The organism is Thermodesulfitimonas autotrophica (assembly GCF_003815015.1).
Taxonomy (GTDB): domain Bacteria; phylum Bacillota; class Desulfotomaculia; order Desulfotomaculales; family Ammonificaceae; genus Thermodesulfitimonas; species Thermodesulfitimonas autotrophica.
In genome coordinates, this window is record NZ_RKRE01000002.1 from 402,720 (window position 1) to 460,390 (window position 57,671).

A 57,671-nucleotide genomic window follows, 5' to 3' on the forward strand; every position below is an offset into this window, starting at 1 on the left:
GCAACCAGCGAGCCAGCCTGATTCACGTGCGCGCCCAGGACCGCCTTTAGTGACTGGTGAAGGAGGTGGGTGGCCGTGTGGTTGCGCGCCGTCTGCTTGCGACGCGGGGCATCAACAGATGCGGTCACAATATTCCCCTCCGTCAGCGTGCCCGCAACTACCTTGACCCGGTGAACGATTATATTTTCCACAGGGCGGTCGACATGTTCGATCTCCGCCAGCAGGCCGGGCCCGGTAAAAACACCCGTATCGCACACCTGGCCGCCGGCCTCCGCGTAAAAGGGCGTCGCATCAAGCACCACCTCCACCGTTTCCCCTTTTTCGGCAGCGGCGACGCGCCGCCCGTTCTTCACCATCAGGAGCACCCGTGCCGGCTCCTCCAGCGCGTAGTAACCGGTAAAGCGCGACCCGATTCCGGCATCACGTGCTTCCCGGTAAAAACGCTCGCGCTCGCCGAGATACTCCGTCGTCTCCCGGGCCTGCCTCGCCCGTTCCCGCTGCTGGGCCATTGCCGTCGCAAACCCCTGGCGGTCAACCGTTAGCCCCTCTTCCGCGCAGATCTCTTCCGTGAGCTCGAGCGGAAAGCCGTAGGTGTCGTAAAGCTTGAACGCCGCCTCGCCGGAAAGCGTGCGCTGCCCCTGCGCGCGGGCGTCAGCAATCATCCGGTTGAGAATCTCCGTCCCCAGGCTCAGCGTCTCCAGGAAGCGCCCCTCTTCGATCCTGATCGTGCGCAGGATATGCCGTTTCTGTTGTCCCAGTTCCGGGTAAACCGCACCCATTTTATCGATCACCCGCACCGCCACCCGGTCCAAAAAGGGCTCCTCACAGCCAAAAAGTTTCCCGAACCGGATGGCCCGGCGCAGGAGCCGCCTGATGACGTAGCCCCGGCCCTCATTCGAAGGCAGGGCTCCATCCGCAATCGCAAAAGTTACGGCCCGGGTGTGGTCGGCAATGACCTTCACGGCCCGCCCCACGTCTCCACCGGCGCCGTAGTCCACTTTCAAGACTTCGGCAATCTCCTCGATCACGTCCCGGAAAAGGTCGGTATCGAAAGCGGTCTTGCCCCCCTGGAGTACGGTAGCGATGCGTTCGAGCCCCATGCCGGTATCAATTCCCTTCTGCGCGAGGGGTGAATAGTTACCGGCTTCGTCCCGGTAAAACTGGATGAAGACCAGGTTCCAGATCTCCAGGAAGCGGTCGCAGTCGCAGCCCACCCCGCAGTCGGGACCACAAGAATGCTCCGGGCCAAAGTCAAAATGGATCTCGGAGCAGGGACCGCAGGGCCCCACCCCGATCTCCCAGAAGTTCGTCTCCTTCCCTAACCGGACAATTCGTGCCTCTGGGACGCCGACCTTCCGCCACAAGTGGTAGGCCTCATCATCATCAAGATAAACAGAAACCCAAAGCTGCTCCGGACTGAGTCCGAACCTCTTGGTCACCAACTCCCACGCCCAAGGAATCGCTTCTTCTTTGAAGTAGTCCCCGAAGGAGAAATTGCCGAGCATCTCAAAGAAGGTGAGGTGGCGGGCGGTTTTGCCGACCGACTCGATATCCGGCGTCCGCAGGCACTTCTGGCAGGTGGCCACCCGCCGGTGCTCTGGCTCCGCCGTTCCCGTGAAGTACGGCTTGAAAGGCACCATCCCCGCCGCCGTCCACAGCAGGCTGGGATCATTCGCCGGGATGAGGGAAGCGCTTGGCAAAACGCGGTGTTCCCTTGCAGCAAAGAAATCAAGAAAGAGCTGGCGGATTTCCTCGCTTTCCATCAACAGGCAACCCCCACTTAAAAAGTCAAACGCTGCCACAGCCTTTATCGCTTCATTATATAGCGGAACCAAAGATAGGGTCAAGCACCACCGGCTCCGGCGCCCTCTCCCACCACCAGAAATTTCTCACAGCCCAAGCAGGAAGCTCCGGGCCGGAGGGCGAATCGCCACTCAAGGAGCGAAAGAGGCAAGAAGAAGTACCGGTTATGGTAATGATAATGAGTGGCGTTGAGGAGGTAGAGCGGCATGTTTATCGTCAGTGTAAAGCATGTGGCCCCAGACACGGTCTTTAACTTCGAGGAGCTGGCGCAAGGGATCACTGTGCGTCACGCGGATTGCGGCAGCAGTGAAGTCGACTGGGCGCCGCCCGCCGAATGCGGCTGCCCCTGGAAGTTCACCTGCAGGAGATGTGGCAGCGAGGCGGTCGTCCCTTCGATTCTCGACGGGAAGCTGAAGATTACCGAAACGGCACTCGACGGGGTAGAAAGAGAGATTACCCCAAGCATAAAAGTGGTGCCCGGCACCCGTTAGACTCAAGTTTGAAACCCGAAGTCACAAAACCTACAAGACATGCCCATTTTTCAAGGCTTCCCGGTCCCGTGGCAGCCCCCAATACGGGTTAGCTGCCATACTTGAGTTAGATGGGGAGCGTGCCTCAAAAGAAAGGGTAGAGGCACGCCCCAACGGTTTATAGAGGAAGGGTGAGTGTTGGCATAATCCCAGCAAACAACAGAAACAATGCAGACGCCAGACTAACACCCTGATTCAACTGATTCAACTTGGTATCCAAAACTATCTGAGGATCGACGTGGGCGTCTCTATACATAAGAAGAACAATCCTTAGATAGTAAAAGGCTGAAGGGATGCTTAAAAGAACAGCGAGAAGTGCTAAGAAAGGATAACCTGCCATGAACACATTCTTAAAGATGTTGAACTTCACGATAAATCCAGCAGTGGGGGGGATTCCAGTCAAAGAAAACAAGATCACGGTCATGCTAAAACCAAGTAGCGGACGTATCTTTGCAACTCCTGAATAGCTCGATAGTTTTTCTCCCTCTTTTATGCTCAATACTACAGCAAAAGCACCAATGTTCATAAATGCATAAGTGAGTAGGTATGGCATGATTGATGATAGGAAGGCGTCTTTTGTTAAGAGAAATGCCATAACAATATATCCTGCATGAGCTATTGATGAGTATGCAAACATCCTTTTAAGGTTAGTCTGTCTTAAGGCAAGGAGATTACCTATGAACATAGAAAGCACAGAAAGTATAATGATCACGACTGTAAGGTCTATCTTCCCAAGAGCGTACATGAAGATCCTGCCAAGTGCAGCGAATGCAGCCGTCTTTGGTCCAACTGAGAAAAAGGCTGTTACAACAGTTGGCGAACCTTCGTATACATCAGGTGCCCATGCATGAAAAGGAGCGAGAGACAACTTGAAGGCAAAAGCGCAGATAAGAAACACTGATGCCAGGGAGGAAGTAGTGAGATCTTTATCTTTCAGGAGTCTTCCGATCTCTTCAATGGATGTCGTACCTGTCAATCCGTAAAAGACGGCAATCGATACAAGCAAGAGTATCGAGGCAACAGTCCCGAGTATAAAGTATTTACTCCCAGCCTCGATTGATCTTCGATCTTTCCTGAGAAAGCCAGCAAGAACATAACTGCTTAAAGAGAATGTCTCAAGGGCAAGATAAACAACAATGAGGTCTCCAGCACCGGCCATTAAACACATTCCGAAGACTGATATGATAACAAGGAATGCAAACTCCGCTGTCTTGTCACCGATCGTAGCTCTTTCGGCATGGGATAAAGCAAGTATAAGCACTCCTGTCATGCATATGATGACCCTAAAAAACATGCTGTAGCTGTCTGATATGAAGCTCCCAGCTTCCAAAACGCCTGTCCACTTTGTCACCACAATCAAAAATGCAGCAGAGCTTATAGACAATATAGCAAGAAATATTGTTAAGGTGTGTCTCCTTGTCAGAACACCGACTATAAACGTGATTAGACCCAAAAGAAGCATTGTCAGCTCTGGTAATACAGGGAGAAATGCACTCATGACCTACCCCCTCCAATGGATGCAAAGAAGTTCTGCAGTTCACCTATGATGAACCCTGGATTTAAGCCAAGGTAAATGGTAACAACTAGTAAGACCCAAAATACTGCAAGCTCTACCTTTCGAAGGTCACTCACGAAACGGCTAAGTTCCGCCCCTGGTTTTCTTAGAAAGACCCGATAGAAAAACCATGCCTTATAAGTAACACCGATGCCTATGCCCAAAATTGCTAATGCTCCAAGGATCTTGCTTACGGAGAATATACCACCAAGAAGGAGAAGCTCGCCGTTAAAGTAGTTCAAACCGGGAAAGCCACCTATAGCCATGATGAAAGCACATGTGAAGAAGACAAGCCATGGTGCTCTCTTTGCCAATGCACCATAACCATCTATTGCAAAAGAGCCCGTTCGCGTGTAAAGTATCAGGGCGACTGAGAACAAGGCAGCAGAAAGTATTCCATGATTAAAGCTTTGTAAAGCAGCACCCTCAAACCCGTACAGGGTATTTGTAAATGCACCAGCAGCTATGATACCCACGTGACTCAAACTCATGTAAGAAAGCATCGTCTTTATATCCCGTTCGGAAAGGGCAAGGCAAGCGGCATAAACAAAGGAAAAAAGACAAAGCAGTACAACCCAGTGCCCCAAATTTGCTAAAGCCACAGGAAAGGCGGGCAGAACCCTAAGCAGACCATATATCCCCATCTTTCCAAGGACAGCAGAAAGATAAATGGTAACAGGTATTGGTGCCTCATAGTAAGTATCTCTAAGCCAACCATGCAGAGGGAAGATTGGTATCTTCACTGCAAAAGCCAAAAGAAAACTTAAAAAGAGAAGAATCTGCAAGTCGGGTGGCATCCTCACAGAGTAAAGCACGGAAAAATCAAAACTTTTACTGACAAAGTAAACAGCTATGACACCCACGAACAAAAAGCTACTGAAGCCAAAGGTATAAAGAAGAAACTTCATTGAGGCATATCCAGCCCTTTCACCACCCCACCGATGAATAAGCAAAAAGGCTGGTATAAGCATCGCCTCGTAGAAGAGGAAAAACTCTAACAGATTGGTCGACAGGAAGTAACCCATTACGATGCCTTCAAGTAACAGGATCATAGAAAGGTAGGAGGATATCTTTTCCTTTACGGTCTTTATCGATAGCAAGATCACAACCACACTTATAAGCGCTGTTAGAAGCAAAAATACACCATTCAAGTGGTCGATCCCGAAACCAAGATTAACCCCCCATGAGCTGATCCACGGATATAGATCGACTAATTGAAAACTTTTTACCGAAGGATCAAGAGACAAAAAGGACAGCAGAGTGATAATCAAGGTTGCCAGAGAGGAGAGCAAACCCGCGAAAATACCTACGCCCCGATGCCTTATGACCACAGTAAGTCCTGCCCCCAAGAGAGGCAGTAATACCAAGATCGTAGATATACCAACCACGTTTTCAGCTAGAATCCTCATTCCCCTTACCCTCCAATGATCAAATACGCAACTAACACGAGAAACAATGACAAAATCATGTAAGTGGCGTAATCCTGTATCTTTCCATTCTGTATAATGCCGATTACGTCGCTAAGTATCCTTAACCTCCTCGCTAAAAGATCTGCTAAAGGATAGACAACTCTGTGTTCAAAGCTCGAAACCCGTTCCCCGAAAGGTATGGTTACCCTATCCATGAGCCATCTGTAAGCCACTCCAACGTAGTTATACTCTGCCGGGACTACCGTCTTGTTAAGGCCTCTCACGAATACAAATCCAACCTTTCGGTAAAACCAGTCCGTATCCAAGTTTAAAACTGGTTTTGGTTTCAGTTTCTTAAGGAAGGTGCTGAAAACCAATCCGGTAAAGGCAAAAAGCCCTAATGTATCAAGTATATGTTGCAGGGTGTAAGGTTTGTACTCTATGGGATATGGCAGGAGTTTATAAAAGACCCCCGGGAAACATCCGATCACTATGCAAAGGGCTGACGCAAAAGCCATTGCAATGCTCATGTTTGCTGGAATAGGCGAGCTTCTGTAATCCGTCCTCGGTTCGGAAAAGAATGTATAGTAACCCATCTTCAAGACGATACTCAAGAACGTTCCTGTTGTAGCAAGATTCAAAAGAAGATAGGCAAATGAATTATGAATCTCCGCCGATGCGGAAATGGTTACTGCCTTGCTAACAAAACCACTTGTTAATGGCAGTCCAGATATCGAAAGACCACCGACAAAGAAGAAAAGCGCAACTATCGGGCTATATCTGTAAAAACCACCAAGCTCTGAGATCTTTTCCTTGCCTGTTGCATATATGACGGCACCCGCAGACATAAAGAGTAGACCCTTATAAATGATGTGAGCGAATGCATGAGCAGAAGAACCATCAAGTGCCATTGCTGTACCCAGCCCAACCCCACAGACCATGTAGCCAACCTGACTTATAATGTGGTAGGACAGCAGCCTTCTTAGATTGTTCTCCATTGTTGCGTATATAACCCCATATATTGCCATGATTGCCCCAAAATATATCAATAGCTCAGTCCCAGGAAATGCCCTGATCAAGGCATAGACTGCTGATTTCGTGGTGAATGCGCTAAGAAACACACTCCCATAAATGGTGGCACTCGGATACGCATCTGGTAGCCACGCATTCAAGGGGGGCACAGCTGCGCACAACATAACGCCGAGAAGAATCAGCCAAAAGAACGGCTCATTACTGTAACGAGTAAGGTTTGTGAACTCGACTGATCCAATACTGGTTATATAAAGCATCATACCCGCAAATACCATTAAGCCACTGAATACGTGAACCATTATGTATCTGTATCCAGCCTTTACAGCCTGCTTAGACCTTTGTGCCCAGATGAGCAGGACTGCACTGAACGCTAACATTTCCCAAAACAAATAGAAACTCAAGATATCTGCAGCAAACACAACACCTAAAGCGCTTCCACAATACATTAGCCCTGCAAGATGCTGCAGCCAGTCATCTATGTGATAGCAATAGATCATCCCGATGAGTCCGACTATGCAAAACACATAAGCAAACAAAAGACTCAGGCTATCTACCCTGACCAGAGGCGTGATCTCGTACCCAAATAAGCTGATAGATCCGTAATGCCCAGGCGAAGATGTCAGGCAGATAAAAAGGGCCGAAGCAGTCAACAAAACAGCGTACGGAGATCTGACCCTCTTGGACAATAATGGTGTAAGAAAAGCCCCAAATATAAGAACCAATCCTGGATGCAAAAAGCTATTCAGCATAATAGTCCTCCTTCTTGCTAAGGATCTTGCTAAGGAGTTTTGCAATGAGAACTATCAAGCCAGCTCCGACAAACCCAAGAATGCAGCCAAATCCAGGCACCTTCTCAAAAGGAAAATGAGGATGTCCGTATCCTAGTGCCGTTAAGAAGACAGCCTCGAGTATGAAGATTAAGACACACGATACGTAAAGCCAGCCTTTAACGGTCATCTTCATATCACCGTCTTTATGAGCTTTATCAAAAAGTCTGGATATATCCCGAGCAAAATGGTAAACAAAGCAGTTATCAACAACGGGATGGCACAGAAGTAGTTTTCCTTAACGCTCTCGAGGGATGTAGGGTCATCTGGATTCATAAAGAATGCCCTGTAAACGATAGGCAAGAAGTACGCAGCATTAAGAAGTGAGCTCGTTACGAACACACCTACGAGTATGGGTTTACCTATGGCAAGTGCTCCCTCTACGAGATAAAACTTTGAGACAAAACCTGCGAACACTGGGATACCGATCATACTCAGGGTTGCCAGGAGGAAGGAAAACATCGAGACAGGCATCTTTCTACCTATACCGTTTAGTTGACTTATCTCAGTCTTATGGGAAGAGACATATACAGAGCCAGCAACGAAAAACATGGTTATCTTAGAAAACGCGTGCATGCTTATATGTATGAGTCCGCCTACGATAGCCGCTGGTGACAGCATTGTCACCCCGAGGATGATATATGAAAGGTTACTCACAGTTGAAAAGGCAAGTCTTGCCTTAAAGTTATCACGTGTAAGTGCAATACAGGATGCAGTTATAATGGTAAATGCTGTTAAGATGAAAAGGATGTCCTGTATACCGAGTGACTTTATTGTTTGAGGACCGTAAACATGAAGGATAACTCTCGCTATCGAGAACACACCCGCCTTTACTACGGCAACTGCGTGAAGAAGAGCACTTACTGGTGTAGGTGCAACCATTGCTGCGGGTAACCAACTATGCAGTGGCATCACGGCTGCCTTCGTAAAACCGTATACGTAAAGGAGCAAGGCCAATTGAAGCAGTCCCTTGTGCAAGTCGGTCAGTTCTTGAGAGATTATGCCTCCATGCCTGAATTCAAGCGTTCCCGTAAGTATGTATGTGATAACTATCGCTGCAAGTGCAAATAGCTTTGCTCCGCCGAGCAGATATATTACATATTGCCTTCCACCTTCCAGCGATTCCTTATCCTCTTTATGGGCAACCAAAGGTATGGTTGCAATAGTTAGTGCCTCATAGAAGATAAACATTGTAAAGAGGTTTGATGCAAAGGCGATACCCATGGTAGATGCAAGGGAGATAGCAAAACATGCAAAGTATCTCGTCTGAGCATGCTCTTGAAGTGATCTCATGTAACCGATTGAATAAAATGTAGTCAATACCCATAAGAAGGATGCCCCTATAGCAAACAGTAGGCCCAAACCATCCACCTTAAAGGCAAGATCTATACCAGGAAGGATCGTTGCTATCTTTATAGCAATCTCTTTGCCTTCAAGGAAAGGAGGTATCATCATTACTACAAAAGAAAACTTCAACACCCCTGCTATAATTGATACAGCCTCACGCAAATTAGGGTTTCTATCCCCTATTAGAACTATCAGACCAGCTGCAAGCAGGGAAACACAAATCGCACACAGTGGCAGTAGCTCCATCATCTTTTAACCCCTCGCGATGCAAGGAAATCTGATCTTTCTGGCAAGTCCTCCTTAAGTTCGCTTAAATCTGATAAGTCTATGTTTCCACGCAGGCTAAAGTTCCCGACAAGCAAAGAAAGCCCCACTGCAACAGATCCTGCTGCCACAGCGATTGTAAAAAGCACAAGAACCTGTCCCCTTAGATCCTGCAGATAATGTGACAACGCAACAAGGGCAAGGTTTACACCGCTTAACATCACCTCAAGCGATATAAGGAGGAGTATTAAATTTCTGTTAATAAGCACACTTATCAAACCCATACCAAAAACTGTAGCCGCAAGGATCAGGTAAAGCTCCAGTGATATCATGACCTACCCCTCCATGCAATCGCCACAACTGCAATCATCGGGATTAGCAGTATCACACCAATTAGAAAGAAAGGAAAGGCAAACTCGTTAAAAAGAACTGACCCAACCGCTTTTGTATGTCCAACCCTTTCGATGTATTCAATGCTGTATTGTCCCTTCCATGTAGGCATAATCTTTGAAAGCGTCAATGCCAGAACGGCCATCATAGCGAGTCCTACTGCCACCCTTCCCTGCCAAAGATTCGTAAATCTTTCTTCTCTTGGCATTTCCCTTACGCCAAGCAAAAATACTGTAAAAAGAAACATCACAAGTATCGCTCCTGCATAAACTATAATCTGAACAGCTGCAAGAAACTCCGCATTAAGGAATAAATAAAGCACTGCTATATGCATGAAAAGTAGCAGCAGCCACAATACTGCATGGATAGGATTACGCCTTGAAAGTGCCATTAAAGTTATCCCTATTATCGATAAGGCAAAATATCCGAAGATCAAATATAGCATCACGTAAGCCTCCTTATAAGTGCTGTAATCACTAAGTTAAATATTCCAGCAGGTATTAAGACTTTCCAGCCCATGTTCAAAAGCTGATCAAACCTGTATCGCGGCAGTGTTGCCCTAACCCAGATGTACAGAAAGATAAAGATATAAACCTTCAAGGCAAACCAAACAGTACCGGGGACATAAGACAACCAGGGGATAAGATCACTAACAAAACGAGGAATCGTCCAGCCACCAAGAAAACACAAGACAGCAAGGCATGCCATTACATACATGGCAACATACTCTGCAAGAAAGAACAAAGCATAGCGGAACGCACTGTATTCTGTAAGATAGCCTGCAACAAGCTCTGTCTCTGCCTCCGGTAGATCAAATGGTGCCCTGTTTGTCTCTGCAAAGGCAGCGATAGTAAACACGACAAAACCTACAATTTGTGGGATCACATACATGCCAAAACGGCTCTCATACTGAGCCATGACTATATCTGAAAGCCTGAGCGAACCAGCCATAAGTACCACCGAAGCAAGGCTCAACCCTAAGGCTATCTCATAACTTAGCACCTGGGCGGCAGACCTTATCCCACCAAGGAACGAGTATCTGCTGTTTGATGACCATCCTGCAAGTATAACGCCATACACTGCCACAGAGGCTGATGCAAGTATAAAAAGCAACCCCAAGTTTATATCAGCAAGGATAAATCCTTTGTCAAATGGAAGGACGGTAAGATTCGCCATGGTAAAGGCGAGTACGATAACGGGTGAGATCTTAAAGATCAGCCTGTACGCATCCTGGGGAACGATATCCTCCTTGAAGAATAGTTTTATAAAATCGGCAATTGGTTGCAGTAGTCCGTGCGGACCAACCTCCTTTGGACCGTACCTGGCCTGCACCCTACCTATGATCTTACGCTCAGCATAGGTAGTATAAGCTACATGAAAAAGGACAACCCCAAACACTATGGCCGTCTTTACCACTATCCAGAAGATCTCGGTCATCCTTCTCTGTCCTCCAATATTTTCTGAAACCCGGACCAGATAGATCTCCCTTGCAGTGGGTAATCCTTTCTCAAAGGATGACCATCCCAGTCTTCAGGCATAAGGATCCTGCGAAGGTCAGGATGCCCTCTGAACCTGATTCCGAACATATCGTAGCACTCTCTCTCATGCCAGTTACTCCCCGGCCAGAGTTCGGTTACACTATCTATCTCTGGATCGTCTTCATCAACCTGCACCCTTATCCTTATCTGGTGTCTCTTACTGATGCTGTAAAGCTGATACACCACTTCAAACCTTGGTTTCCTAGGAAAGTAGTCAACACCACAAAGATCCTGCAAATGATCAAACGAATGCTCATCCCTCAAGTATCTAAGTACCTCTTTTATCCCCTCATTTTTAACAATCACTGCTATCTGACCCCTAAAACTCGCTATCTCGATTACCCTTTCTGGAAACTTTGCCCTGAGATCCTCCGCAACACTGATCGAATATGTCATCTTCTGTGCCATGTGACCCTCCGCAACACTGATCGAATATATCATTTCTTATGCCATGTAAGCGCTCCAATCAATATCTCGTAAATGTAACCAATAAGAATCAGCCAGATAAACCCAATCATCGCCCAAAAACCTGCAGAACCAATCTCATTGAAGGCGACAGCCCATGGATAGAGAAATATCACCTCAACATCAAACACAACAAAGAGAATGGCGAGCAAGAAAAACCCTATGGAGAACCTATCCCTTGGGGCACCACTTGGCGGATTACCTGACTCGAAAGCAACAAGCTTTGCTCTACTATACCTTCGCGGTGCAACTATACTGTTTACTATCAGTCCTCCCACTGCAATTACAGTAGCAAGAATTAAAGCAACCAAGACAGGCAGATACTTAACAGGTATGTAGCTACCTGGCTCCACTGTATACCTCCTTGTTCAATTTGATAGGGGTTATCGTTCTCTTCTTTGCTGGCAACCTCTTTAGATCAATTCCTTCAGGTTTCCAGAACTTGTTCACGTATTCCCTATCCCCATAACCTGCCACGAACTCATCCCAGTTTCTTAAAAGGGATTCTATGTCAAAATAGTTTGTTTTCCTATCAAACGCGGCATACTCATAAAACTCTGTTAACACGATGGCACAAACAGGGCAAACCTCCTCGCAGTAACCACAAAAGATACATCTGAAGGCATCTATCTCGTACTTCGTAAGTATCCTCCTGCCTGTCTCTGCATCGACCGAATACTCTATGTGTATACATTGTGGGGGACAGACTGCTGCGCATTTTGTGCATGCAACACATCTATATGTTCCTGTCTCTGGATCTCTAACAAAGGCGTGTCTACCGCGAAAGCCATCAAACGGATCCCTCTTTTCCTTTGGATATCTCCTTGTGACAGGATGAGTAAACATCGTCTTTAACGTAATAAGCATTCCTCTAAGAAGGTCAAACAATAGCATCTTCTTAAGGAGGTCAAAAAACAGTACCTTCTTCACGATGCCCGTCATCTGTCCGCCTCTCCCATAACTATGTCAAGCGTCCCTATGATGGCTATTACATCTGCAAGTAGATGTCCCTCACACAGCCTTGGTATGGCTTGTATATGAACAAACGATGGTGCCCTCAGTCTCAGCCTGAAAGGTCTTCCTGATCCATCACTTACTATGTAAAAACCAAGCTCGCCTTTGGGAACTTCAACCGCTGAGTAGAGCTCACCTACAGGCATAACGGGCTGTCTTTCTTCTAAAAGTGTTATAAATCCATGTTTTAAGGAACCTTCCGCCAAAATTATCCTATGTCCCTGGCACGGCATATCAAGCTCTGGTGCGGAATCCGCAAGAATCTCCCCTTTGGGCATCTTCTCTATGCACTGTCTTACAATAAGAGCTGACTGGCTTATCTCCCTTATCCTGCATAGATACCTATCGTACGTGTCTCCATTCTCTCCTAATGGGACATTAAACTCAACCTGATCGTAGGCATCGTAAGGCATATGCTTTCTTATGTCATAGTAAACACCGGAACCACGTAGCGCCGGACCTGTTAAGCCCCATGCGACTGCCTCTTCAGGGCTGATTACCCCAATACCCCGCGTCCTTTCTATCCATATCCTGTTCTCCGTAAGCAATCCTTCGTATTCATCGACCCGTCTCAGTATCAAGCCTGTGAAATCATATATTTCTTGAAGAACCTCTTCCTTGAGATCGTTTCTTACCCCGCCGATCCTCGCATAACTCACGGTAAGCCTTGCACCACAGATTTTCTCAAAAATATCAAGAATCATCTCCCTTTCCCGAAAGGCGTATAGAAACACTGTCATCGCACCTATATCGAGGGCATGAGTGGCAAGCCAGAGAAGATGACTGCTAATTCTTCCAAGCTCTGCGACAAGCGTCCGGATGAACTTTGCTCTTGGCGGCGGCTCAACACCCATCAACCTCTCCACTGCAACGCAGTAGCCGATGTTGTTGAGCATACTCGATATGTAGTCAAGCCTATCAGTTAGTGGCAATGCAGAGGTATAAGACTTATATTCGGCTAGCCTTTCAATCCCTCTGTGAAGATAACCCACATCAGGTACGCACTTTAACACCCTCTCACCCTCAAACTCCATGTACAGCCTCAACACGCCGTGGGTTGCAGGGTGATGTGGCCCCATCTGCAAGACGAATCTTGTCTCCGAGAGCCTTTCTATCTCCATCTGCCCCAACGCTGCCTTTCTCCCTTTATCTTTTCCTGTAGTTTAAGTAACCCGTACATCAATGCCTCAGGTCTTGGTGGACAGCCAGGGACATAGACATCCACGGGAAGGAAGCTATCTACCCCTTGGACCGTGCTGTATGTGTTAAACACCCCTCCTGAGCATGCGCAACTGCCCATCGCTACAACATATTTAGGCTCTGGCATCTGGTCATAGACCCTCTTCACAACCGGTGCCATCTTATATGTAACCGTACCAGCTACAATCATGACATCTGCTTGTCTTGGCGATGCCCTGAAGAGGATACCAAACCTGTCAAGATCATGATGTGAAGCGCCCGTAGCCATCATCTCAATGGCACAACATGCGAGTCCGAATGTGAGCGGCCACAGGGAGTTGCTTCTACCCCAATTAACAAGCTTGTCCAGTGTTGTCAGAATCACGCTCGTTCCAGAGACAAGCCTGACACCTTCTTCAACCTCCACAGTATCAGTAAAGAGACTCATAGCTCTCCCTCACAAAGCGTTCTCTCTTCCGAAGGGATGCCTCCTCAGCTCTTATCCATTTAAGGGCATGGGTAGTGCACTTTGTTACGCAGGCTGGTTCTAATCCTTGATCTATCCTGTCTTTGCAGTAGTCACACTTTACTACCTTACCTGTCTCCGGATTCCACTGTGGTACGCCCCATGGACATGCAGTAATACAAGCCTTACAACCTACACATAGATCATCTTGAACAAAGACTATCCCGTCTTTTGCCCTTCTCTGCATCGCACCTGTAGGACATGCCGCCACACACCAGGGTTTCTCGCAGTGAAAGCATGGCATGAATACAAAGCGTTGCCTTGGCAGTCCGCCAATCATCTTTATCTCTGTCGGTATAATCCTACAAAGCCTTGGACCAACAGGAAGACCCTTATTAGCCTTGCAATGAACCTCGCATGCGTGACAACCAATGCATCTGTCATGATCCTGGTGTATATAGTAGATGCTCATCGTATGACCTCCTAAAATGCCTTCTTAACCTTGACAAAAGCCTCAAAAAGAGCACCAGTATGGCTCCCATAACCAAACTTATCGAAGAGGCCCCTCAAGAACTTGGCTTCGTTGAGCCCTTTGCCGAATGACCTCGTTTTAACTGGAACCTCATTTTCAAACCCGCGATACATAAAGACAACCTCAGGATGTATAAAGGGCGTGACCTTGGCACGGATTCTGCCTGTGTAATCGACAGAGGAAACCTCAACAAAGTCACCATCCCTTATCCCAAGCCTTTTTGCAGCCTCATCGTTGATCCACAGCTCGTTTTCTGGAATTATCTCGTTTAGATACTTGTTGTTGTGCGTCTGCACATGAGTATGAACAGCCACCCTTCCAAACACCAACCTGAACTCACCCTCTTTTGGCGTGGGTGGTTCTTTGAATGGATAGAAGTACGGAACATCCCTCTCCTTCATCTTGCTTGAGAGGATCTCAATCTTGCCCGAAGGTGTCTTGAACTTAAGCTCATCCTTGTTCCATATGACAGGGTCCTTGCATAACGAAACCTGGCCCGTCTTGTCAAAGTCCTCAATCTTTATTCCAGTACCTGCAAGTTGGTAGTTCCAGATATCCTCTATGGTTTCGTACGGTAGGTACTCTCCAGCCCCCATCTTTTTGGCAAGTTTTACAAATATCTCCCACTTTGGCTTTGTATCATAAAGTGGTGGAATAGCCTGTCTCCGCATGATTAAAGTTGGTTTTACTCCCCTCTGAAGCCCAATGATGTCATCTCTTTCAAGATATGTTGACTCAGGCAATATCACGTCAGCATACCAACCTGTAAGTGAGTAGTTCACATCTACGTCCACAATTAAATCAAGGTTTGCGATAAGCTCCTTGATGTCTGCATCAGGTAGCCCTGCAAATGGATCGTATCTAACTACGAATAGAGCCTTAATAGGATATGGCTCTTGAGTCTTTATTGTCTTAAAGAGATGAAGTGCATGTCCTGCACCGTCATATAGGAAACCTGGGGGAAGTTCTGCCTCAAGCCTTTTGTGTTCTGGGGCTGGTATTCTGTCAAGGAGGCTGTTCAGCGGCTTAGCACCAACTTCCTTGGGTGACTTCGCAAGAAGAAGTCCACCTTTTTGTTCGATACTTCCAAGAAGCGCATTAAGAATAACTATAGCCCGGGCATTATAAAAGTAATCCATATAACGTCCTGCAAACCATCCTGGGTAGAGGATCACCCGGGGTTTGTCAGCCGCAAGTTGTCTTGCAAGATCTATAATTTCATATGAAGGGATGCCTGTTTGCTGTTCTGCCCACTCAGGTGTGTAAGGCTTTATGAAGTCTTCAAGATCACTTAAACCAGAGACATACCTGTCGACGAAACTCCGATCGAAAAGGTTTTCCTTTAATATCACATGAATTAGTGCAAGGTTTAATGCATAATCGGTTGCAGGTCTGATCATCAAAAACTTAGTTGCCTTAGCAGCAGTCTTCGTAACCCTTACGTCGATATAAGTTAACTTTGCCCCATTTTCAAGGGCCTTGATAATGTTATTTACCTCTCTTACAGCCAATGCCTCAAAAGCATTCCGCCCGTAGAAGACAATGTGCTTCGTATTAGCAAAGTCATATCCTATCTCCGGTCTTGCATACCCAAGCAAACTTTGATATGCAAGATCAACATTCTTTCTGCAAAAATCATCATGACTAAAGTAATTAGGAGAACCTATCGAACGCAAAAAGGCACGCTGGATCTCTCCGAACGGCCCCGTTCCACGATCAACAAGGGCTATAGCCTTTGCACCATACTGATCCCTTATTTTTGTCAGGGACTCTGCGATGTAATCGAATGCTTCATCCCAGGTTGCCCTTCTCCACTGTCCTGAACCCCTCGGTCCCGTCCTAATCATCGGATACTGAGGTCTCTGAGAATCATAAACAAGTGCCACCCCGGACGAGCCTTTGGCACAGAGGGCCCTCTCTATGCCAGGCACATACGGATTTCCTTCTACCCAAGTGATCCTTCCGTCAGTAACCTCAACCCTTACAGGACATCTTACAGAGCACATCCCACATACACTGAAGACCGACTTTTTCATAATCTACCTCCTCAGAAATACAGTTCCCCACTATCTTGTGACCGTACTCAAGACGGCTCCCAATGATGGAGGCCATTATGATCAGGGTCTCGACGTTGCGGTTAGCCTCTCGCCCTGGCCTTGGCCGCCTGAATGAGGTTGTTGATACCCTCCAGGATGCCGTTGCTGACGCAGGACTCGAACCAGTTGAGAATGCCGTCCCAGTGGTCTTTGACGGTGTAGGCCGCCTGGATCATGGGCACCAGCTTCGAGTGCGTGGCCCAGTAGTACCAGCGCTTCAGGAATTCCTCGCCCGAAGAAAGAAATAACTTTCACGCTCTTTCCCACTCTGTTTCCTTTCCAGGTCGATTTTAATACGCCATAAAACTGGAAAATGTCCCGGAGCAGACGGAAAACTGTCCCGTTCCCGACGCTGTTATGTCGCCCGGCCGACAGCCGGCCCAAACTTACCTCACCGGCGGAGGAAGGATTTTACCCCCCAGCGTAGTAGTATAGTTTTATGGTAGGGTAGTTTTGTGAATATTTTGTAAATAAAGTCACAGAAAAGAGAGCAGGATCACCAGAAAATCTTACCGCCCAACCGCAGAGGGAACTTCCCTGCTTCTTTAAGCGGGCGAAAGGAGGTGAAATCCCGTGGCCGAAACCGCGAAGGACCTGCTCCAGGGCGAACCGCTCTCGCTAAACGAGCGGGAGAAGGAACTCGTCCGCAAATCGGGGGTGACATTAAACTACCCCAAAGGGCACATCATCTTTGCCGCCGAAGAGATCGCCGACCGCGTCTACCTTATCGAAAAGGGTTGGGTTAAGATTTACCGTCTCTCGGCCGACGGCCGCGAAGTCACGGTGGGCAGCATCCGCAACCCCGGGGAAATGATGGGCCTTGCGGAAACGCTCTACCACGGGAAGCGGACCTGCTTCGCCGGCGCCATCTCGGATGTAACGCTTGTGGTGGTCACCAAGAAGGACTTTCTTGAGTTGCTCACCGACGAGCACTACTTTTCACTTAAGGTGGCCAAGCTCCTCGCCGCCCGGATGCGGGAGGCGGAAGCTATGGTCCACGAACTGGTCTGCTGGCAGGTTCCGGGCCGCCTGGCGCTGCTGCTGCTCAAGATTGGCGAGCGGTGCGGCATCGAGGAAGAGGACGGCATTAAGATTAAACTGCGCCTGACACACGAAGAGATAGCCGGCATGATCGGGACCACCAGGCAGACCGTCACCTCCCTGCTTAACACCTTCAAGAAGGAAAAATCGATCAACCTCGAGGGTCGAGAGATTAAAATCCTCGACCCGAAGAAGCTCGCCAGCTGGATCGTTTAAGTAACCACTTTCAGCTGTAAAATTCCCCCCGTAATTGCGGAGACCGCCCGGAAGGTAGGCGGTCTTTTTATTTTTGTCGCTCAACCGACATCGTGTTGTCTACCGTTTGACAATAATTCGTCTCACGGGCGACAACATGTGCCGTTTGAGAGATGATACCCTAAGAATGGGTGCACGTGCTCACAAGCGCAAGGGAGGTGAAAAAACAAAGATAACGCCGCAAAACTCTGCCGTCTCACAACCACTGTTCAATAGGGAGGGAAAAGAAGGAATGAAGCGTCTGTGGCTTTTGGCAGTCGTGGTCCCGCTAGTGTTGGTCTGCTTTCTTTTTCCGGGGCGCGGCCTTGCGGCGGACACCGTAACGATACAGGTTGACAAGACCACGCTCCAGAACGGCGGCACCATCACCGTCACCGGCACGGCCCCGGCAGGAAAGCCCGTCTACCTTGAACTTTACAGCGAAGACAGAGTGCGGGCCTCTTATTTCGACAATAAGAAGGACCCCAAAACCGGCAAAATTCCCTATATCCTCTACATGACGAAGGAGATGCCGGCCTACTACAAGATTTTTGTTCCCGTAGAGAAAAAGGCCGAACTCGACCGGATCAAGCAGCAGGGAAAAGACTGGAAGTACTCCGAAGCGCTGAAGCAACTCGGGGCAGACGTGGCCTACAGCGCTCCTGCCAAGATCAGCATCGACCGGTACCAGGCAAGCATTATGGCGAGCATCATTGGGTCGCGCGGTAAGCTCCTGCCCCCGCTGAACGAAAAGGAGAACAAAAAGCGTTCGATGCAACTCGCCAAGGCCCGCTTCCGGAGCCCCGGCAAGCTGCTGGCGGCCGCGGTTGAAACCAGCCCCGACGGCACCTACAGCGCGAAGATAACCATCGAGAAGGGCTCCCCGCCCGGCACGTATAAGATAGTGGCGGTAGCCGGCAAAAAGCTCAAGAGCGAACCGGTAACCATCGAAAACCGCATCAGCTTCCCGATGGTTTACCTAAATAATGCCGGCACCAGCGTCAATCTCTTCGGACCCTTCCTCCTGACGTTGGCTATCGCCACCTTTGGCGTCCTGATGGGTGCAGGCGGCGGGTTCATCCTTAACCCGCTCCTGGTTTCGCTCTGGCCGCTCCCCCACACGGTAGTGGCCGGTACGGTGATGCCCACCGTCCTGTTTTCGCAAGCTTCCGGTATCTACAATTATTCGAAGATCAACTTTATCAACTGGAAACTTGGTATCACCCTTGGCCTGGCGATGGTCGCCGGCGGCTTTATCGGGCCCAAGCTCACCGAGTTGATCACTCTCGAACAGTTCAAATTCATCTTCGGCTGGATCCTCCTGGTCCTGGCAGCGCTGATGCTCTGGCAAACGACTCCCGCCTACCTCGAAAAGAACAAGAAGGAACAGGCGATCCTCAAGGAGTTCAAGAAGCGCGCCGAGGAAGCCGCCAAGGCCAAGCAGGCCAAGAAGGAGGGGTAAGGGATGCGGATCGAGTTCTGGGGACAGGAATTCAAAGTAAACGTGGTTGCCGGCTGCATCGGTAGCTTCCTGATCGCCGTTGTCTCCTCAATGTTCGGCTTCGGCGGCGGGCCCTTCATGGTGCCGCTGCTAACCGTGGGGCTCGGCCTCCCGATGTACGTGGTGGTGGGCAGCTCGCTGTTAGCGATCTTCTTCAACACTCTGATGGGAACCGCCCGCCACTACATGTTCGGTAACTTTGACCTGATTCTCTTCCTCATCATGTTCCCCGCCGCCCTCTTAGGCGGCTATATCGGGCCGCAGATCGCCAAGCGCGTAAGCCCCATAGTAGTGAAAAGGATCGCGGTAGCCGGTCTTCTCCTCCTGGCGCTTAACCTGCTGGGTGTCTATTAAACTGTAAAACTCGCGCGCATCAAAAAAAGCCCCTGGTCGCCGGTAGACTTGGCGCCCAGGGGCTCCTCATTTTTGCTCTCTGTTACGTCAAGTTTCAACCTGGCGCTGCTACTAAATCTTCCCTGCCGGTTAGTGCGGGTGTTCGTGTTCTTCTGCGTGGTGGTCGTGATCGAGATGCAGGTGGCTATGATCCCCGTCCGCAGGATGCACATGTTCGTGCGTATGGGTGACCGCAGGGTGAACGTGCTCGTGCTCGTGCACTAAGTTCCCGTGCCGGTGGGGGTGCGAGTGGCGCACCTCGGGATGGGTGTGCTCGTGAACGTGCCCCCCTTGCTTCTGACAGTGTGGCATAGGTCTTACCTCCTCCGTGGAAGTTTTGCCGCTCTCCGTAAGCGGCTTAATTTACTTCCAGGATACAACACGTGGCGCCCAAAAACAAGCCGGGGGCCCCAAAACTCTGGTAACATTTTTGGCGCTAAACCTTAGCACCGGCCACGCGGCCCTCAGGGGGAAAAGAGGTACCAGAGCACCACCAGGCCCACCAGACCTGCAATCAGGAGGAAAAGCTTCCAGTTCATTTTTATACCCCTCTCGGTCATTTGTTGCTAAGCTACAAGCACCGCCCTTTTTCGCCCCATTCTTGCATCAGCCGGACACCGGAACTCGTCCCGATCCGGTTGGCTCCTGCAGCAATCATCCGGAGGGCCGTCGCCAAATCGCGGATACCTCCCGCCGCCTTCACACCGAGCTTGTCCCCAACAGCGGCACGTAGCAAGCGGACATCCGCTTCGGTCGCACCGCCTGGCCCAAAACCGGTGGACGTCTTCACAAAATCCGCGCCGCACGCCACGGCAAGCCGGCAGCCGAAACGCTTTTCTTCTTCTGTCAGAAGCGCCGTTTCAAGAATCACCTTGATCACGGCCCCTGCCGCAACGGAACGGGCGGCGCTTATCACCCGCCGCAGCTCGTCCTCAAGATAGGTGGCGTCTCCTTCCTTGAGGGCACCTAAATGAGGCACCAGATCAAACTCTACCGCCCCGTCGCGCGCCGCCTGCTCCGTCTCGGCAACCTTCGTAGTTATACTTGTCGCCCCGAGGGGAAAACCGATCACGGTGCAGACCTTAACCCCGGAGCCCACTAACTCCCGTACCGCTAACGGTACGTAGGCAGGGTTCACGCAGACGGCCCCGAAGCCCCACGCGACCGCCTCAGCGCAGAGACGGCGGATGTCGCCGCGCCGCGCGTCGGGTTTGAGGAGCGTATGGTCGATCATCCGGGCGAATGTTTCCCGCGTCAGTTCCATAGCCGCCCCCTATTCCTCCTGTCCGAGCGCCAGCGCGATGAGCTTTTCTATCAGGTCGGCGAAGGAAATGCCCGCGGCCCGCGCCGCGTCCGGGAAGAGGCTCACCGCCGTGAGCCCGGGAATCGTGTTCACCTCTAAGATGTACGGCTTACCGTCCACGCCGGCGATAAAATCGATCCGGGAGAAGCCCCGGCAGCCAAGTAGTTTGTAGGTGGCCAGCGCTGCCGCGCCAATTTCTTCCTGAAGCCGGGCGTCGATTCGCGGCGGAATGATGTGGTCGCTCATCCCGGGGGTGTACTTGGCTTCATAATCATAGACCCCTTTGGCCGCAACAATCTCGATAAGTGGCAAAACGACGGGGCGTTTATTCCCTAAAACCGCCGCCGTTACCTCGACTCCCGGGATAAACCGCTCCACCAAGACCACCGGGTCGTAGCGGAAGGCTTCGGACAGTGCCGGTACCAGCCCTTCCTCGCGTTTAACAATGCTCATCCCGATCGAGGAGCCCTGGGTCGGCGCCTTTATCACCACCGGCAGGGGCATTGCTTGAAGAACCTGGGCCGCAAGAGATTCAAGCGCTGCGCCGTTTTGTTCGAGGGTGATAAAAGGTGGTGTCGGCAGCCCGGCTGCGGTTAGCATCCGTTTCGTAGCAATCTTATCCATCGCTAAGGCGCTCGCCAGGATGCCCGGCCCCGTATAGGGAATGCCGAGCACCTCTAACAGCCCTTGAATGCTCCCGTCCTCGCCGCCCTTCCCGTGGAGGGCGATAAAGGCAACGTCGGGGCGAACCGCGCGGAGTCGTTCCGCCACGTCAGGCCCCACGTCGATCTTCACCGCCTCCCGGTCTTTCTCGCGCAGCGCCTGGTAGACAGCTTCGCCCGACTTGAGCGATATCTCCCTTTCCGCCGAGCGGCCACCGAACAACACTGCTACCCGCACCCTGGAAGACCTCCCCTTGTCCATAGTTTTACTGCTGCGTCAGATATGGGTGCCCCTTTGGGCGTGTACAGAGCCACCGCTGCCGGCGCTGCAGATGCCGTCCGTCCTGCGCCCCGGCCAACGCACCCCAGATTCCCCTTCCAGTCTATTCTGCTCCGGTAACCGAAATCCCTCCGGCAGACGCAAAATTTTGACCGCCCCCTATAAAACCGCTTCCCTTCGGGGCAACCTATACCCGAAAGAACTTCCCAAAGGAGCGATCGCCATGGGCAGGTTCCGCTGGTTGTCGTTGCTTTTAACGTTCGTCCTTCTCACCGGGTTGACCGCCGGCTGCACGCCGGGTGCAGCCCGCAAGCCAGTTGCCAAGCCGGATATCCCGAAGGAGATCAGCCGGGGGCCGGGAAGAGAGCCCCGGATCAAAGTTTTTATCGTCGAAACCCGAACCATAAAAGAGATGCCGCTTGAGGACTACGTGATGGGAACAATAGCGGGGGAAATGAAAAACTGGTTCCCCCACGAAGCCTTAGCCGCGCAGGCGATCCTGGCGCGCACTTACGCGCTGAAATTCGTCCAGGAAAAGAAGCACTCCTCCCTCAATCCTTCCGCTCATATTTCAACCTCCTTTGAAGAGGCACAGGCCTGGAACCCGCACAACATCAACTGGCGCATCCGCCAGGCAGTCCGCGCCACCCGGGGTAAAGTGGTAATCCATAACGGCCGGTACATCAACGCCTGGTTCCACGGTCACGCGGGCGGGATGACCGCCACCGCCAAGGAAGGGCTCAATTACGAGTATCCCGAACCGCCTTATACCAAGGTAGTCAGGTCGGGTGAGGGTCCGGATGCGCCCAAGGACTTTATCAGCTGGCGCGCCGTTTTCTCCAAGGCCGAGGTCACCGCAGCCTTAGAGAAATTAGGGCAGAGCCCCGGCGATTTTAGCACCATCACGATCTTAGAGCGCGGGCCATCCGGCCGGGCAACCAGGATGCGGATCGGCAATGCCGTGGTCCACGCCGCGACCCTCCGCACCGCACTCGGCAGCACCAGGATGCGCTCCACGCTTCTGACCAGCGCCCGGGTGGAGGGAGATAGCGTCATCTTCGAAGGAAAGGGCTTCGGCCACGGCGTGGGAATGAGCCAGTGGGGCGCGCGCGAACTCGCCCGTAAGGGAAGAACGGCCGAGGAGATTATTAAGTACTACTTCAAGGATGTGGATGTCGTTAAAATATGGTAAGCAGCCGGTTTACACCTCTTGGCGGAGATATTGAAGTGCAGGCGGTGGCTCCGCCCCAGGAGCGCTTTCTTCTTAGAAACCCGGACCGCTGCACCGGCAGTAGAAAAATAAAATGCCGATTACCACCAGCAAAAAGGCCACCGCCAGGAAATCGAGCGTCGCCGTCGGCCGGTAAATCTCGCGGCTGATCTGGTACCGGATTACCGCAAACCGCACCGCCGCCAGGACGATAAGGATGACCGCCCCGGCCATGAGGATCTCGCCTACGGTTCTTATTTTCCCCGAATAAAGCCATGCGGCACCCGCGCTGTTAGCAGGCACCAACGCCACCCACCGCACCAGCAAAAAACCAAAGGCGAGAATCCCCAGCGCCGTCCTGATCCACGCTAAAAAGGTGCGTTCGTTGGCCAGGTGCGCCCGCACGTGCGCCCGCTGGGCCTGCCCGGAAGTGGTTTTCTCTTGCAGCGCTCGGTCACCGACGCTTTTTTGCGGCACTACTTCGTCCCCCCCCGCCAAAAACCGGTCAGCGTTTATCCACCACCAAGGCATCGCCGATGGTGCCCGGAGGAACAAAAACCACTTCCGAACGCAAGCGGAGCCGCTCTTTCGCCCGCGCGGCAATCTGTGCGGCCAGGTCCGCCGTTCCTTCCGCACCCTCCACGAGTTCCGCCTCAAGGGTGAGTTCGTCGCGGAAGTCGCGCAGCGTCACTACCGCCCGCAAAGCCCGCACCGCCGCAAACTCTTCGGCCAGCGCCGCTACCTGGTGCGGGTAAAGGAAAAGACCCCGCACCTTTATCCCGTCCGCAGCTCGGCCGAGAACACCAACGAGCCGCTTCCCCGGACGCCCGCAGGGGCACGGCGCGCTGATAAAGGCGCTGAGATCCCCCGTAGCCAATCTTACGAGCGGGTAGGTTGCGTCGAGGAGCGTGACCACGATCTCCCCGGTCTCGCCTTCCGGAACCGGTTCACCCGTCTGGGGATCGACAATTTCTACCACCACGTCCCGGGCAACGTGGAGCCCCTGTTGCCCAGCGCACTCGTAGGCAACGCAGCCCGTATCGGCGGTGCCGTAGCCCTGAAAGACCATAATGCCGTATTTCTCCCGCAATAAGCGACGCAACTCTTCACGTAACTGCTCCGCCGTCACCCAAGCTCGCGCCAGCGCTAGCTCGGTAGCAAGCCCCATTTCCTCAGCTTTCTGCAAAAGGGCGTAGAGAAAGCTCGGCACCCCTACATAGCCTGTTACCCGGAGGTCACGCATAATCTGCACCTGAAGCGCCGCGTTGCCCACCCCTGCAGGGACAACAGTGCAACCGATGCTCCGGAGCGCCCCGTCAAACATAAAACCGGCGGGAGTGAGGTGGTAGGAAAAGGTATTCTGAACTACGTCTCCCGCCTTAAAACCCGCCGCCTCAAGCGCCTCCCGCCAGCGCCAGTAATCCTCCCCCTCACCCTGAGGGTCATAGATCGGCCCGGGCGAGGCGAAGATGCGCTGAAGCTTCTCCCGGGGCACGGCGAGAAAACCGCCGAAGGGCGGCGCCTCCTGTTGCCGCCGGCTCAGCTCCCCCTTCCGCGTCACCGGCAGTTTAGGCAGATCATTAACCTCCCGGATTGCCGCCGGCTCCAAACCCGCAGCCGTAAACTTGTCCCGCACCGCGGGTGAGTTTTCGTAGGCGTAGGTGATAAAAGCAGCGAAACTCGCAAAACTCATCCCAGCCACCTCTTGCGCCGCTTGTAATGTTTTACATTCCGGTAGCTTTTCTTCCCCACGTCTGTTAAGCCCAGGTAGAACTCCCGGACGTCTTCGTTATCCTTGAGCTTGGCTACATCCCCTTCGAGGACGATCTTGCCGTTTTCCATAATATAACCATAATCGGCGATCGAAAGCGCGATGTTGGCGTTCTGCTCCACCACCAGGATGGTGGTCCCTTCCTGCTGGTTAATTTCTTTGATAATCTTGAAAATTTCGGCCACGAGTAAGGGCGCCAGGCCTAAAGACGGTTCGTCGAGGAGCATTAGCTTCGGCCGCGCCATGAGCGCCCGCCCGATGGCTAACATCTGCTGTTCCCCGCCGGAAAGATAACCCGCAACCCGGTGCTTTAAATCCGCAAGGCGCGGGAAATAGTGGTAAACAAGCGCGAGGTCCTTTTTCAGATGGCGCCTGTCTTTCCGGGTGTAACTCCCCGCGATAAGGTTTTCCTCCACCGTAAGGTGCTCAAATACCCGCCGTCCTTCCATTACCTGGAAGATGCCCCGCCGGGCGATCTCCTCCGCGTCCCTGTTGGTGATATCCGCACCGCAAAACTCAATCGTCCCATCGGTCACCCTGCCGTTCTCCGCCTGCAACAAACCCGAAATCGCCTTCAGGGTCGTCGTTTTCCCGGCGCCATTTGAACCAAGCAGCGCCACAATCTTGCCTTCAGGCACGCTAAGCGACAGCCCCTTCAGGACCAAAATAACGCGGTCGTACACCACCTCCACGTTGTTCAAAGCCAGCAAGTTGATCCCCCCGTAAGTTCGCGGCGATTAGCCGCCTATCCTATCTAACAGTAATTCGCCCCGCAAGTTCCCGCCCCTGCTTCTACCATCAACCTCTAAAAACGCGGCCGCCGGTCGGAACCGGCACGGTTCCTTCAGTATCCCCAGCGGCCGCTACATTCCTCCAGCCACGAAAGCAGACTATTTATAACCGATCCAGTCGGTGAGGTACTCAAACCTACCGTTCTTAACCTCCGCCAAGCGCACCTTCTCGCTGCCGCGGTGGCTCTGGGCGGTGAAGGTGACGGGCGCGGAGAGCCCGCCGGTATCGAAATTCGCCAGGTTCTCTAGCCCTGCCTTGATAGCCTCACCCGTTACTTTATCGCCGGCGCGCTTGATGCCCTCGGTCATGATCATCGCCGAGGTCCAGCCCTGAATGAACTTCTGGTTCTTTTCCTCAAGCTTCTGCCCCTTGGCCGTGAGGTACTCCTGGATCACCGCCATTCCCGGAACCTTTTCGTACGGGAAGGCGAAAGGAATGACGCCGATGTAGCCCTCCGCCGCCGGGCCCGCTAACTTGATTACCTTCTCGTCGGCCGCCCAGTTGAGGCCGATGAACCTGGTGGACAGCCCATTCTTCTTCGCGTCCTTCAGCACCGTTGCGGCCAGGTTAGAAGTGCCCTGGATGATGGCGAAATCGGCCTTCTTTTGCTTCAGATCGAGCATCTGGGAAGTGGCGTCGAGGGCTTTGAGGTCGACAACCTCATCCGCCACGATGTCGATCCCGATCTGTGCCGCGTACTTCTTCGCGTCCGCAACAGGCGATTTACCGAAAGGCGTGTCGTTGTAAATCAGCGCCACCCGCGGCTTGCGTGACTCCTTCCAGTTATCCTTGATCCACTTGAGGGCAATCCGGGCCTGGTCGGAATAAGAGGCCGCGACCAAGAAGTTGTAAGGACAGAGGTTAATGTCGAGCAGCCCTTCGGAGTAGGAGCCCGAGATGTAGGGGATCTTATCCGCCGCGATCATCTGTTTGAGCGCCTCGGTGTCGCCGGTTCCCCAGCCGAGAATGGCCGCTACCTGGTCCTGTTTGACAAGCTTGTTGTAGGCTTCCAGGGCCTTGGTTTTGTCGTAGGCGTAATCGATATCGATGAGTTCCACCTGCCGGCCGTTGACCCCGCCTTTGCTATTCAGGTAATCAATGTAGGCTTTTGCGCCGTCAGCATAAGGTTGGCCGACGTCCGCCGTCGGCCCGGTAAGGTCGAAGATGCCACCGATCTTAACCGGCTCCTTCGTCTTCTCCGCAGTCGCCGGCCCCGTTGAGGGCGCCTCTTTCTTCCCGCAGCCGGTCGCTACTAAAGCCACGGCCAAACAGAGCACAAAAAACAGGCAAATGAGATGCCGCCCGCGCATTTTTTTCCTCCCTTCCCGATTAGATCGTTTTTGGAAACAACATCGCCTGTGGCTCGCACTTTCTGCGGCATTCGCCCGACGCCTCTCCTCACCTCCTCCCGGTTAGTAAGAGAAGGGCCAGAGCCGGAAGTAGTTCTTCACGTCCTTCCAGAGCTTGGCCAGCCCTTCGGGCTCGAAAATCAGGAAGAGGATAATGATCAGGCCAAAAAGAGCGGTCTGCATGGCCAGCAGCAGGTGTTCGATGTTCGGGAAAAAGGTCCCCAGGAAATCGGCCAGGGCCCGCAGGCCGATGGGTAAAAGCATCATAAAGACGGCGCCGTAAACCGAGCCCAAGACGCTTCCCAGCCCACCAATGATAATCATCGCCAGGTACTGGATGGAAACGTCGATCGTAAAATTCTCCGGGGTAATCACACGCGTATAGCCGGCCAAAAGCGCCCCGGCGGTGCCCGCGTAAAAGGAGCTTAGCGCAAAGGCCAGCACCTTGTAGCGGAGCAGGTTGATACCCATCACCGACGCCGCGATATCCCGGTCGCGCACCGCCATAAAAGCCCGCCCGACCCGGCTCCGGAAGAGGTTAAAGGTGAAGACTACGGCAAAGATAACCAGAAGGAGCACGAAATAGTAAAAAACCCGGTCGTTAGCGAGGGAATATGGGCCGAGACTTACCGGCTGGAGCACAATACCCGCCGATCCGCCCGTGAGCGAGGTCCAGTGAATGATCGTGAACTCGATGATCACCTGTGCCGCCAGAGTAGCAATGGCTAAGTAAAGGCCCTTCAGCCGGAGTGACGGGATGCCGAAAAGCGCACCCACCGCCGCCGCCGCCAGCCCCGCAAGCGGCAAAGCCGCCCAGAAAGAGAGGCCGAGCTTGGTGGTCAGCACACCGACCGTATAGGCGCCCACGCCGATAAAGGCGCCGTGACCGATCGAAATCTGGCCGGTAAAGCCGACCAGAATATTCAGGCCTAAAGCGCCGATCACCGCGATGGCCATAAGGTTTGCCACGCTGACGTAGTAAGGGCCCACCAGCAGGGGAAAGAGGAGGAGGCAGCCAATGATGGCGGCCACCTTAAGCTTTGCCGCCGGAGCGAAAAGAATGGCCATGTCCTCCTCATAGGAGGTGGTAAAAAGGCCGCAATCCATAGCGAAGGGAAACCTTAACCGCAAGCAATTACACCCTTTCAATGATTTCCTTGCCAAAAAGCCCGTAAGGCCTGATAAGCAGGATCAGGACCAGGATGACAAAGGGCGCTACCTCCTTCACCCCACCGCCGAAAATGGGATCGAGGTAACCACCCGCCAGATTCTCCAGAACCCCGATAATGAGCCCGCCGATGACGGCACCCGGAATGCTATCGAGCCCCCCGAGGATGGCCACCGGCAGAACCTTGAGCCCGAGGTGGGCCAGGGAGGAATTGACACCGTTGATGTTGCCGAGAAGGATGCCCCCCACCGCCGCCACCACCGCCGCAATCGCCCAGGTGATGGCAAAAACCCTTTTCACGCTGATACCCATGGAAAGGGCTGCCTGCTGGTCGTCAGCCACCGCCCGCATCACGATGCCGGTGATGGTAAACTTAAAGAATAAGGCGAAGATTATTAACAGGAGCAGCGCCAAGCCGAGTGACCAGAGATAAACCTGAGAAACCACGACCTCCCCTATCTGTACCGGCGTCTGCGGAAAGACCGGCGGAAAAACGCGGGTATCGGTCCCCCAGATAAACTGGATAATCCCCCGCATCAGGCTCGAAAGACCGATGGTCGCCATGATCACCGCGATCACCGGTTCCCCGATAAAGGGGCGGAGAACCAGACGTTCAACGAGCACACCGAGGAGCGCCGCGAAACAGAGGGTTAGGGCAACCGCCGGCAGGAAAGGCACCTGATAGGTAACCACAAGGGCGAGCGCCACGTAGGCCCCAACCAGCAGGAACTCGCCCTGCGCAAAGTTGATGCAGTCGCTTGCCTTGTAAATGAGAACAAAACCGAGCGCCACAAGGGCGTAAATGCTGCCCACTACGAGACCGGTAACCAAAAGCTGCAAAAACATTCAGGCCACCTCCGCTTCCGCCGGCGCAAGTTTTATCACCTTAAGTGCCGTCTGGACCAGACCCTCGCGGCCGTCCCGGTACTTCACCTTCGTTTCCACTTTGATCTCTGGCAGCCCCGCGTAAAGCCCTTCCACAAGGTTTGCGTATTTCTGGATCACAAAGCCCAGGCGCACCTTTCGCGTCCGGGTAAGCTCCTCGTCATCGGCGTCGAGCTCCTTGTGCAGGATCACGAAGCGCCTGATCTTGACCGCCGGCGGCAGGTCCTTGTTTACACGTTCGACTTCCTCCCGCACCAGGGCCAAAACCTCCGGCTTCTGCGAAAGGTCGACGTAGGTGGTGTAAGGGATGTGCCGGGCTTCCGCCCAGCGGCCGACGTTCGCCATATCGATGTTGATGAGGGCCACCACGAAGGGGCGGTCCTTACCGACCACCACCGCCTCCTTGATGTAGGGGCTGAACTTCAGCTTGTTGCTGATGTATTGCGGCGAGAAGATGCTCCCGTCTTTAAGGCGCAGCACATCTTTGAGCCGGTCGATGACCACCAGGTGGCCGTCCTCGTCCAGATAGCCCGCGTCCCCAGAATGAAGCCAGCCGTCGGATAGCGCCTCGGCAGTGGCCTCCGGGTTTTTGTAGTAGCCGAGAAAGACCGACGGGCTCCGGGAGAGGATCTCTCCGTTCGAAGCGATTTTAATCTCCGTTTCGGGAATCGGCTGGCCCACCGTATGAAACTTTATGTCGCCGTCCCGGTGAACCACCGAAATCCCGGCAATCTCTGTCTGCCCGTAAATCTGCTTGAGATTAACCCCCAGGGCGTGGAAAAACCGGAAGATCTCCGGCCCGAGCGCTGCTCCGCCGGTGTAGGCCCTTTTCAAGCGGTAGAGGCCTAAGTGGTCCTTGATGGCGCTGAAGACGAGCAACTCCCCCAACCAGTTGAGGAACCTAAGCCCCAAGGAGGGCTTCTGCTTTGCAAAACGGCAATCAGCAAGGCGGTACCCGTACCGCATAAAAAAGGAGTAAAGGCGCCGCTTGAGCCAGGTGGAGTCCTCAATCTTCACCTGCACCCGGGAGACGATATCCTCCCAGATCCGCGGCGGCGAAAACATCACGTGCGGGCCGATCTCGCGCAGGTTCTGCTGCACCGTCTCCGGCTCCTCGGGAAAGTTGACGGTGAAGCCAACCCAGAGGGCAGCCGAAACGGTCATCATCTGTTCGCCCATCCAGGCAAGGGGGAGAAAAGAAAGGTACTCGGCATCCGGACCAAGCGGGTCGACGGCCAGGAGATTCTTGGCCATCGCCAGCATGTTCCGGTGGCTGAGCATCGCTCCCTTCGGAAAGCCCGTAGTCCCGGAGGTGTAGGCGATGAGGGCCATATCGTTTTCCCGCCCCCGGGCAACCATCTCTTCGAAAAGCCCAGGCTTTTTTTCGTGTAACTGGGCGCCGAGTTTCTCCACCGACGGGAAATCCATCAAGTGCGGGTCCCGGTAATTTTTCAGCCCTTTCGGATCATAATAGATGATCCGTTCGACCCGCGGAATCTCCTCTTTTATCTCTAAGAGCTTGTCAACCTGCTCCTGGTCCTCCACCACCACAAAACGGCTGTCCGAATGGTCGATGACGTAGCTTACCTCGCGGGAGAGGGAGTCCTGGTAGATGCCTACCGAAATACCGCCGGCCGCCTGCGCTGCCAGCTCGGCGTAAACCCACTCCGGGCGGTTATCCCCGATGATCGCGAGCTTATCCCCCGGCTTAAAGCCGAGATGTACAAGACCCAGACAGAAGTTGCGGACGTGATCCAGGTACTCTTCCCACGTTACCGTCTGCCAGATGCCGAATTCCTTTTCCCGAAGCGCTACCTTCTTACGCAAGCGGCGCGCGTTACGTAACAGCAACTGCGGCATCGTTTCCGCTCGCATCCCGTCCGTTGTCACCGCTCAACCCCCATCTGCTGTCCGAGATACGCCTCAATAACCCGCGGGTTTGCCTGCACTTCGGCCGGCACCCCTTCGGCAATTTTACGGCCGAAGTCGAAGACCACAACCCGGTCGGAAATATCCATCACCACACCCATGTCGTGCTCGATAAGGATCATGGTGGTCCCCCACTCCTCCGCGATATCGAGGATAAAGCGCGCCATATCCTCCTTTTCCTCCGCGTTCATCCCCGCCATCGGTTCGTCTAAGAGCAGAAGCTCCGGCTCAAGCGCCAGCGCCCGCCCGAGCTCCACCCTTTTCTGGAGGCCGTAGGCCAGCATCCCCACCGGCTTCTGGCGCACGCTCTCGATTTCGAGGAAGTCGATAATCTCCTCCACCCGCCGCCGGTGGGCAACTTCCTCCCGCTGCGCGAGACCCCAGTAAAGGCCGCCGCTCAAAACGCCCGCGCGCATGTGGACATGGCGGCCAAGCATGATGTTATCGAGCACGCTCAAGTGTTTGAAAAGCTCGATGTTCTGAAACGTCCTGGAAATGCCGAGCTGGGCCCGCCGGTGCGGCGGCAGGCGAGTTATATCCCGGCCCTGAAAGATGATCCTGCCCGCGCTGGGACGGTAAAGACCGCTGATACAGTTAAGAAGGCTCGTTTTCCCGGCCCCGTTGGGCCCGATAATCGCGAGGATTTCGCCCTTGTTTACCTGTAGGCTTACGTTGCAGAGTGCAGTAACACCGCCGAAATGGAGTGATAGCTCCTCGATCGTTAGGAGTTTCAATTACCGCGTACCCCTTATCTCTCTTGGGGCGGAACCCTTTCCTCCGGGTTTCCCGCAAGATGCCTAACGGAGTTTTCTATTTCCACACCAACCGAGAAAATCCTTTTTCACCAAGCCAACATTTCTAATCCAAATCTTGACTCAAGCGCCACAATCTTGCTCCCAGGACAAGAAGTATGTTATCCTAAAAACAGAGTCAGCCCTGACGAAAGAGGTGTTACGATGGCTCTCGAAGCACTCAGCGGCAGGACAAAGATCATAATTGCCAAAGGAGATATCACCCAGGCGGATACCGAGGCAATCGTCAACGCGGCAAACCCGAGCCTTATGGGCGGTGGTGGTGTGGACGGGGCGATTCACCGCGCCGGCGGGCCAGCCATTCTCGAAGAATGTAAAAAGATCGTCGCCGAACAGGGGCCGTGCCGGACAGGACACGCGGTCATCACCACCGGCGGGAATCTGAAGGCCCGCTACGTCATCCATACCGTGGGGCCCCGCTGGATGGGCGGCAATGCCGACGAGGACGCGCTCTTGCGCCAGGCCTACCGGAGTTGTTTAGAACTCGCTGCGTCCCGCGGCATCAAGTCAATCGCCTTCCCCGCGATCTCTACCGGCGCCTACCGGTTTCCGAAAGAGCGCGCCACCCGGATCGCGCTTAGCACCGTTCGCGAATTTATCAAAGAGAAGCCGCTCGACGAGGTCCGCTTCGTCCTTTTTAGCGACGAAGACCTAAACGTTTATATCCGCACCTGGGAGGCATTGGAAGGCGAAAAGCCCTAACCGGACTCCTCCTGGTCCTCCAAGCCAACATGGACCCAAAGTTGGCGAAAAATGTCCCCCAGTTGCCGCTTATCCCTAACGCCGGAAGCGACACCGCCCACGCGATGGAAAATAAAAGTGCTCATCCCTGCGGCGCCCCGGCCTCTTCCGGCAACGCCACCCGGGTGCTCACCTGCAGCGCCGTAAGGCTGCTACTGATCCTACTCAAGTGCACACTCATCTCGCTGCGGGAATTGTTCAGCATCGTGAGCGCCTTGGCAAAGCGCCCCTCCAGCTCCTCCTGGAGCGCCGCCACGCCTTTTTGAAAAGCCTGCAGCGAACTATTTAACTTCTCTAAGTCCACATCCCGTGCCGTCCGCAGAATGGTCTGAAAAACCAGCAAAAGATACGGCAGAAACATACTGTACCCTACCAGCACCACGTTTTCCTGAAAGACCACCGCGTGGATACCGGAACAGAGATCGTAAACCGCGTCCGGCACCGCCACCACGCCGAAGTCGGTGGTGCGGCTCGGGTCAAGGTACTTCTTTATCTCCTTGGCCTTCGCCAAAACACTCTCCTCGATCTGCTTCTTTATCTTCTGCTGCTCATTGGGGTCCGCAGCGTTCATAAACTGCTCTAACAGCCCCGTTGCCGGCCACTTACTGTCAATCGGCAAAACGAGCCCGTTGGGCAGCTGCAGCCCGAACTCGACGACTTTGTTCCCCACCCGGAAGTCCCGCACCTGCCACTCCGGCGGCAGCTTTGCAAAAACGAGGTCCAGGATGTTCTCCCCCGCTACCCCTTTGGTATGTGTCCCGGCGATGATCGCCTCCAACCGCGCTATCGATGCCGCCGTCTTTTGGGCCAGCTCCTGCCGGGCTTTGGTGAGCGTCTGCAGCTCCGTCACCCCGTCTTTAGCCCGCGAGAGCTCCGCCTGCATGGCCGCCGCCATCTCGCGTAAAGCGCTGGTCGTAGCGCCAGTCTCCGCCAGTCCCGCGCGAAGCGCCTGCAGGGTCTGCCCCACCGCTTGCTGGTTTTGCTCCACCGTTGTCACCCGTTCGGCCAGCCCCCGCAGCTCGAGCTGCACCCCGCCCACCACCTGGGGCAAAGTTTCCAGGTGCGCCAGTTTCTCCGCCAGCACCGCCGCCTGGGTTTGCGTCGCCTGCACCATCTGGTTTAAGCTATTCAGAGTGCTGCGCAGATCCGCCCCTCCCCTGCGGAGCTGCAGGTAGAGGATGCCGGCGAGAAAAACCACCAACAAGCCCAGCAGGCCGAGAAAAATTTCCACCTGTAGCCCACTCTCCTTCCGGACCGGAGACCCGCAAATGTTCCTGCGCGGGAAAACGTTTTTTTATTTTATAAAAATAAAGACGGGAGCAGAAAGAAGCGCCCCTGCCGTATAATATAAACTGGTAAGGCGCCGGAAGAGCACCTTTTACCTGAAGCAGCCCCGGCGCAGCAGCGCGACCGATCAACCAACTCAGGTTAAGGGCCGCGCGTCGGGACTACCTGTCGAAGCGGTGTCAGAGCTATGAGGATGAAAAATGCAGTTCGCGGTAAAAAAGGCTCCGTGCCTTACCGTGACCCTGTTGGTCTCGCAACCATTATCTTCATTCTCTCTTTGTATTTTCTCTGCTACTTAGCCGGGGAGAGGCTCCAAGAACTGGCCTCTTTTGACCAAAAGGCCACCGCATGGGTAAAGGCGCTTATTCCCCCGTCAGCCGCCCCGGCCATGTTCTTCTTCTCGCTTATCGGTTCGGCAGTACCGGTTAGCCTTTTTACTGCTGGTATAGCCTTTTTCTGCCACCGCCGGAAACGCAACCGGGAAGCCACGGTCGTAGTTACGGCGGTTCTCGGCGCCTTCCTCCTCGAAGAGCTATTTAAAACGATTTTCCGGCGCCCGCGCCCTTACCTGGCGTCCTTCACGGGCGCTCATGGTTACAGCTTCCCCAGCGGCCACGCCACCGTCGCCGCCGCCATGGCTGTAGTTCTCGCCTGGTTATGGTACCGCCACGCCCGCAACAGACCATCTCGCTGGCTTGGGCCGGTAACAGGCTTGTTTCTATCCTTCTTTATCGGTGTAAGCCGCGTTTATCTCGGCGCCCACTACCCGAGCGACGTCCTGGCCGGCTTTATTCTCGGCACCGCATGGGGCGTGATGGTAGCGGCCTTCTTGCTACCACCCGCCGCAAAAGAGTAGCCAGCCACGTACTGGCAGCCCGGTCCCCTCGCAGTCCGTTACGGAGAGGAACCCCCATCATTTTCAAGCAGGTCGCGCAGCATCTTAAGCGCGGCGTTGGCCGCTCCCTGGCGGACGGCGAAGCGCCGCCCCGGAAAGTTGTATTTTTTCACCACGGTTTGGCCCGGCACGGCAACCGCAATATAAACCAGCCCCACCGGTTTTTCGGGTGTCCCGCCAGTCGGTCCGGCAATGCCCGTAATGCCGATGCCAGTATCCGTACATAGAAGCCGCCTCACCCCTTCGGCCATCGCCGCCGCCGTCTCCGGGCTCACGGCGCCCTTATCCCGGAGAATCTCCGTCTGGACACCGAGAATCTTTTCCTTCACCTTGTTGTCGTAGGCAACGATACCGCCCATAAAGTAGGCCGAGCTGCCGGGGACATCGGTCAGCCGGGCGGCCACCATCCCCGCCGTGCAGGATTCCGCCACCGCGATGGTATAGCCCTTCGCCGCCAAAAGCTTCCCGGCAACCTCTTCGATGCTTTCTTCGTCGTAGGCAAAGATGTAGTCGCCAAGCCGGGCGCGCACCTCTTTTAGCATCCTGGCCACCAGTTGCTGGGCCTCGGCCGCGTCACGCCCTACAGCGGCAATGCGGACGTGGACCTCCCCCGGTTTGGCGATATAACCAAGCTGGACTTTTTCTTTTCCCTCCAGGTCGCGGAGCAGGTCCTGAACGGCGTACTCGGCAATTCCCGTAACCCTGACCACGCGAAAATTTAAAACGCCGCCGCGGGCGAGACGCTTGGAAAGAAACGGCACCACGTGGTCTTCAAACATCGGCGTGAGCTCACGCGGCGGGCCAGGTAAGGAAACGATGATTTTGCCTTCTTTTTCGACGATGCATCCCGGAGCCGTCCCGGCCGCATTCGGCAGGACTATCGCTCCTTCGGGGAAATAGGCCTGCCGCGTGAGATTCTCCGGAACCGCCTGGCCCCGCCTGGCAAAATACTCTTTTATCCAGGAAAGAACAGTTTCGTTGCGAACCAGCGGCAGCCCCAGCACATCCGCAACGGCCGCCAGGGTGAGGTCGTCACTAGTGGGGCCGAGTCCCCCGGTAGTGATAATCAGATCGGCCCGCCTGAGGGCTTCCCGGAGAGCGCTCGTTAACCCCTCCCAGTCGTCGCCCACCGTCGTATGCCGGACAATCTCCACGCCGAGGGCGGCCAGCTCCTGCCCGAGACACTGCGCGTGGGTATTAAGCACCTGCCCTAAGAGTAACTCGGTTCCCGTAAAGATAATTTCTGCCCGCACCGCAACCACCTACTCAAGTTAGCGACTTATTTCACTAATTCGCAAAAGAAAGCCGATTCCCTGCCTGATATTTTATAACACCGAAAAACTTTTTCATCCGGAAAACCCACCCCAAAAAATCCGGAAGCAAAATTCTACAACCGGCTAAGATACAAATTCGGCCGGGCGGTTCACCCGGCCATCTCCTGGGTTACCAGGGCTTGAAACTCTTCTCCCGAAAGGCGCTCCTCATTCATCAACCGCCTCGCGATGCGGACGAGCAACCCCTTCCGGGCCTCAAGATAGCGGCGCACCTCTTCCTCCCGCTTCCTGATTACGTCCGTGAGCACCCGGTGGCGGACCGTATCGGGAAGCTCCGCCATAGCTACCACGCCGAGTTCGGACATCCCCGCCCGCACCATCGTTTCCGCAACGCTGATCGCCTGCTCAAAGTCGTTCGTAGCACCGGTGCTCCGGCTACCGAGCACGACTTCCTCGGCGATCGCTCCTGCCAGTAGAACCGAGAGGCGGTTTTCAAGCTGCTCCTGCGTGTAAAGGTAGTTATCATTTTCACTTTTCTGGCGGAAATAGCCAAGCGCACCGCCGCGCGGCGTAACCGTAAGCGTAGTAACTGAACCGGGTTCCTTCGCCTCGCTCAGCAGAGCATGCCCCGTCTCGTGCACCGCAACCCGCCAGAGCTCGTCCCGGGTCGGCCGCCGGTCAAGCTTATCCCCTAGCAAGACTTTCTCCACTGCCTCCACAAAGTGGCGGTGGTGAATCTCCCGCAGACCTTCGCGCATAGCGAGGATCGCCGCCTCGTTGGCCAGGCTTTCAAGGTGCGCGCCCGAAAAACCGAAGGTTTCTTTGGCCACAACCGCTAAATCCACATCGGCCGCCAGAGGCTTATTCCGTGTATGCAGCCGCAAGATTTCGAGCCGCCCCTCGCGGTCCGGGAGCTCCACCCGCACCTGGCGGTCAAACCGGCCGGGGCGCAAAAGCGCCGGGTCCAGGAGATCGGCGCGGTTGGTCGCCGCGATAACGAGGATATGCACCGTATCGTCCGCCTTGATGCCGTCCATCTCCACCAAGAGCTGGTTCAGCGTCTGGTCGTACTCGAGGTGGCTGGTCACCTTTCCCCGACGCGAACCTAAAACGTCAATCTCGTCGATGAAAATGATGGCGTTCTTCTTCCCGCTTTGCTGCGCCTTCTCCCGGGCGGTCTGAAAAAGGCGCCGTACCCGCTGCGCGCCGACACCCGCGTACATCTCGACAAATTCCGACCCGCTCGCAGCGACGAAAACCGCGTCCGTGTAGCCGGCCGCCGCCTTCGCGAGCAAGGTTTTACCGGTCCCCGGCGGGCCCGTCAAAAGAATCCCCTTGAGCGGCCTGATTCCTAAATGGCGGGCGCGGTTATAGTTCTTGATGAAGTCGAGCGCCTCCCGCAGCTCTTTGATCGCCGTAGCTTGGCCCCCGACGTCGTCGAAAGATACGGTCGCCTCGCCCCCGCCCTCGGTTACGGCAAAGTTTTTCACGAGCCCCTTGACCCGGACAAAATAGTAGAAGGCGGCAGCAGTCACCCCGAGAACCACCAAGGGGCCAACGTTGTAACCGTTGGCCAACAGGAAGATGAGCAAGGCCACCCCGAAACCGATCCCGAGTTCTTTATGCATAAGGGGCGGCACCTCCCGTCGCTTGCGGGGATTCACTCCGGCAGATCACCGCCGCTAGAAAGTGGTCCCCTCTGGTCAGCGTTACGTAAAGATTCTCGTTGTCGATGTAGATCCGCGCCTCCGCCCCTGCCGCCTGGGCATAGCGGCTAACCTCCCTCTCCATTTCCCTGAAGGACCCCTGCGCGAGGGCCTGGTAAATGACGAACTGGCTCCGGTAAAAAACCTCCTCTAACACTGCGTCCCGGTTGTCGGCAATCCTCAGGATAAAAGGCCGGTTACCTAACGCCTCACCTGTCAGGTGCTTGAGCTCCTGGTAGGTAAGCATCAGGTTTCCCGGCGCGCGGAGACGCACGGTCACCACAAGCTGCCCGTTTTCCGTACCGACCGCGAAATCGGCGACCTGCGGCTGCTTTGCCAACGCCTGATAAAGTGCCTGCTGGTAGCCGTACTTCTCATAAAGAAACTGGCCTCCAAAAAGGCAGACCAGCCCTATACCCAGCGCTACCAGAATCGCCTTTATCCGCAGTCCGTGCCAGACCACCGCAACTCACTCCTACCACAAAACAACTTTTTTATTCTGACCGATTGATTATAACATGTCCGGACGCCCTTTTTCCTTATGGAACTTCTGGAATCCCGGTCATCTCCCCTATCAGGTCGTAGGGCTGCGCCCTGCTTACCCGAACCCGAACAAAGGTACCGGGGGCCAGCGCCTCTCTTGCGGTAAAATAAACCTTCCCGTCAACCTCCGGAGCATCGGCTTCGCTCCGCCCGTAAAAGCGGCGTCCTTTTCTCCCTTCGACCAGCACGAGAAACTCCCGGCCCACCTTTTCCCGGTTGCGCTGCAGCGAGATCTCTCGCGCCAGGGCCCGGAGCTGACGCAACCGTTCCCTTTTTTCCTTCCAGGGCACCTGCTCCGGCAACGCCGCCGCCTCGGTTCCCTCTTCCCGGAAGTAAGGGAAAATGCCCACCCGGTCGAAACCGCACTCCCGCACCGTCGCCGCAAGGAGGGCAAAGTCCGCCGCCGTCTCCCCCGGGAAGCCGACAATAAAGGTGGTGCGGAGGGTGACCCCCGGAACCGCCGCCCGAACGCGACGCACAAGCCCGGGCACGTCGACAACCGGACGCTTCATCGCCCGCAGCAGCCGGGGACTCACGTGCTGCAGCGGAATATCAAGATAGTTACAAACCTTCTCTTCTTCCGCCATCACACCGAGGAGTTCATCAGAAATCCCCGTTGGATAAGCGTAAAGGAGGCGCACCCAGCGGATGCCCTCGAGGCGGGCGACCTCCCGGAGGAGCGCCGGAAGTTCCGGTCGCCCGTAAAGATCAAGCCCCCACTTGGTGGTATCCTGCGCCACCAGCACCACTTCTTTTACCCCCTGAGCGGATAGGGAGCGCGCCTCTGCCAGGATCTCTTCCCGGCACCTGCTCCGGTAAGGGCCGCGAAGCTGCGGAATGATGCAGAAACTGCAGCGGTTGCTGCACCCTTCCGCAATTTTGATGTAGGCCAGGTGCGCTGGGGTGGTCAGCAACCGGGGCGCCATCCCGGAAAGCATGCCCGGCGGCCCCAAAAGTACCGGCTTCTCACCGGCCAGGGCGCCGGTCACGGCGGCTACCACCTCGCCCACCCTGCCGGTACCTACAAGCGCGTCAATCTCAGGCATTTCCTGCAGCAGCGCCCGGCCGTGCCGCTGGGCCAAACAACCCGCCACCACGAGCGCTTTCAGCCGCCCTTCTTCCCTGTAACGGGCCGCCTCAAGAATGGCAGCGATCGACTCCCGTTGCGCCGGCGTGATGAAGGCGCAGGTGTTGATCACCAGCACATCCGCGCTACCCGGGTCCGACGTGATAGCATACCCCGCCGCTCCCAGGAGCCCGAGCATCACTTCCGTATCCACAAGGTTCTTTGCACACCCGAGACTGATAGCTCCTACGCAGATCAAGTACTCAAACCTCGCTTCGGCAAAACTTGCGCCGGTAGAATTTAGGGGGCACAAAACAAACGGGGATTCGCCCCCGCGAATCCCGAAGCAAACTCAGGCCCTCGACTTCTTGCCGCCGCTTCTTAAACCCTACCCCTGCGGCGCGGAAAACTCGCGCGTCACCACCTGGCCGACCGCACCAAGATAACCGAGCTCCTGCCCGTTATACGAAACCGCAACCACGCCGGCATTACCCAGTCGGAGGTGGATCTGGTTTTTGGCCGCAAAGGTACGCACCTCCCCGGCCCGGACCTCACCCTCAAAAGCCACGGTACCGTCGGTGATAACCCGCATCCAGCAACGGTCCTGCGTAACGCTGAGTTTAACCTCCACGCCTTGCGGCACCAGCGATTCATGCGCCGTTGGTCCTGCCGCTTCATCGACTTTAGCCCCTCCGTTTGCGGGCTGCGCGCCGGCCGTCTGACCGTTCGGGGCCGCGGGATTCTCCACAACCTGCCGCCCGGCAGGCTCCTCTTTTCCTGGCTGGGTCACCGCGCCAACAGGCTTTTCTTCGGCCTGCGGCCTGGTGGCTACCTGTCGCGTCCCTCCCGCGTTGTTTCCCACGCGTTCGCCGGGGCTAAAGACTACCGCACCGTAAAAACTGTTAAAGAGAAGCAGCAGCGTGATAACCCCGGCTACCAGGAAGAAATTGCGGTAGCGCCCCCAGTCGAAAGCAAAAACCGGCTTAGTCACCTGACGCGCCCGCTTTGCCTTTTTTGCACCGTTTTCCTCTTCCGCCGGATAGAGAAGATCAAACTGCTGCGCGAGGGCCGCATCGTCAAGCCCCAGATAACGAGCGTACGTCCGCAGAAACGCCTTGGCGTAGACGCGCCCGGGCAGGGCTGAAAACGCCTCGTTTTCGAGCGCCTCTAAGAATTTGGCCCGGATCTTCGTTTCTTCCTCGGCAACCGCAATGGTGATGCTTTTTGCCTTCCGGGCCTCGCGGAGCGCTTCGCCGATTCCCATCGCGTCACCTCCCCTATCCTGACGCTAAAAGCTGGATGCAGTAGCAAAAAACTTATAAAATCCGCTTAAACCCAGGGTGATTATATCCTATGCTCAGTGCATAGTCAATATTTGCAATAATTTACCTATTTTCGTCGATTAAAGGTGGCCCGGTACTGGTCCCAGGTTATCAGGATGGCGCGGGGCTTGCTTCCTTCGAAGGGACCAACGATGCCCCGGCGCTCCATGATGTCGATCAACCGGGCAGCCCGGGCGTAGCCGATTTTGAGGCGTCGCTGGAGCAGCGATATCGAGGCGTGGCCGGCGCGAAGAAGAATCTCGACCGCCTGGGGCAGGAGTTCATCGTCATCCTCTGTCGCTTCTTCGTTCTCCGTTACTTCGACCGTAATTTCCTCCGTAGCCGGCGCCCCCAGCTTTTTGAGATACTCGACCACAGCCTCAACCTCGCGGTCCGAAAGGTACGCCCCCTGAACCCGAACCGGTTTGCCAGCGCCCACGGGGAAGAAAAGCATATCGCCCCGGCCTAAAAGTTTTTCCGCCCCCGCCATATCTAAGATGGTGCGGGAATCGACCTGCGAAGAAACCGCGAAAGAGATCCGTGAAGGAATGTTCGCCTTGATCAAGCCCGTGATCACATCAACCGAAGGCCGCTGCGTCGCCACCACTAAATGGATGCCGGCCGCCCGGGCCATCTGGGCCAGACGGCAAATGGCATCTTCCACGTCGACCGGCGCCACCATCATCAAATCCGCCAGCTCGTCGATTACCACTACAATATACGGCAGCCGCCCGGTCTTTTCTTCCCCCGTTCTGGCAATGCTGTTGTAGCGGGTGATATCCCGGACCCCCGCCACAGCCAGAGCCTCGTAGCGCCTCTCCATCTCCCGCACCAGCCACCGCAAGGTAGCCGCCGCCTTCTTGGCATCGGTAACCACCGGGCAGGCGAGGTGCGGGATCTCGTTATAGGTGGCCAACTCGACCATCTTGGGGTCGATGAGGACAAATTTCACCGTATCGGGGCCTGACTTGAAAAGAATGCTTACGATAAGCGTGTTGAGGCAGACGCTCTTTCCGGCCCCCGTCGCCCCCGCGATTAGCAGATGCGGCATCTGGGAGAGATCTGCGACCACCACCTGACCCGCAATCCCCTTCCCGAGGGCTACCGTAAGCGGCGACGCCGACTGGGTGAACTCTTTGCTTTCCAACAGCTCGCGCAGGTGAACCAGAGAAACCTCCTTATTCGGCACCTCGATGCCGATCGCCGCCTTGCCGGGGATCGGCGCTTCGATGCGAACATCGGGCGCCGCCATCGCCAGCGCGATGTCGTCCGCCAGGCTCACAATCCGGCTCACTTTCACTCCCGGAGCCGGCTGAACCTCGTAGCGTGTAACGGCCGGCCCTCTTGTCACCTGAAGGACCTTCGCCTTGACCCCGAAACTGACCAGCGTATCCTCGAGAATCCTGATGTTTTCCGTAATGTCGCGCGCCCCGCCGCCGCCGCGCTGCTTGGGCACCCGGTTTAAGAGCGTCAGGGGCGGCGGCCGGTAAGTGATCACCTCTTCTAAGGATATTTGCGCCGGTTGCGTAAGGGGCTTCTTTTCGGTAACCTCGCCAGTCACCGCCGGTGCCGGTGGTTCCGGTAGGGGCGGCGGCGAAGCTTCTGGTGCGGGCGGCGTTTCCGCCCTGGCAGGAGTTGGTGCCGCGCCGTCGATAATGACCGGAACAACCGGCGAAATCTCCTCTTCCTCCGGTACCACCTCGGTAAAGAGAAAGTTGCTCAGAGTGCGCTTCAATTTCCGGCCGGAGCGTAACAATCGCTCCCAGAGGCCTTTGATAAGATCGCCCGGGGAAAGGGTGGTGGTCAGCGCCAGGCAGGCGAGCGTTACACCACCTAAAATAACATAGGTACCGGCGACACCGAAAGCTCGCCGCATGACGTAACTGAAAAAGGCGCCGGTCACCCCGCCGCCATCGCCCGCCAGCCCGTGCGAGAGCGCCCGCCGCAGAAGCTTCTCCGGAGGCAGGAGCCAGAGGTCAAGGAGGACGAGGGCAACCAGCAGGAGTCCCCCGCCGCCGTAAAGCTTCAGGCGTAGTTCCTCCCGCCAGCACCCTTCACGTGCAAGAGCGAGGCCGAGAAGGCCGACCGCTACCGGGACCAGGTAACGGCCCTCACCCGCCAGCCAGGCGAGAAAGCGGCGCACAAAAGCCCCTGCGGCTCCGGCAGAGTCCGTGGCCAGACTGACCCCAGCGAAGGCGGCCACAGCCAGCAGCCCAACGCCTAAAAGTTCTATTTTAACGTCTTTAGCATCTTTCTGTTCTGCTTTTTTTTGTTCTGCTTTGCTCGCCACCTTATCGCCCTTCTTTTTCCGGGCCAAGTAACCACCCTCCTCAAGTTAAGGCTGTGCTTCCCCGTCTTTCCCAGACAGGGTCATGTTCGCCACTGCCTTAAATGACTTCGCCGTTGCGCCCATAGCTCTACTTCGGCGCGCGCCCGAAATCTCCTGCCGTTCTCCTTGACACGCCCGGAAGGAGCCTCTATAATTGTAAACCAAAGCCATTATGCGAGGTTGACATTTTGGACTGGCTTCAAGGATTCCTGCACGGAACCCTGGAAGAACTGGAGCTGGCGCGCCTCAAACGCCAGCTCACCCCCCTTATCCCTGTAGGGCCGGTCCGGGCACTTTGGGAAGGCCGGGAAGTCGTTCTCTTCTGCAGCAACAATTATTTAGGACTCACTCATGACCCGCGGGTAATCGCCCGCGCGCAGGAAGCCCTTACCAAGTACGGCGCCGGCAGCGGCGCCGCCCGCCTGGTGAGCGGCCACACCCCCTTGCACCAGGCCCTCGAAGAAGCCCTCGCCCGCTTCAAAGGCGCGGCGCGCGCGCTGCTCTTCCCCACGGGCTATACAGCCAACATTGCGGTTCTGAGCGCTTTGGTGGGACGGCACGACATTGTTTTCTGCGACCGGCTCTGTCACGCATCACTCCTCGACGGCGTTCTTTTGAGCGGGGCCAAGCTCGTCCGCTTCCAGCATAACGATCCGGTCTCTTTACGCCGGCTCCTCGCCGCCCATCCGGGCCGCCGGCGGTTTGTGGTTACCGAAGGTGTTTTCTCCATGGATGGGGATATGGCGCCTCTCCGGGAGCTGGTTGCCCTGGCCGAAGAGTTTTCCCTGGTGGTAGTCGTCGACGACGCGCACGGCACCGGCACCGTCGGACCGGGCGGCAGAGGGGTCCTCGCCGCGCAGGGAATTTCCCCCGAAAAGGTAATCCTTACCGGCACGCTCTCCAAGGCCCTCGGGTCTTTAGGCGGTTTCGTCGCCGGGCCGGCAGTGCTGATTGAGTACCTCACAAACCGCGCCCGGCCCTTTATTTTCACCACGGCCCTCCCGCCCGCTTCGGTTGCTTCCGCCATAGCGGCCATCGAAATCCTCGAAGCCGAACCTGAACTTGTGGAGCGTCTCGCGGAAAATGCGCGGCTTATGCGCGAGGGGCTGACCGCGCTCGGCATCTCAGTACCCGGGGAAACGCCGATCCTTCCTCTTATCCTCGGCACACCAGAGAAAGCCCGCCGCGCTCAAGAATACCTCCTCGCGCGCGGCTACTACGTTCCGGCGATCCGCCCGCCAACCGTGCCGCCGGGAACAGCCCGGCTCAGAATCACCGTAAGCGCCGCGCATACGAAAGAGGAGATTGCAGGCTTTCTCGCTGCGTTGCGCGAAGCACTCGCCGCGGCATAAAGGTTGCCGGAAAATAGAAGCCCGTTTCGCTCGCGGCAAACAGCCGGGGACTTGGCAATGAAAAACGTTAAACGTTGAACTGCGAATATCTAACGCAAAAAGGAGGCTCAGACCCTTGCCCGAAGAGCAAAACTCCGCTGCCGGAGAAACGTCAGCCGCCAGACCCCCACTTCCTTCCGTGTTCATCACCGGCACCGACACCGGGGTGGGCAAAACCGTTGTTGCCGCCCTGCTCGGCCTCATCTACCGGGATGCGGGGCTACGGGTAGCTTATCTCAAACCGGTGGAAACAGGGGCCGTCAAACAGGGCGAGGAACTCGTTCCCGGGGATACGAAGTTTGTGGCCGAACTGTTAGAGCTATCAGACGAGCCCCGGGAGATGCTTTGTCCTTACGCCTTTGAGCCCCCTGTCTCGCCTCACCTGGCCGCTCTACTCGCCAAAAGAACCGTAAAGGTTAATAACATCCGGGAGTGCTACCGGTACCTTGAGCGGCGCTACCATGCAGTTATCGCCGAGGGCGCCGGCGGGCTTTTGGTACCGGTCGGCCCGACCCTCATGATGGCAGACATCGCCCGCGAGCTCGGGCTCCCGCTCCTCATTGTGGCCCGGCCTGGACTTGGCACCATCAACCACACCCTGCTTACCATCGCCGCGGCGCTGCGCGCCGACCTCCAGGTTCTGGGCGTCATCATCAACCGGTATCCTGAAAATCCCGGGCGCGTAGAAAAGAACAATCCGAAGGCCATCACCGACTTCAGCGGCGTTCCGGTGCTAGCGCTGGTACCCGAAATCCCAGGGTTTAACCCCGAACAACCCGATTACAAGGCCCTGGAAGAAACCGCCCGCCGGGTCAACGAAACCTACCGGCTGGCCGAAAAACTCGCCGCGCTCGCTGGCAAAAGGAGGCCCGTGTCGTGAAGCGAAAGCCGCCATACTCCCCGGCAGAAGTTGCGCGCCTCAAAGAGCTCGACCGCACGGTGGTCTGGCACCCTTTCACCCAGATGAAGGAGTACTCCAGCGAAGGGGCGCCCATCATCGCCGCCGGCGAAGGCTGCTACCTCACCGACATCGAGGGGAAACGTTACCTGGACGGGGTGAGCTCCCTCTGGGTGACGGTCCACGGCCACCGGGTGCCGGCCATCGACCAGGCGATTATCGAGCAACTCCACCAGATTGCCCATTCCACGCTTCTGGGGCTCGGCAACGTGCCCGCCATCCTGCTTGCGGAGAAACTTGTCGCCATCACCCCGCCGGGCCTGGAGCATGTTTTTTACTCCGACAACGGCTCCACCGGGGTGGAAATCGCGCTCAAAATCGCCTTCCAGTACTGGCAGAACACCGGTCACCCCGAGAAAAAGCGCTTCCTGTCGTTTTACAACGCCTACCACGGCGATACCCTCGGCGCCGTCGGTGTGGGGGGGATCGAACTTTTTCACCACATTTACGGGCCGCTCGTGGTCCACTCCCTTAAGGCCCCTTCGGCCTACTGCTACCGCTGCCCCTACGGCCATCCCGGTAAAGACACCTGCAACCGCGAGTGTTTCGCGGCCGTGGCGCAACTGGTAGAAGCGCACGCCCCAGAACTGGCAGCGGTAATTGTGGAGCCGGTGATCCAGGCGGCCGCCGGAATGCTCGTCTGGCCGGAAGGGTTCCTGGGCCACCTCCGCCAGCTTTGCGACACCTACGGCGTCCTACTCATCGCCGACGAGGTAGCCACGGGTTTTGGCCGCACCGGTAAAATGTTCGCCTGCGAGCACGAAGGAGTTTCTCCCGACCTTCTGGTTGTCGCCAAGGGAATTACCGGCGGCTACCTTCCCCTCGCCGCTACCCTAGCGACAAGAAAGATCTACGAGGCTTTTTACGCCGACTATGCCGAACTCAAAACCTTCTTCCACGGCCATACCTATACGGGCAACCCCCTCGCCTGCGCCGCCGCCTTAGCGAACCTCCGCCTTTTCGAGGAAGAAGCGGTGCTAAACCGCCTTCAGCCTAAAATCAAGCTTTTGCAAACACTCCTGGAAGATTTCCGGGAACTCGCGGCCGTCGGGGATGTCCGCCAGGCCGGTTTTATGGTGGGAATCGAGCTGGTCTGCGACAAAAAGACGCGGGAACCCTACCCGCTTGCCCGGCGCACCGGGCACCGGGTAATCCGGAAAGCCCGCGAAAAGGGAGTCATTATCCGGCCGCTGGGCGACGTGGTGGTGCTGATGCCGCCGCTGGCCATCAGCGACGAAGAGCTGCGGACCCTCTGCGCCGTAGTGGCGGCAAGTATCGAGGAGGCGGTCGCTTGAACCCGCTCCCGCTGGTTCAAGGCAAAGGCATCACCGTTATGGAGGGGGTCCTTGCCGGCGCCCCGGCATATTTTCTGTACCCAGCAGAGAAGGTTGAGCGGTGCGTTCTCGTGCTGCACGGCTACGGAGGAAGCAAAGAAGAGATGCTGGCCCTGGGTCTATCCCTTAGTCGCGCCGGGTGGGCAGCCTGCCTACCCGACCTTCCCGGCCACGGTGCCCACCCTCTACCGCTCACCGGAGATAGCGCCCGCGCGTTTGCCGCGGAACTGAAAAAGTATTCCTTCGCCGCAGTGGTTGGCCACAGTCTCGGTGGCCGCATCGCCCTGCACCTCGGGCTCAAACCCCTTTGCCTGCTTTCGGTGCCCCGCGAAGCCTGCTTTGCGGGCCGGAAAAGCGAGCTCCTCGCGCTTCTGCGGGCCCGCCGCGTCCGGGAAACCCGGCCGTACGCCGGGCTGGAAGAAGCCCTTGCCGCCCTTGAACCGCTCTGGCCCGACCCACCCGTGCTCCTCCTTCACGGGAGCCGGGACCTCCCCACGTGCCTCGCAGCGGCGCAGGAAGGTTGCGCGCGGGGCTGGGAGGTGGCGGCTATACGGGGCGCCGGTCACCTGGACATCCTCTGGGCATCTGAGAGCACCGCTATCCTAATTAGCTGGCTTAAGAGGTGGTTAAAATGTCCGTAGCCGCGGTCTTCAGCGCGCACAGTGAAATTTACGCTACGCCGGTAAACGAACGCTTTTACGCCCGGATCGCCACGGCTCTGGCGAATAAGATCCAGGCCCGGCTCAATCCCGCGCGCATCTTGGAGGTAGGCGCCGGCACCGGAGCAGCAACGATAGTTTTGCGCCGCTATTTCCCTTCGGCCGCGATCCTATCTACAGACCCAAGCCCGGCGATGCTTGCCCACAACCGCGGCAAAGGAGTTCCTGGCGTGCGTTACGTTTGTGCTGCCGCAGAGGAACTCGGTGGGCTTACGGAGCGCTTCGACCTTGTTTTCGGCAATCTCTGCTACCACTGGTTTACCCCGCAAACCGCGCGCCAGATAGCCTCCCTCCTACGTCCCGGCGGGGTAATGGCCTTTTCCGTGCCCGTTACCGGGGTCATACAGGAAGAGGGTAACCGGGTACTCGTCCAAATCTGCCGGGAACTCGGCGTCCGGCAGCCAAAAAGGAGGCGTCTCCCGTCGCCCCAGCGCCTCCGCCGCGAATTCGCTTTTGCACCGCAGTGCACGGTGGAAGTTATCACCCTCCGGGAAACGCACCCGCCAGCGCTCTTCGGCACTTTGCTGCGCGCCCGCGGCTCCTGGGCCTTCCTCTTTGGCCCGCAGGCCGCTGAGAGAGCTGAAGCCCTCTGGCGCAAACTTACCGCGGGTGTGGATCAAATCGCGCTCTGCTGGCAGATCGCCCTGGTGGTGGCCGAACTATGAACCTGTTAGCGCAGATAGCCCAGATTACCCGCCTCGCGGAGAAAGTCCTCAAAGGGGCAACCCTTACTTTCGAGGAAGCATGCCTCCTCCTCGCGACCCCCGATGAGGTCACCCCCTTTCTCCTCGGGGCGGCCGACGTTATCCGCAAGCACTTTCGCGGCCGGAAGGTCGACCGCTGCGCAATCGTGAACGCCCGCTCCGGGCGCTGCCCGGAGGACTGCCGTTTTTGCGCCCAAGCGGCCCGCTACCCCACCCAGGCGCCCGTCTACCCCCTCCTTCCGGCAGATGAGATCCGCCGCCGGGCGCAGGCGGTCTACGCGGGAGGAATCCGGCGCTTCTCTTTAGTCACCAGCGGCCGGGACCCGGGTCGTGACTTCGACAAAATCCTCGACCTTATCCGCATGCTCCGCCAGGAGTTGCCGGAACTCCAAATCTGCGCCTCTTTAGGCGTTTTGCGGCCTGAAGAAGCCCGGGCACTGAAAAAGGCCGGGCTTAGCCGCTACCACCACAACCTCGAAACGGCGGCCAGCTTTTTCCCCCAGATCTGCACTACCCACCGCTACGCCGACCGGGTGGCCACCATCTTGACCGCCAAGGAGGCCGGGCTTGAGGTTTGCGCCGGGGGGATTATCGGGCTTGGCGAAACGCCGGCCCAGCGGGCCGAACTTGCCTTTGCCCTGCGGGACCTCGACGTTCCTTCCGTCCCCGTAAACATCCTCCACCCGATCCCCGGCACCCCCCTTGAAGCAGCACCCCCCTTACCGCCCCTGGAAATCCTCCGGACACTGGCGGTTTTTCGCTTCATCCTCCCGTGCGCCACCATCCGGTATGCTGGCGGGCGAGAACATAACCTCCGTGACACGCAGGCCTTAGGGCTCGCCGGTGGCGTGGACGGCCTCATCACCGGCGATTACCTTACCACGCACGGCCAGGGCATCCCCCGCGACCGCACCTTGATCCGCGACCTTGGTCTAGAGACTTAGGCTTCTTGCATTGATCATTTTCACCAGGATAAAATATTAACTACAAGAACTTTCCAGGAAAGGGTGGTCACAATTGCGCTGCCCACTTTGTGACGTTAAGATGAAAGAGGTTGAGCGCCGGGGTGTAATGATTGACGTCTGTCCAGAGTGCAAGGGCATCTGGCTTGACAAAGGGGAACTTGAGCGGTTGTTGGCCCTTGAACGCCAGGAGCAGGGCTACTACGAAGCGGCATACCAGGAGAAAAAGCCGGAGCACCCGCCCCACTACCATCATGATTACCACGATCCTTACCACCCCAAGAAGCACAAAAAGCACAAGTCGTTGCTGGGAGAAATTTTTGATATTTTTGATTGAGCGCTAGCAGGAAACCCCCTAGGGTCTGGTCGAATAAAATTAATCAACCAAAACCCGGGAGGTGAGGCCGATGATACCCGTTAAGGTTAAAGAGATCGCCTTCGATGCAGCGATGAACCCTGTGCTGCTCCTGGCCGACGAAAAAGACAACCGGATGCTGCCCATCTGGATCGGACCGTTTGAGGCCCAGTCGATCGCGTTAGCGCTCGAAGGCGCAAGCCTCGGCCGCCCGTTAACGCACGACCTCCTGAAGACGATCTGCGACCGGACCGGCGCGAAGGTAGCGAGTGTCATCATCAGCGACGTCCGCGACGGCACTTATTACGCGGAGCTTCATTTACAGGTCAACAACCAAGAAATAGTGATCGACTCCCGGCCAAGCGACGCGGTAGCCTTGGCGCTCCGCACCGTAACCCCGATCTACATCACCGAAAAGGTGGCTGACTACGCCCTGACGCCTGAAGAACTGTACAGCCAGGAGGCAAGCGAGGAAACCAGGATCAGGAGGTTATCTGAGGAAAGAAAGCTACACTGAAATCGCGAAAGCGGGGCGCAAAGCCCCGCTTCTCTTTAACCGCCTGACTTTCGCCGCGTGTTGCGGCTGGATATTTTTTACCGGCTGAGTGCCGTCACGATGGTAAGCAACCCTAAGATGCCGCGGTACCAGACAAAGACGTTGAAATTACGGGTAACTACAAAGCGCAAAAGAAACGCGATCGCCGCAAAACCGGTAATGCCGGAAGTAACCACCCCCACCCAGAAGGGGAAGGTCAGGTCCTGAGCACCGATGTGCCGCAAACTGAAAAGGCCGGCCCCTAAAATGATCGGTAGGGAGAGGAGAAAAGAAAAACGCGTCGCCGCTTCCCGGTCGAGCCCCAGAAAGCGCCCCGCGGCAATAGTAGCTCCGGAACGCGAGACTCCTGGTACTATGGCCAGCGCCTGAGCAAAACCGATCAGGAACGCATCACCCCACCCCACCTGCCAGATGCCCCGGGCGCGTGGCCCCCGGTGGTCCGCCCAGTAAAGGATCAGCCCCATAAAGATAAGCATCAGGCCGACAAGCCCAGGGGCACGAAAGGTGGTTTCCGCGTACTTTTCGAGCGCCATCCCGGCCAGGCCCCCGGGCACGGTCGCCACAACCAGGTACCAGAAAAGTCTGCCCTCACGGCTTCGCGTACCTCTTAGACCGTGGGTAGCGAGGGTAAGCCAATCGCGCCAGAAATAAGCGACAACCGCCACCAGAGTGCCGAGATGAAGCGCTACGTCGAAGCTCAAGCCCGGGTCGGGCCACCCGAAAAACCAGGGGGTGAGCACTAAGTGCGCCGAGCTCGATATCGGCAGGAACTCCCCGAGCCCTTGAACAATGCCTAAAACGACCGCCTCGGTGATGCTCAACTCAGAGCCCCCTCGTTCTAAATGGCCCCGCCGGTCCAGAACCCATACCTAAAATCTAACGCGCAAGACCCTCTCTGTCAACCATTTTCCCGCGCCCCCTTCTTCTGCGCCACCCGCGCCAGAAAACGCGCCTCATCAACAATAAAACGTTCGTGCGTGCCGCGCCCGATCACCTCCACAGCGTCCCGGGCCTCGACCGCGAATACGAGCCGCCGCCCCTCAATCCCCACTAACTCTGCCGTAGCAGTTACTTCCATCCCCACCGGGGTGGCCGCCACGTGATCAAGCTCCACCCTTGTTCCTACCGAGGTCTGCCCTTCATCCAGCGCACCCGCCAACGCCGCCACCGCCGCCGCCTCCAGCACCGCTAACAGCCGCGGCGTTGATAAAACCGGCACTGTCCCGCTTCCCTGAGCCGTCGCCGTATCCTCGCTGCGGACTTTGGCCCGCACGGTTCCTTTAAGGCCCTTGACAAGCCCCATCCTTAACCCTCCACGCTTAAAAACTACCACAACCCCCTGTAATGGAGATAGCTCTTTAATTCCTTCAACGTATAAATGCCCCTTTCCTCTAAAAGTGAAAGAACCCGTAAAAAAAGCCGGGCGTGGATAACGGCGTCACCGAGCGCCGCGTGGCGGTGGGCAAGCGGCACTCCGTAAAAACGTGCGGCCTCATCGAGCTGAAAGTTTTCCCAGTTGGGGTTGAGCGCCCGGATGAGCGTCAGCACGTCAATAACCGCGGTCCTTTTAAGCTTCAGGCCGAAGGGCCGTAGCGCCAAGTTCAAAAAGGCGAGGTCGAAATCGGCATTAAACCCCAGCGGCACCCCCTGGCTCAAGAAACCAAGAAACTCAGGCAGAACCTCCTCCACCGGCGGCGCCGTCGCCACGTGACCATTAGTAATTCCGGTGAGCCTTACCGTTTCCGGGGGAATTGGGCGCCCCGGATTTACCAAGCGTTCGAACCTTTCACCGGTAACTCTTCCATCCTCTATTAGCACCGCCCCAAAGGCCGTAATCCGGTCACCGCCAAAAGGGTAGAGGCCGGTAGTTTCCAAGTCAAAGGCTACGTAGGTGAGCTCGCCAAGCGGCACCCCCGTCTCCCGCCGCCTGTTCAGTTCGGCTACAACCGTTCTTATTTCTTCCGCCCGGCAATTCGCCCGCCGCAGCCGGATGCGGAAACTACCGAAGACCTGCAAAAGACAAACTCGTGACACACACTTCCCCCCAACCGTTTTCCACCGTCGCGCCGCTTCACACCCGGAAGCTCATGCGGGTGAGGTACTGCAGCCGGGAAGCCACAACCAGCGCCTCGCGCAAGACGTTGAGCTCCCGGCGGGTCAGCTGCCGGGGATTGATATAGTTCGAAGGCTTTAGCCCCCGGCCGAGCCGCTCTAAATTAAGGCGGAGACGGAGTATCATCACGTTATCGTAAGCCAACCCGAAGGCCTCGGCCTCTTCCGGCGCGAAAACATTGCGCTCGACCAGCCCGCGCAGGCGGTCGAAGGTCGATGTCGCTGCAATTTTTTCCCGTAACGCAAAAAGACGAAGGCAATCTACAAAGTGAATCAGCACCGCGCTTTTAAGGTCAATCTCATCCTTATGGGGCCCCGACTTTTCCGGGACAACCTGCCGGAACGGATTAAGAGGAATCTTTTTCGTCACCGCGTCCCGGGCCAAAAAGTGCAGGATAACCTCTTCCGCGGTGAGCCACTGAAAAATGGCTTCCCGCAAACTCGCGGCGAGGGAGAAACGACCGTATACAGGGCGAAAATCAAAGAAAATCGTCATCTTCCGGAGCCATTCGCCCTGAGGTTGGCGCATCCATCCCCGAACCGTTTGCAGCCACTCCGGGTACGACTTGCACCACTCCGGGTTATTAGCCATCACCTTCCCCGGGCAAGGCGCAAAGCCGAGCGCGACCAGACCCGCAACCACCTTTCCCCCAAGCGCCAAAAAATAGTCCTGAAAAGCGGCCTCTTGCCTGGGAGGAGGAGCCTCGTAAATGAGCGCGTTATCGAGGTCCGTTCGCACTACCTGTTCGCGCCGCCCGCTGCTCCCCATATTAAGCCAGCAGTAACCGCAGGGTGCCCGCCCTTTCCCCTCCGCGTACAGTTCTTCCTCCGCCATAAGGAGCAGGCGGGCCACCAGCCGGTCGTAGAGCTCTGAAATGAGCACTCCGGCCTCAGCCGCCGTTGCCTGACCGGCAACCAGACCGGAAACCAGGCGGTCAATCTGCTGCACCGCTGCCTGTAGGGCCCGGGAATCGCGCGCCCGGTCAATGGTCATAAGCGCGCTTAAAGCATCCACATTCTGCGTGCGGACCAGGTCGGCCAGGGTAACCATTCCCCGGACCAAGCCGCGTTCCGCAACGATTACGTGCTTGAGCTGCCGCTGGACCATCGCTAAGAGCGCCTCTTGGAAAAGAGCTGACGGCGGCAAAACTATCGGGTTAGGCTCCATTATCTCCTTAGCCCGCAGCTGCTCCGAACCCGGGCGGTACGTAGCCAGCACTTTTTTCACCAGGTCCTTCTCCGTAACGATACCTACCGGGCTGCCGCTCTGGTCAATGACCACCACCGAGCTCACCTGTTTGCTGCTGATCAGCTGCGCTATCTCGGTAGCGGTATGATCCTCGCAACAGGTTATCACCGGCGCGCTCATGATTTCGTAAAGCCGCTTCCGGAAGGGTCGCTCCCCACCCTGCCCTACAAGGCACTGTTCCCGGATGACTCCTTCCCAAAGGTGCTTCATCCGGTCGGCGAGCATCCGGCTGAAATACCCAGCAAAACGCGGGCTACTTCCCATTAGTTCCTCAAAACAGCGCCGGGGCACAAGCAAGCAACAGGTTTCCTCCACCGCCCGCGTCGAGGCCGGGTAGGCTTCGTTAGAGAAGAAGACCGTTTCGCCGAAAAACTCCGGCGGCCGGCGCAAGCTCACTGTCTTTTCCTCACCCGTATCTGTCGGGAGCAAAATCTCTACGAGACCGGAGACGACAACGAAAAGAACCTCTTGGGAGGGCTCCCCCTGCCGGAAGATATAACTTCCCTTCGGGTAGACCCGGAGCCCGAATTCCCCGGCGCATTTTCGCAGCACCGTCTCCGTCAATTCAGAAAAAGGCGGTGTCTCTTTAAGCAACGCCAACGCATCGGCCACGTTATCACTTCCCAGAGGCCAGCATTAAACGTTCAGCGTTCGGGAAAAACGGCAGGGCCGGGTCGCAAAAGCAAGACCCGGCTCAACCGCCAAGACTCGCCCCGGGGCCGCGCGGGAAAGTCGCCGTATCACCCCGGCAGGACCGCCTATTCGGCGCCCAGAGCAAGATAGGTCCGGACCTTCTCCGCCTCAAACCGGCTTTCGGCCTCCTTCTCCGGCACAAGCAGGCTGACAACGAAAGCCGTGACGAAACTTGCGGTCATAGAGACAATAGCCGGGTTTTTCAGCGGAAAGATGGGGGCGGGGTTCTTAAATACATCCACCCAGACCGTGGGACTCAGAATGATGAGTGTTGTCGCCAGAAGCGCCCCCACGATGATTGAGGCCGTAGCCCCAGCGGTGCTGAGCTTCCGCCAGACGATGGAGAGGAAAAGCGCCGGGAAGTTCGCGCTGCACGCCACCGCAAAGGCCAGCCCGACCATGAAGGCCACGTTCTGCCCTTTGAAAACAATACCAAGGATAATGGCCAGGATACCAACGAAAACCGTTGCCACCCGTGCCACCTTTACCTGCTCCATCTCGGTCGCCCGGCCACCTTTCACCACGTTAACGTATATGTCGTGGGAAAGGGCCGAGGCCCCGGCCAAGGTCAGCCCCGCGACCACTGCCAGGATCGTGGCGAAGGCCACCGCCGCGATGAACCCGAGGAAAGGCGTGCCGCCCAATAGTTCCGAAAGCAGGAGCGCTGCCATGTTGCCGCCCTTGTCCACGGTCCCGATGACTTCCCGCCCGACCAGCACCGAAGCGCCAAACCCGACCAGCGGGATGATGCAGTAAAAGAAGCCGATAAAGCCGGTCGCGTAGGCCACCGATTTCCGCGCCTCTTTCGCATCCGGGACGGTGTAGAAGCGCATCAAGATATGCGGCAAGCCTAAAAGACCGAACATCAGCGCTAAGCCCAGCGAGACCGCGTCGAGCGGGTTACTCACCAGCGTTCCCGGCTCAAGCGCCGCCTGCCCGTACTTAGCGGCCACCGCCGCGTAGAGCGCCCCCGGTTGGAAACCGAAGTGGGCCAGGGTCAGGAGCGTCAGGAACGTTACCCCGGCAAGCAGCAGGACGGCCTTGATGATCTGCACCCAGGTAGTGGCAATCATCCCGCCGAAGAGAACGTAAACCAGCATCACGAGGCCCACAATGATGATCGCGGTTTCGTAGGAGAAGCCGAACATCAGTTTGATGAGGTTGCCCGCACCGACCATTTGGGCGATCAGGTAAAAGGTTACCGTCAAAATGCCGCCAATAGCCGCCGCAATCCGGATCGGTTTGTTTTGCAGCCTATAAGCTACGACGTCAGCGAAGGTGTACTTGCCTAAATTACGGAGCGGTTCGGCTACCAGGAAAAGTAAAACCGGCCAGCCGACGAGCCAACCCACCGCGTAGATCATCCCGTCGAACCCCTTAAGCGCAACCATCCCCGCGATACCGAGAAACGACGCCGCGCTCATGTAGTCGCCCGCCAACGCCAGGCCGTTTTGGAAGGCGGTGATACTCCGGGCCGCCGCGTAGTATTCCGTAGTCGTCTTCGTCCGGCGCGCCGCCCAGTAGGTAATCGCCAGTGAGATACCGACGAAAAGGAGAAAGAAAAGTATGCCTGAAGTTGTTGGTTGCCCTAATGCACTCGGCATGAAAACACCCCCGTTTCCCTAGTGATCAAGCGATTTTCTCAGGTATTCGACCATGGTGTCGTACTTCGAATTGGCCCAGAAAACATAGACCAGCGTAAGAATGAAGGAAACAATGATCACGGCAACTACCAGCGGAATCCCTAAGGGTGTTACTTCGCTGATCTTCCGGGCTAACGTCGCTTTGGAGTAACCAACCATCAAGATAAACCCGTAGTAACTGATAAAAACGAGCAGGGTCAGAACCCCAGCCATCGCCCAACGTAACGCCACAAGGCTCTTAAACTCACGTGACGCTTCGATTTTTTTGATATCCTTCATCACCGTGTCCCTCCTTCACTAAGTTCGTCAGAGCCACACTACACAGTTACCTTTTTGGTGGTCCCTCCCCTCTTACAGTTATGATTCCTCAGGTGCGTGACTCGCGACAGGTTTCTTCCCGGGAAGAATATGAAACCTTGTTTCAAATTTTCGGGGATTGTAAACCGCGGGGCAATATAAAAGGACTTAAACGATTAAAATCGGACCCGAACGGTACCGCGCCGTCCGGGTCCGAACTTACTGGTCACTGATACCTGAATTCAGGCCTCTCGCGCCTCGTACTTCGCCTTTAACTCCGCAATAACCGCCGGATCGGCAAGGGTGGTAGTATCACCTAACACCCGCCCTTCGGCGATATCCCGCAACAGCCGCCGCATGATTTTGCCGCTGCGCGTCTTCGGCAGCTCGGCGGTCAAGAAGACATCGTCCGGCCGCGCAATCGCCCCGATCTTCTTAGCCACGTGCGCCTTGAGCTCGCCCTCGATTTCTTTGAAACTCCGTTTCGCTGCTTTCAGCTCCTCAAAGGCCCGGGCCTTCAGGGTAACAAAGGCCGCGACCGCCTGACCCTTAATCTCGTGGGACCTACCGATCACCGCCGCCTCAGCCACCCACGGGTGGTCCACCAGGGCGCTTTCTAATTCCATTGTGCTGAGCCGGTGTCCGGCCACGTTAATCACGTCGTCTACCCGACCGAGGATCCAGTAATAATTGTGGTAGTCGCGTTTTGCGCCGTCCCCGGCAAAGTAATACCCCTTATCCTTGAACCTGGCCCAGTAGGTCTCGATGTAGCGTTGGTCGTCGCCGTAAACCGTCCGCAGCATCGCGGGCCACGGCTCCTTGATCACTAACAACCCACCCTCTCCGAGAAGGACCGGGTTGCCCTCCTTGTCTACCACATCTGCCTCTACACCCGGAAGCGGTACGGTGGCCGAACCGGGCTTGAGCGGTGTAATTCCGGGCAGAGGACTGATCATGATCATCCCCGTCTCGGTCTGCCACCAGGTATCGACAATCGGGCAGCGGCCGCCGCCGATATTTTCGTAGTACCACATCCAGGCCTCCGGGTTGATCGGCTCGCCGACCGTCCCGAGGAGCCTGAGGGTAGAGAGGTTGTGCTGCGCCGGCCACTTCCGCCCCCACTTCATGAAGGCCCGGATCGCCGTCGGTGCCGTGTAAAAGACAGTGACCCCGTATTTCTCGATGATCGCCCAGAAGCGGTCCTGTGCCGGCCAGTCTGGCGCTCCTTCGTACATCAGTGTAGTCGTCCCGTTGGCGAGCGGCCCGTAAACCACGTAGCTGTGTCCGGTAATCCAGCCGATGTCGGCAGTGCACCAGTAAACGTCGCTGTCCTTGATATCGAAGACCATGTGGTGGGTGGTGCTGACGCCTACCAGATAGCCCCCCGTGGTATGCACCACGCCTTTAGGCTTACCTGTGGTGCCGCTCGTGTAAAGGATGAAGAGCATATGCTCGCTGTCCAATTCTTCCGCCGGGCACCCGACAGGTGCCTTCGCCATCAACTCGTGGTACCACAGGTCCCGGCCCTCCTGCATGTTTACCTCCTGGCCGGTCCGCCGCACGACGACAACCTTTTCCACGGTGGGCGTTTGGGACAGCGCCGCATCCGCGTTGTCCTTAAGCGACACAATCTTCCCCCGCCGCCAGCCGCCGTCAGCAGTAATCAGGACCTTTGCTCCCGCATCGTTGATCCGGTCGCGCAGCGCCTCCGCGCTAAAACCGCCAAAGACGATGCTGTGTGGCGCACCGATCCGGGCG

At 56.0% G+C, this 57,671-nt stretch carries 53 protein-coding genes and 2 pseudogenes (2 of these 55 cut by a window edge); 15 read left to right on the forward strand and 40 right to left on the reverse strand.

Going from position 1 to position 57,671, the window contains the following annotated elements; all coding sequences use genetic code 11:
* A protein-coding gene (gene alaS / locus EDD75_RS05755; RefSeq protein ID WP_123930390.1) for an alanine--tRNA ligase crosses the window boundary here: on the reverse strand, window positions 1-1,763 show its 5' portion. It extends 874 nt beyond the left edge of the window; only the first 1,763 of its 2,637 coding nucleotides appear in the window; the start codon lies at window positions 1,761-1,763; its stop codon lies off the left edge, out of view.
* 246 nt (window positions 1,764-2,009) lie between these two features.
* Between alaS and EDD75_RS05760 the strand changes: the two genes are divergently transcribed.
* Window positions 2,010-2,294 carry a hypothetical protein gene (locus EDD75_RS05760; RefSeq protein WP_123929393.1) on the forward strand — a complete coding sequence of 95 codons (285 nt, stop codon included), beginning with the start codon at window positions 2,010-2,012 and terminating at the stop codon, window positions 2,292-2,294.
* A gap of 157 nt (window positions 2,295-2,451) precedes the next feature.
* Here the strand turns inward: EDD75_RS05760 and EDD75_RS05765 are convergent, their stop codons facing one another.
* The 15 genes and pseudogenes from EDD75_RS05765 to EDD75_RS05835 all read right to left on the reverse strand — a co-directional run.
* On the reverse strand, window positions 2,452-3,831 hold the full coding sequence (locus EDD75_RS05765) for an NADH-quinone oxidoreductase subunit N (protein WP_123929396.1): 1,380 nt from the start codon (window positions 3,829-3,831) through the stop codon (window positions 2,452-2,454).
* A complete protein-coding gene (locus EDD75_RS05770) occupies window positions 3,828-5,297 on the reverse strand; it encodes a complex I subunit 4 family protein (RefSeq protein WP_170157740.1) in 1,470 nt (489 codons plus the stop codon). Before EDD75_RS05770 ends, EDD75_RS05765 begins: the two co-directional genes overlap by 4 nt.
* Window positions 5,298-5,302: 5 nt before the next feature.
* On the reverse strand, window positions 5,303-7,078 hold the full coding sequence (locus EDD75_RS05775) for a Na(+)/H(+) antiporter subunit D (protein WP_170157741.1): 1,776 nt from the start codon (window positions 7,076-7,078) through the stop codon (window positions 5,303-5,305).
* Between the two features lie 210 nt (window positions 7,079-7,288).
* Window positions 7,289-8,752: a monovalent cation/H+ antiporter subunit D family protein gene (locus tag EDD75_RS05780; protein WP_123929399.1), complete on the reverse strand. Its 1,464-nt coding sequence runs from the start codon at window positions 8,750-8,752 to the stop codon at window positions 7,289-7,291.
* Window positions 8,749-9,099: an NADH-quinone oxidoreductase subunit NuoK gene (gene nuoK, locus EDD75_RS05785; RefSeq protein ID WP_123929402.1), complete on the reverse strand. Its 351-nt coding sequence runs from the start codon at window positions 9,097-9,099 to the stop codon at window positions 8,749-8,751. Before nuoK ends, EDD75_RS05780 begins: the two co-directional genes overlap by 4 nt.
* Window positions 9,096-9,602 carry an NADH-quinone oxidoreductase subunit J family protein gene (locus EDD75_RS05790; protein ID WP_123929405.1) on the reverse strand — a complete coding sequence of 169 codons (507 nt, stop codon included), beginning with the start codon at window positions 9,600-9,602 and terminating at the stop codon, window positions 9,096-9,098. Before EDD75_RS05790 ends, nuoK begins: the two co-directional genes overlap by 4 nt.
* Window positions 9,602-10,594, reverse strand: coding sequence for an NADH-quinone oxidoreductase subunit NuoH (gene nuoH, locus EDD75_RS05795; protein ID WP_123929408.1), 993 nt, complete (start codon window positions 10,592-10,594; stop codon window positions 9,602-9,604). Before nuoH ends, EDD75_RS05790 begins: the two co-directional genes overlap by 1 nt.
* The gene (locus tag EDD75_RS05800; RefSeq protein ID WP_170157742.1) at window positions 10,591-11,103 is read right to left on the reverse strand and encodes an NADH-quinone oxidoreductase subunit C; all 513 of its coding nucleotides are present in this window, start codon (window positions 11,101-11,103) and stop codon (window positions 10,591-10,593) included. Before EDD75_RS05800 ends, nuoH begins: the two co-directional genes overlap by 4 nt.
* Before the next feature lie 29 nt (window positions 11,104-11,132).
* Complete coding sequence (locus EDD75_RS05805; protein WP_123929414.1) at window positions 11,133-11,513, reverse strand: NADH-quinone oxidoreductase subunit A; 381 nt, start codon at window positions 11,511-11,513, stop codon at window positions 11,133-11,135.
* Complete coding sequence (nuoI, locus tag EDD75_RS05810; protein ID WP_123929418.1) at window positions 11,500-12,102, reverse strand: NADH-quinone oxidoreductase subunit NuoI; 603 nt, start codon at window positions 12,100-12,102, stop codon at window positions 11,500-11,502. Before nuoI ends, EDD75_RS05805 begins: the two co-directional genes overlap by 14 nt.
* The gene (gene nuoD / locus EDD75_RS05815) at window positions 12,099-13,295 is read right to left on the reverse strand and encodes an NADH dehydrogenase (quinone) subunit D (protein WP_170157762.1); all 1,197 of its coding nucleotides are present in this window, start codon (window positions 13,293-13,295) and stop codon (window positions 12,099-12,101) included. The genes nuoI and nuoD overlap by 4 nt, the downstream gene beginning before the upstream one ends.
* The gene (locus EDD75_RS05820; RefSeq protein WP_123929424.1) at window positions 13,286-13,801 is read right to left on the reverse strand and encodes an NADH-quinone oxidoreductase subunit B; all 516 of its coding nucleotides are present in this window, start codon (window positions 13,799-13,801) and stop codon (window positions 13,286-13,288) included. Before EDD75_RS05820 ends, nuoD begins: the two co-directional genes overlap by 10 nt.
* Window positions 13,785-14,291: a 4Fe-4S dicluster domain-containing protein gene (locus tag EDD75_RS05825; protein WP_123929427.1), complete on the reverse strand. Its 507-nt coding sequence runs from the start codon at window positions 14,289-14,291 to the stop codon at window positions 13,785-13,787. Before EDD75_RS05825 ends, EDD75_RS05820 begins: the two co-directional genes overlap by 17 nt.
* Before the next feature lie 11 nt (window positions 14,292-14,302).
* The gene (locus EDD75_RS05830; protein ID WP_123929430.1) at window positions 14,303-16,387 is read right to left on the reverse strand and encodes a molybdopterin-containing oxidoreductase family protein; all 2,085 of its coding nucleotides are present in this window, start codon (window positions 16,385-16,387) and stop codon (window positions 14,303-14,305) included.
* 104 nt (window positions 16,388-16,491) lie between these two features.
* Window positions 16,492-16,674, reverse strand: a pseudogene (locus EDD75_RS05835) (transposase); the annotation flags it as partial.
* 346 nt (window positions 16,675-17,020) lie between these two features.
* On the opposite strand from EDD75_RS05835, the gene EDD75_RS05840 reads away from it, so the two are divergent.
* From EDD75_RS05840 to EDD75_RS05855, 3 genes and pseudogenes are all read left to right on the forward strand, one after another.
* Window positions 17,021-17,704, forward strand: coding sequence for a Crp/Fnr family transcriptional regulator (locus EDD75_RS05840; protein WP_211328107.1), 684 nt, complete (start codon window positions 17,021-17,023; stop codon window positions 17,702-17,704).
* A gap of 790 nt (window positions 17,705-18,494) precedes the next feature.
* Window positions 18,495-19,577 (forward strand): annotated as a pseudogene (locus EDD75_RS11360) (sulfite exporter TauE/SafE family protein).
* A gap of 72 nt (window positions 19,578-19,649) precedes the next feature.
* Window positions 19,650-19,841: a hypothetical protein gene (locus EDD75_RS05855; protein ID WP_123929442.1), complete on the forward strand. Its 192-nt coding sequence runs from the start codon at window positions 19,650-19,652 to the stop codon at window positions 19,839-19,841.
* Between the two features lie 346 nt (window positions 19,842-20,187).
* Here EDD75_RS05855 and deoC read toward each other — a convergent pair whose 3' ends face one another.
* Window positions 20,188-20,880, reverse strand: coding sequence for a deoxyribose-phosphate aldolase (gene deoC, locus EDD75_RS05860; protein ID WP_211328108.1), 693 nt, complete (start codon window positions 20,878-20,880; stop codon window positions 20,188-20,190).
* Window positions 20,881-20,889: 9 nt separating this feature from the next.
* Window positions 20,890-21,819: a D-alanine--D-alanine ligase gene (locus EDD75_RS05865; protein ID WP_211328109.1), complete on the reverse strand. Its 930-nt coding sequence runs from the start codon at window positions 21,817-21,819 to the stop codon at window positions 20,890-20,892.
* 265 nt (window positions 21,820-22,084) lie between these two features.
* Between EDD75_RS05865 and EDD75_RS05870 the strand changes: the two genes are divergently transcribed.
* Window positions 22,085-23,053, forward strand: coding sequence for a SpoIID/LytB domain-containing protein (locus EDD75_RS05870; RefSeq protein ID WP_123929448.1), 969 nt, complete (start codon window positions 22,085-22,087; stop codon window positions 23,051-23,053).
* A gap of 72 nt (window positions 23,054-23,125) precedes the next feature.
* Here the strand turns inward: EDD75_RS05870 and EDD75_RS05875 are convergent, their stop codons facing one another.
* The 8 genes from EDD75_RS05875 to EDD75_RS05910 form a co-directional block, all read right to left on the reverse strand.
* Window positions 23,126-23,548, reverse strand: a complete 423-nt coding sequence (locus EDD75_RS05875; protein ID WP_211328110.1) for a YidH family protein — start codon at window positions 23,546-23,548, stop codon at window positions 23,126-23,128.
* A gap of 28 nt (window positions 23,549-23,576) precedes the next feature.
* On the reverse strand, window positions 23,577-24,764 hold the full coding sequence (locus EDD75_RS05880) for a phenylacetate--CoA ligase family protein (RefSeq protein WP_123929455.1): 1,188 nt from the start codon (window positions 24,762-24,764) through the stop codon (window positions 23,577-23,579).
* Window positions 24,761-25,552: an ABC transporter ATP-binding protein gene (locus tag EDD75_RS05885; protein ID WP_123929458.1), complete on the reverse strand. Its 792-nt coding sequence runs from the start codon at window positions 25,550-25,552 to the stop codon at window positions 24,761-24,763. Before EDD75_RS05885 ends, EDD75_RS05880 begins: the two co-directional genes overlap by 4 nt.
* A 180-nt stretch (window positions 25,553-25,732) precedes the next feature.
* Window positions 25,733-26,944, reverse strand: coding sequence for an ABC transporter substrate-binding protein (locus tag EDD75_RS05890; RefSeq protein ID WP_123929461.1), 1,212 nt, complete (start codon window positions 26,942-26,944; stop codon window positions 25,733-25,735).
* A 102-nt stretch (window positions 26,945-27,046) separates the two neighbouring features.
* Entirely contained in the window at window positions 27,047-28,114 is a 1,068-nt protein-coding gene (locus EDD75_RS05895) for a branched-chain amino acid ABC transporter permease (protein ID WP_211328111.1), read from the reverse strand.
* Window positions 28,115-28,118: 4 nt separating this feature from the next.
* Entirely contained in the window at window positions 28,119-28,997 is an 879-nt protein-coding gene (locus tag EDD75_RS05900; RefSeq protein ID WP_123929464.1) for a branched-chain amino acid ABC transporter permease, read from the reverse strand.
* The gene (locus tag EDD75_RS05905; RefSeq protein WP_245963085.1) at window positions 28,998-30,926 is read right to left on the reverse strand and encodes a long-chain fatty acid--CoA ligase; all 1,929 of its coding nucleotides are present in this window, start codon (window positions 30,924-30,926) and stop codon (window positions 28,998-29,000) included.
* On the reverse strand, window positions 30,923-31,699 hold the full coding sequence (locus tag EDD75_RS05910) for an ABC transporter ATP-binding protein (RefSeq protein ID WP_123929467.1): 777 nt from the start codon (window positions 31,697-31,699) through the stop codon (window positions 30,923-30,925). The genes EDD75_RS05905 and EDD75_RS05910 overlap by 4 nt, the downstream gene beginning before the upstream one ends.
* A 222-nt stretch (window positions 31,700-31,921) precedes the next feature.
* Between EDD75_RS05910 and EDD75_RS05915 the strand changes: the two genes are divergently transcribed.
* Window positions 31,922-32,479: an O-acetyl-ADP-ribose deacetylase gene (locus EDD75_RS05915; protein WP_123929470.1), complete on the forward strand. Its 558-nt coding sequence runs from the start codon at window positions 31,922-31,924 to the stop codon at window positions 32,477-32,479.
* Window positions 32,480-32,600: 121 nt separating this feature from the next.
* Here the strand turns inward: EDD75_RS05915 and rmuC are convergent, their stop codons facing one another.
* Entirely contained in the window at window positions 32,601-33,749 is a 1,149-nt protein-coding gene (rmuC, locus tag EDD75_RS05920; RefSeq protein ID WP_123929472.1) for a DNA recombination protein RmuC, read from the reverse strand.
* Window positions 33,750-33,998: 249 nt separating this feature from the next.
* On the opposite strand from rmuC, the gene EDD75_RS05925 reads away from it, so the two are divergent.
* Window positions 33,999-34,661 carry a phosphatase PAP2 family protein gene (locus tag EDD75_RS05925; RefSeq protein ID WP_170157743.1) on the forward strand — a complete coding sequence of 221 codons (663 nt, stop codon included), beginning with the start codon at window positions 33,999-34,001 and terminating at the stop codon, window positions 34,659-34,661.
* Window positions 34,662-34,699: 38 nt separating this feature from the next.
* Here the strand turns inward: EDD75_RS05925 and EDD75_RS05930 are convergent, their stop codons facing one another.
* From EDD75_RS05930 to EDD75_RS05955, 6 genes are all read right to left on the reverse strand, one after another.
* Window positions 34,700-35,953 (reverse strand): competence/damage-inducible protein A, encoded by a 1,254-nt coding sequence (locus EDD75_RS05930; RefSeq protein WP_211328112.1) that lies wholly within the window; start codon window positions 35,951-35,953, stop codon window positions 34,700-34,702.
* A gap of 170 nt (window positions 35,954-36,123) precedes the next feature.
* Window positions 36,124-37,602, reverse strand: a complete 1,479-nt coding sequence (locus EDD75_RS05935; RefSeq protein ID WP_123929481.1) for an AAA family ATPase — start codon at window positions 37,600-37,602, stop codon at window positions 36,124-36,126.
* Window positions 37,595-38,143 (reverse strand): hypothetical protein, encoded by a 549-nt coding sequence (locus EDD75_RS05940; RefSeq protein ID WP_123929484.1) that lies wholly within the window; start codon window positions 38,141-38,143, stop codon window positions 37,595-37,597. Before EDD75_RS05940 ends, EDD75_RS05935 begins: the two co-directional genes overlap by 8 nt.
* Before the next feature lie 76 nt (window positions 38,144-38,219).
* Window positions 38,220-39,548 carry a 30S ribosomal protein S12 methylthiotransferase RimO gene (gene rimO / locus EDD75_RS05945; protein WP_245963086.1) on the reverse strand — a complete coding sequence of 443 codons (1,329 nt, stop codon included), beginning with the start codon at window positions 39,546-39,548 and terminating at the stop codon, window positions 38,220-38,222.
* A 129-nt stretch (window positions 39,549-39,677) separates the two neighbouring features.
* Window positions 39,678-40,553 carry a helix-turn-helix domain-containing protein gene (locus EDD75_RS05950; RefSeq protein ID WP_123929487.1) on the reverse strand — a complete coding sequence of 292 codons (876 nt, stop codon included), beginning with the start codon at window positions 40,551-40,553 and terminating at the stop codon, window positions 39,678-39,680.
* Between the two features lie 125 nt (window positions 40,554-40,678).
* Window positions 40,679-42,928, reverse strand: coding sequence for an FtsK/SpoIIIE family DNA translocase (locus tag EDD75_RS05955; protein ID WP_342780959.1), 2,250 nt, complete (start codon window positions 42,926-42,928; stop codon window positions 40,679-40,681).
* A 200-nt stretch (window positions 42,929-43,128) separates the two neighbouring features.
* Between EDD75_RS05955 and bioF the strand changes: the two genes are divergently transcribed.
* From bioF to EDD75_RS05995, 8 genes are all read left to right on the forward strand, one after another.
* Window positions 43,129-44,292: an 8-amino-7-oxononanoate synthase gene (gene bioF / locus EDD75_RS05960; RefSeq protein ID WP_245963087.1), complete on the forward strand. Its 1,164-nt coding sequence runs from the start codon at window positions 43,129-43,131 to the stop codon at window positions 44,290-44,292.
* Between the two features lie 115 nt (window positions 44,293-44,407).
* Window positions 44,408-45,211, forward strand: a complete 804-nt coding sequence (bioD, locus tag EDD75_RS05965) for a dethiobiotin synthase (RefSeq protein ID WP_123929493.1) — start codon at window positions 44,408-44,410, stop codon at window positions 45,209-45,211.
* The gene (bioA, locus tag EDD75_RS05970; protein ID WP_211328113.1) at window positions 45,208-46,584 is read left to right on the forward strand and encodes an adenosylmethionine--8-amino-7-oxononanoate transaminase; all 1,377 of its coding nucleotides are present in this window, start codon (window positions 45,208-45,210) and stop codon (window positions 46,582-46,584) included. Before bioD ends, bioA begins: the two co-directional genes overlap by 4 nt.
* On the forward strand, window positions 46,581-47,264 hold the full coding sequence (locus tag EDD75_RS05975; RefSeq protein WP_123929496.1) for an alpha/beta hydrolase: 684 nt from the start codon (window positions 46,581-46,583) through the stop codon (window positions 47,262-47,264). Before bioA ends, EDD75_RS05975 begins: the two co-directional genes overlap by 4 nt.
* The gene (locus EDD75_RS05980) at window positions 47,255-48,007 is read left to right on the forward strand and encodes a methyltransferase domain-containing protein (RefSeq protein WP_123929499.1); all 753 of its coding nucleotides are present in this window, start codon (window positions 47,255-47,257) and stop codon (window positions 48,005-48,007) included. The genes EDD75_RS05975 and EDD75_RS05980 overlap by 10 nt, the downstream gene beginning before the upstream one ends.
* A complete protein-coding gene (gene bioB / locus EDD75_RS05985) occupies window positions 48,004-48,990 on the forward strand; it encodes a biotin synthase BioB (RefSeq protein WP_123929501.1) in 987 nt (328 codons plus the stop codon). The genes EDD75_RS05980 and bioB overlap by 4 nt, the downstream gene beginning before the upstream one ends.
* Window positions 48,991-49,063: 73 nt before the next feature.
* Window positions 49,064-49,345 carry a TFIIB-type zinc ribbon-containing protein gene (locus EDD75_RS05990; RefSeq protein ID WP_123929504.1) on the forward strand — a complete coding sequence of 94 codons (282 nt, stop codon included), beginning with the start codon at window positions 49,064-49,066 and terminating at the stop codon, window positions 49,343-49,345.
* A gap of 70 nt (window positions 49,346-49,415) precedes the next feature.
* Window positions 49,416-49,880, forward strand: coding sequence for a bifunctional nuclease family protein (locus EDD75_RS05995; protein ID WP_123929507.1), 465 nt, complete (start codon window positions 49,416-49,418; stop codon window positions 49,878-49,880).
* A 77-nt stretch (window positions 49,881-49,957) separates the two neighbouring features.
* On the opposite strand, the gene uppP is transcribed toward EDD75_RS05995, so the two are convergent.
* The 7 genes from uppP to acs form a co-directional block, all read right to left on the reverse strand.
* Window positions 49,958-50,740 carry an undecaprenyl-diphosphatase UppP gene (gene uppP, locus EDD75_RS06000; protein ID WP_123929510.1) on the reverse strand — a complete coding sequence of 261 codons (783 nt, stop codon included), beginning with the start codon at window positions 50,738-50,740 and terminating at the stop codon, window positions 49,958-49,960.
* 77 nt (window positions 50,741-50,817) lie between these two features.
* On the reverse strand, window positions 50,818-51,222 hold the full coding sequence (locus tag EDD75_RS06005; protein WP_123929513.1) for a thioesterase family protein: 405 nt from the start codon (window positions 51,220-51,222) through the stop codon (window positions 50,818-50,820).
* Between the two features lie 23 nt (window positions 51,223-51,245).
* Entirely contained in the window at window positions 51,246-51,953 is a 708-nt protein-coding gene (locus EDD75_RS06010) for a 3'-5' exonuclease (RefSeq protein ID WP_123929516.1), read from the reverse strand.
* Window positions 51,954-51,990: 37 nt separating this feature from the next.
* Complete coding sequence (locus EDD75_RS06015) at window positions 51,991-53,892, reverse strand: DUF294 nucleotidyltransferase-like domain-containing protein (RefSeq protein WP_123929519.1); 1,902 nt, start codon at window positions 53,890-53,892, stop codon at window positions 51,991-51,993.
* Between the two features lie 146 nt (window positions 53,893-54,038).
* Window positions 54,039-55,577: a sodium:solute symporter family transporter gene (locus EDD75_RS06020; protein WP_123929522.1), complete on the reverse strand. Its 1,539-nt coding sequence runs from the start codon at window positions 55,575-55,577 to the stop codon at window positions 54,039-54,041.
* 18 nt (window positions 55,578-55,595) lie between these two features.
* Window positions 55,596-55,895, reverse strand: a complete 300-nt coding sequence (locus tag EDD75_RS06025; protein ID WP_123929525.1) for a DUF485 domain-containing protein — start codon at window positions 55,893-55,895, stop codon at window positions 55,596-55,598.
* Between the two features lie 260 nt (window positions 55,896-56,155).
* Window positions 56,156-57,671: the 3' portion of an acetate--CoA ligase gene (gene acs / locus EDD75_RS06030; RefSeq protein WP_123929528.1), read on the reverse strand. Its footprint extends 464 nt past the window's final position; 1,516 of the gene's 1,980 nt are visible here — the last part of the coding sequence; its start codon lies beyond the right edge, outside the window; its stop codon occupies window positions 56,156-56,158.

What these genes read in the sequence shown, in the direction of transcription:
- EDD75_RS05760 (WP_123929393.1), top strand. Translation starts at nt 2,010, where the DNA reads ATGTTTATCGTCAGTGTAAAGCATGTGGCCCCAGACACGGTCTTTAAC.
- EDD75_RS05765 (WP_123929396.1), bottom strand. Translation starts at nt 3,831, where the DNA reads ATGAGTGCATTTCTCCCTGTATTACCAGAGCTGACAATGCTTCTTTTG.
- EDD75_RS05770 (WP_170157740.1), bottom strand. Translation starts at nt 5,297, where the DNA reads ATGAGGATTCTAGCTGAAAACGTGGTTGGTATATCTACGATCTTGGTA.
- EDD75_RS05775 (WP_170157741.1), bottom strand. Translation starts at nt 7,078, where the DNA reads ATGCTGAATAGCTTTTTGCATCCAGGATTGGTTCTTATATTTGGGGCT.
- EDD75_RS05780 (WP_123929399.1), bottom strand. Translation starts at nt 8,752, where the DNA reads ATGATGGAGCTACTGCCACTGTGTGCGATTTGTGTTTCCCTGCTTGCA.
- nuoK (WP_123929402.1), bottom strand. Translation starts at nt 9,099, where the DNA reads ATGATATCACTGGAGCTTTACCTGATCCTTGCGGCTACAGTTTTTGGT.
- EDD75_RS05790 (WP_123929405.1), bottom strand. Translation starts at nt 9,602, where the DNA reads ATGCTATATTTGATCTTCGGATATTTTGCCTTATCGATAATAGGGATA.
- nuoH (WP_123929408.1), bottom strand. Translation starts at nt 10,594, where the DNA reads ATGACCGAGATCTTCTGGATAGTGGTAAAGACGGCCATAGTGTTTGGG.
- EDD75_RS05800 (WP_170157742.1), bottom strand. Translation starts at nt 11,103, where the DNA reads ATGGCACAGAAGATGACATATTCGATCAGTGTTGCGGAGGATCTCAGG.
- nuoI (WP_123929418.1), bottom strand. Translation starts at nt 12,102, where the DNA reads ATGACGGGCATCGTGAAGAAGGTACTGTTTTTTGACCTCCTTAAGAAG.
- nuoD (WP_170157762.1), bottom strand. Translation starts at nt 13,295, where the DNA reads ATGGAGATAGAAAGGCTCTCGGAGACAAGATTCGTCTTGCAGATGGGG.
- EDD75_RS05820 (WP_123929424.1), bottom strand. Translation starts at nt 13,801, where the DNA reads ATGAGTCTCTTTACTGATACTGTGGAGGTTGAAGAAGGTGTCAGGCTT.
- EDD75_RS05825 (WP_123929427.1), bottom strand. Translation starts at nt 14,291, where the DNA reads ATGAGCATCTACTATATACACCAGGATCATGACAGATGCATTGGTTGT.
- EDD75_RS05830 (WP_123929430.1), bottom strand. Translation starts at nt 16,387, where the DNA reads ATGAAAAAGTCGGTCTTCAGTGTATGTGGGATGTGCTCTGTAAGATGT.
- deoC (WP_211328108.1), bottom strand. Translation starts at nt 20,880, where the DNA reads ATGGAACTGACGCGGGAAACATTCGCCCGGATGATCGACCATACGCTC.
- EDD75_RS05870 (WP_123929448.1), top strand. Translation starts at nt 22,085, where the DNA reads ATGGGCAGGTTCCGCTGGTTGTCGTTGCTTTTAACGTTCGTCCTTCTC.
- EDD75_RS05880 (WP_123929455.1), bottom strand. Translation starts at nt 24,764, where the DNA reads ATGAGTTTTGCGAGTTTCGCTGCTTTTATCACCTACGCCTACGAAAAC.
- EDD75_RS05890 (WP_123929461.1), bottom strand. Translation starts at nt 26,944, where the DNA reads ATGCGCGGGCGGCATCTCATTTGCCTGTTTTTTGTGCTCTGTTTGGCC.
- EDD75_RS05900 (WP_123929464.1), bottom strand. Translation starts at nt 28,997, where the DNA reads ATGTTTTTGCAGCTTTTGGTTACCGGTCTCGTAGTGGGCAGCATTTAC.
- EDD75_RS05915 (WP_123929470.1), top strand. Translation starts at nt 31,922, where the DNA reads ATGGCTCTCGAAGCACTCAGCGGCAGGACAAAGATCATAATTGCCAAA.
- EDD75_RS05925 (WP_170157743.1), top strand. Translation starts at nt 33,999, where the DNA reads ATGAAAAATGCAGTTCGCGGTAAAAAAGGCTCCGTGCCTTACCGTGAC.
- EDD75_RS05935 (WP_123929481.1), bottom strand. Translation starts at nt 37,602, where the DNA reads ATGCATAAAGAACTCGGGATCGGTTTCGGGGTGGCCTTGCTCATCTTC.
- EDD75_RS05950 (WP_123929487.1), bottom strand. Translation starts at nt 40,553, where the DNA reads ATGGGAATCGGCGAAGCGCTCCGCGAGGCCCGGAAGGCAAAAAGCATC.
- EDD75_RS05980 (WP_123929499.1), top strand. Translation starts at nt 47,255, where the DNA reads ATGTCCGTAGCCGCGGTCTTCAGCGCGCACAGTGAAATTTACGCTACG.
- bioB (WP_123929501.1), top strand. Translation starts at nt 48,004, where the DNA reads ATGAACCTGTTAGCGCAGATAGCCCAGATTACCCGCCTCGCGGAGAAA.
- EDD75_RS05995 (WP_123929507.1), top strand. Translation starts at nt 49,416, where the DNA reads ATGATACCCGTTAAGGTTAAAGAGATCGCCTTCGATGCAGCGATGAAC.
- EDD75_RS06005 (WP_123929513.1), bottom strand. Translation starts at nt 51,222, where the DNA reads ATGGGGCTTGTCAAGGGCCTTAAAGGAACCGTGCGGGCCAAAGTCCGC.
- EDD75_RS06020 (WP_123929522.1), bottom strand. Translation starts at nt 55,577, where the DNA reads ATGCCGAGTGCATTAGGGCAACCAACAACTTCAGGCATACTTTTCTTT.
- EDD75_RS06025 (WP_123929525.1), bottom strand. Translation starts at nt 55,895, where the DNA reads ATGAAGGATATCAAAAAAATCGAAGCGTCACGTGAGTTTAAGAGCCTT.